Source organism: Algibacter luteus (genome assembly GCF_900141715.1).
In the GTDB taxonomy this organism is placed as follows: domain Bacteria; phylum Bacteroidota; class Bacteroidia; order Flavobacteriales; family Flavobacteriaceae; genus Arenitalea; species Arenitalea lutea.
Genome location: NZ_FQYK01000001.1, coordinates 346,029 through 403,699, shown reverse-complemented (window position 1 = coordinate 403,699; position 57,671 = coordinate 346,029). Strand labels below are relative to the sequence as shown.

Genomic DNA, 57,671 nt, shown 5'->3' with positions numbered 1-57,671 from the left:
GGTTTTTTCAAACATTGGGAAATCAACTACCCATGCCGGACGTAATTCTTTAGGATTTATCAGTTTCAGCATGCTTCCTAATTCTTGACGTACAGCGTCTAAAGCTTTATTGGCAGTAGCATAATCGGCAGCAGAGAAAAATACAATATCTCCAACTTGCGCATTGGTAGCTTTAATGATGCCTGCAGCAATATCTTCGCCTAAAAACTTAATTATCGGCGATTGTAAATCGTTTTCATTTACAATAATATAGGCTAAACCGCCCAACCCGTGTTGTTGGGCTGTAGCAGTTAGTTTTTCTATTTGTCCTTTTGATAAACGCTTCTTACCTTGTTCTTGGGCAGATACTTTAATGCATTTTACAATCCCGCCCTCATCAATTGGTTTACTAAATACTTGGAACGTGGTGTCTTTTACAATGTCGGTAATATCTTGAAGTTTTAAACCGAAGCGTAAATCTGGACGGTCGCAGCCGTAATCGTCCATCGCTTCTTTATAGGTTAAGACTTCAAACGGATGTAAAATCCATTTTTTGCCATATATTTTTTCAACAATTTTATTGAACATGTTGGTGTTCAAATCAATTATTTGCTGCATGCTGGCGTAAGCCATTTCAATATCTAATTGTGTAAATTCTGGTTGACGATCCCCACGAGAATCCTCGTCTCTAAAACAACGAGCCAATTGGAAATACTTTTCGTAACCGCTAACCATCAACATTTGTTTAAATTGTTGTGGGGCCTGTGGTAAAGTGTAAAATGCTCCGGCCTGCTTTCTAGATGGTACTATAAATTCGCGGGCACCTTCATCGGTTCCGGCACTTAAGATAGGTGTTTCTATTTCAAGGAAATGTTCTTCATCTAAAATGTCGCGCATCAGTTTAATTACTTTATGGCGATTTACAATCACGCGACGTACATCGTCATTTCTATGGTCTAAATACTTGTATTGAAAACGCACATTTTCATTGGTTTTTGTAGCACGTTTTATTTCAAAAGGCAAGGTTTTAGATAGGTTTAAAATATCTAAATGGTAAGCCTCTAATTCTATTTTTCCTGTGCGTAAAGCAGTGTTGTAGTCATCCTCTTTACGCTGCACTATGTTTCCTGAAACCGAAATAACCGATTCTGGTTTCAGTTTAACCAACTCGTCTAGATTAGGGAAAGATTCTCTACTTAATCGCACTTGGAATTTCTCAGTACTTGAATCTCTTAAATCGATAAAAATCAATTCTCCATGATCGCGCACACTAGAAATCCATCCAGAAAAGGTGACTTTTTCAGAAATGTTGTCATCTGAAATATCCGTAATTAAATGTGTTCGGTATTCGTCTTTTACAACAATAGGAATTTGCTGTAAAACCTCATCTTCTTTTTTTGTTGTTTGTTGTTGAGTTGTTTTTTGTTGAGTCGTACTTCCGTCTTCGGTCTTTGGTCTTCCGTCAGTATCCCCAGCAAGTGCATTCAAAACCCCCTCACGAATAACTTTTCCTGAGGCGCCTTTACCAATAATGCCAATAACTTTACCAACTAAAATACCTGCTTTTCCTTGGTTTCCGGCTTTAATATCGTTGGCAATAGCTTCATTTTCAGAAATGACTTTCGCAATAGCTTCGTATATTTTTTCTTCAGAAATGGTATTTTCATCAAAATACTTGTTGTAATCAAAAGTTCGGTCTTTTAAATAAGCCGTAATCGCATTTTGAACCAATACAGAGGTTATTTTTTCCTCTTTAAAAAGCTGAAAAATTTCAATTAAATGATCAATTCTATGAATGTCGCCATAGTTATCTGCTCCAATATTGTTAACTAAAGTTTTAGCAACAAACGAAGGGTCTTTTATAACATTGTTTATGGCTACAAAAGTTTCAGAACGCAACGAATCTGCAGTAAAAAACTTTGCATCTTGCGGTAAAACACCACCTTTTATTAGAATAGATTCAACTGCAAATGGTAACGAGCTAACATCGACATCAATCGATTCTACAACGTTTTTAATGTTTACAAAAGGCAAATCCGGTTCTGATATAAATCGGTAATCGGCCTCAAATTCCTTTTTACGCATGGTTTTGGTTTGCTTCAATTCGGCATCCCATAAAACCGTGGTTTGGTCGGGTCTAAATTCTTTATGCTCTAAGAAATAGTTAAGTTGTTTTTCAACTTCTTCCTTTAAAGCATCAACCATAAATTTAAACGAGTTGAGGTTTTTTATTTCAGTACGTGGGTTTAATTCGTAGCTTCTTCTTTTGCGTAACGACACAGAAACATCCGATTTAAACTCTCCTTTTTCAAGGTTGGCTTCACTTATTTTTAAATTCTGAACTATACGTTGAATGTATTGCGCATAGATAGATGCATCTTCAATATGACGAATACAAGGTTCGGTAACAATTTCTATAAGCGGCACACCAGCTTTATTAAAATCTACCAACGAGATTTTTTTCTCGTGCATTAATTTTGCTGCATCTTCTTCAATATGAACTTGTGTTAGATTTACAGTAAACTGGCTGCCATCATTTCTGAAACAAGATACTTGTCCGTCTGGAATTACCGGATGGTGAAACTGTGTTATTTGAATGTTTTTTGGGTTGTCTGGGTATTCATAATGCTTTCTGTCCCATGAAATCACTTCATTTTCAAAGGTTGATTTTACCGCTTTTCCAAAGTAAATCGCCTTTTTAATCGCTTCTTTATTAATAGCTGGTAAAACACCCATTTGTCCTGTACAAACCGAGCATATATTTTGGTTTGGGGTTTCTATTTCTTGATTTGGGCAAGAACAGAATAATTTCGTGTTCGTATTTAAACGCACGTGGGTTTCAAGACCTATAACTAACTCTAGTTCGTGCTTTTTTAATAAATCGTTTAATTGCTCCAGTTCCATTATATCGTGTCTTTTAAGAAGTTAGCAAACTTCAAAACAAGTTCGTCGTTATTTTTTGCTGCCGTAATCTGTAAACCTGTTGCAGTACCTTGTGGCACTGTCAAGGTTGGTAATTGACCCAAACTAAATCCAACGGTATACGCATCAGATAAGTACATGGCTAAAGGGTCTTTTAAGCTGTCTCCAATTTTTGGTGGTATGTTTGGTGTTACTGGAGATATGATGATATCTACTTCTTTGAAATCATTCTCGAAGTTTTCTGAAATTTGATCGCGAAGGTTTAACCCTTTTAAATAAATTTCATCTGAAAAACCTTGAGATAATACTTGATTACCACCAACAATTCGGCGTTTCGTTTCTTCTGAAAAATTCTCTGAACGCGTTACAGCGTAGGTTTCTTTTAAGTTTTCAGCTTCAATTCGATTGCCGTAATTGGTGCCATCTAGTCTTGAAAGGTTAGAAGCAGTTTCGGCCATAGCCAATGTGTAATACGTTGAAACCAAAGTGTTCGATTCAAAGAAATCTAATGCTTTCACTTGAATGCCTTGGGCTTTTATTTTCTCAATAGCCGATAGAAAATCAGATTTTATCTGAGCATCAATCGCATCATTTTCAATAAAGTTTTTAAAATACCCAACGGTTTTTATGTCTTTGGCATCTGAAATGGCATCCTGAGCTATTTCCGCAGAAGCGTAAGTAGTTTGATCTTTCTGGTCTTTGCCACTCATCACATTCAATACGATTCGAATATCTTCAATGGATTTTGCTATGGGGCCTACGCAATCTGTAGACGATGCATATGCCATTAATCCGTAGCGTGAAATTCGCCCGTATGTTGGTTTTAAGCCATAAACATTATTATAACCAGCTGGTTGTCGAACTGAACCTCCAGTGTCGCCACCAATAGAAAACACGGTATAATCTTTAGCAACATTTACTGCAGAACCACCACTAGATCCACCTCCGACTAAATCCGGATTTATGGCGTTTTTAACCGCTCCGAAAATAGTATTTTCACTAGAGGAACCATGACCGAAACTGTCGCAGTTTTCTTTTACCAAAGGTATAGCGCCAGCATCTAGTAACTTTTGAATAGCCGTAGCCGTATATGCCGACTTGTAGTTTTTAAGTAATTCTGAACTCGCCGTGGTCAAGGTGCCTTGAACCATATAAACATCCTTAATGCCAAATGGAATACCTTCTAATAAACCGATGCTTTCACCTTGAGCAATTTTAGCATCAACCTTAGCGGCTAAATTAAGTGCCAAATTATCTAGTAAAGCATTAACCGTATTATTGGTGTTTTGTTTTAAACTTTTGAGTTTGTCTTGCACTAATGCCGTACAAGTTATCTCTTTATTTACCAGTTGTTGGTGAATTTTGTGTATTTGAGAGTCCATAATTATTCTTCGATTACTTTAGAAACCACCAGAAAACCATTTTTTTCTTTTGGGAAATTTTCAATAATTATTTGTTTTTCTACAGCGGAACTTTCAATAACAACATCGTCTCTTAAATCATCTAAAGGCACGCTATTATTATGATTAGAATTAAAAGTATTATTTGAAGTATTGGCGTTTTTAATAACTTCAAACAATTTGTTCACCGCCTCACTAGGTTGTGCCCCTTTAATGCTCGACAATACGTCTACTGTCATAATTTTGCCCATGTCTTAATTTTTTAGATTAAAAAAAGCCTTCCGAATTCGGAAGGCTTTATATATTTTTAAACAATAACCTTCCTGTCCTATAAATTAGGATTATTGAAATTATTATTGTTGTTATTATTTCTCATTGATTTGATAACGAGGTCAAATATATGTAGAAAAATAGAGTAAACACAATTTTTTCTGATATCCTGTGTGCTATTATCAAATTAATAAAAAAGTTAAACTTAATTTGAAGGTTCTTTAACTTATCAATAAGATTAGCGTATTTCTTTCTTAAGCGTATTTGATTTCAGAATAAAATCATGATAAAAAGTGGTTTTTTTTAGTAAAAAGAAAACTATAAAATCTTCAAAATATCGCTTTTAAGCCATTTTTGTAATTTGCCTCTCTCAGAATTACAAAAAAGAACACGAAATTGAATCTAAGGACGTTTTTAAGCGATTTAAGACACTTTTAAGTAATTAACAAATGTTGATAATTTTATGAATGCGTCGATGAAATGCTTTCTAAAAGGCTTAATATTTCGTATATTTGTTTGTATTCAGAAGGATGCTTAAAGGCGTCCTTTTTTGTGATATAAAACTTAATTCAAAACTAAGATAAATAAAGAATATGAGCGAAAAAAAAGAAGCTTTTAATGAGCATAATTATTCGGCCGATAGTATTCAGGCACTTGAAGGAATGGAGCACGTACGTATGCGTCCTTCCATGTACATTGGAGATGTTGGTACGCGTGGTTTGCACCATTTGGTTTACGAGGTTGTAGATAACTCTATCGATGAAGCACTTGCGGGTCATTGTAACAATATTACCGTTACAATTAATGAAGATAATTCTATTACTACTGAAGATGACGGTCGTGGTATTCCAGTAGATTTACATAAAAAAGAAGGTGTTTCTGCGCTTGAGGTTGTGATGACTAAAATTGGAGCAGGAGGTAAGTTTGATAAAGATTCGTATAAGGTTTCTGGTGGTTTACACGGTGTTGGTGTAAGTTGTGTGAATGCTTTATCTGAGCATTTAAAGGCTACCGTTTACAGAAATGGAAAAATTTATGAGCAAGAGTATGAAAGAGGAAAATCGTTATATCCTGTAAAACAAATTGGTGAAACTGAAAAAAGAGGAACAACAGTTACTTTTAAGCCAGATTCTACAATTTTCACGCAAACTTTAGAATATAGTTACGACACTTTAGCGAGTAGATTACGTGAATTAGCCTATTTAAATAAAGGAATTACGGTTCATTTAGTTGATAAAAGATCAAAGAAAGAAGATGGAACTTTTGAAGGTGAAACATTTCATTCTGAAGAAGGATTAAAAGAATTTATACAGTATTTAGATGCTACTCGTGAGCCTTTAATGAAAGATGTTATTTCTTTTGAAGGTGAAAAAAATGGCGTTCCTGTTGAGGTTGCTATGGTTTACAATACCTCTTATGCTGAGAATTTGCACTCGTATGTAAACAATATCAATACTCATGAAGGTGGAACTCATTTATCTGGTTTCCGTAGAGGTTTAACACATACCCTTAAAAAATATGCTGATGAATCTGGATTATTAGACAAATTGAAATTTGATATTGCAGGTGATGATTTCCGTGAAGGATTAACAGCAATTGTATCAGTAAAAGTTCAAGAGCCTCAATTTGAAGGACAAACTAAAACAAAATTAGGTAATAGAGAGGTTTCTGCATCGGTAAGTCAAGCCGTATCAGAAATGTTATCTGATTATTTAGAAGAGCATCCAGATGATGCTAAAATTATTGTACAAAAAGTAATTTTAGCGGCACAAGCGCGTCATGCAGCTCAAAAAGCACGTGAAATGGTTCAGCGTAAAACGGTAATGAGCATAGGCGGTTTACCTGGAAAATTATCAGATTGTTCTGAGCAAGATCCTGCAAAATGCGAAGTATTTTTAGTTGAGGGAGATTCGGCAGGTGGAACTGCAAAACAAGGTCGTGATAGAGCGTTTCAAGCGATTCTTCCATTACGTGGAAAAATCTTGAATGTTGAAAAAGCCATGACGCATAAGGTTTTTGAAAACGAAGAGATTAAAAATATTTTTACCGCTTTAGGAGTTACTATTGGTACCGAAGAAGATAGCAAAGCCTTAAACCTTTCAAAATTAAGATACCATAAAGTGGTTATTATGTGTGATGCCGATATTGATGGTTCGCATATCGCTACTTTAATTTTAACGTTCTTCTTTAGATATATGAAAGAATTAATTGAAGCAGGACATATCTATATTGCTACACCACCACTTTATTTAATTCGTAAAGGTGCTAAAAAGCAATACGCGTGGAGTGATAAGGAACGTGATGAAATTATTGAAGAGTATGGCGATGGTGCAAAAATCCAACGTTATAAAGGTCTTGGAGAAATGAATGCGGAACAGCTTTGGGATACTACTATGAACCCTGAGTTTAGAACCATGCGTTTAGTACAAATAGATAATGGTACCGAAGCCGATAGAATTTTCTCTATGCTAATGGGAGATGAAGTTCCTCCACGTAGAGAATTCATTGAAAAAAATGCTATTTATGCAAATATTGACGCATAGTCGGTAGTAAATTTAATAACTTTAATACAAAAAGCGGCTTTCAATTTCTTGAAAAGCCGCTTTTTTACAAACTACTAACCTCTAACTAAACACTAATCATTATCTTATAATTAAATCTAATTTTATTTTTTAAAACAGACCTAGACTAACACTAGGTGTGCTTACTCTTGTTCTTACATTAATTGAATTTCTTCTTGGATATCTGTCATAATAGTACCCATCATATCTGTAATAGTAAAAAGATGCATGATGGTAGTAATGATCGCTATGATGACAATGGTTATCGCAATGAGCATAATGACTCTTGTAGGCATCTCTTTTGCCTCTCATATAAGCCCTATATGCTTTTTTGTCTTTACGCTTTAATTCGTCTTCATAGGCTTTTTGTTCATCCCAAAAAGTTTCTTCTTCAGCTTTGGTTTCAGCTTTAAATTGTTGTTCATATTTAGCATCTTCAAGTGCACGTTGCTTATAGTATGAATCTTTACCCATTACTTTTTTATCAACTTTTTCAGATTCTTGAGCAGACGCCGTAATTGAAAATCCTATAAATAAAATGAATGCTAAACTTTTTATAGTTCTCATAATTATAATTTTTTAGATTATTACTAAGCTCTTTGACGAGCTTTCAATTATAAGACACTTTAAAAGTATTTTACCCTACCTTAATTTGTAAATTAAAAATCAAAGCCTATAGAAAACTGCCAAACACGATTATGTGGGTTGCCTTCATCGTACACACTGCCTAGGCCTAGGTGATAGCGTACACCTAATGATACGCCAGATTCGGTTTTAAAACCAGCGCCAAAGTTCATGCCCCAATCGAAATTTTGTGGATCAAACTCTTGAGACGTATCAAATAATCCGAAGTTACTATCAAATTCTTCTTTATGTGAAACGGCTATTCCTACTTGAGGTCCAACTTCTAAAAAGAATGATTGATCTGGATAAAGTTTAAAAAGAAAAGGTAGGTTGAGATAATCTAATTTTTGAGTAAAAGTGCCTCCGCCATCTTTCAGTTCATAACCTTGTTGCGAGTAAAGTAATTCTATTTGTAAAGCGACACTTTCTGATAAAAAAGATTCGCCATAAAATCCTATATGAAATGCATGTCTTTGTCCTGTTTCGGTTTCACCATCAAAACTTACAGCGGCTAAGTTATACCCACCTTTAATTCCGGTGTTTGATTTATGTGTTTGTGCGTTTGTATTTAATACGATACTAAAAATAAATACGATTTTTAAAATTGTTTTCATTTTGATTTATTTAATAAATTGATTTGGTTAAATTTTTTTATTTGCCGCCATTAGCTTGCAAATCTGCAATACATTGAGAATCTAATTCTGGAGCTGAACTCATATTTCCCATATTCGCGATATTAACGGCCGATTCTGTTGCCCAATACATTAAGCAATCTTCTTCATCACAATGTTTAGGATGTTCTGAATCTTCATGACTACTTTGTAAAGGTGTTCCAAGGTTTGTGAGACCGAAAATATGCCCAAATTCATGGTTTATAACAGTGGTTTCTAATAAAGAGCGACTAGGCTCTAATGGACCATTACTTAATCCTTGAAGGGTTTCTTCATAGATTACAAAAGACGTGTTCCAATAAGCGGTCCCTAATGTTACGGTATTATCAGCTTCTGAGTCAGTGTCTGCCTCACCATCGGTAAAATAAGCCCAAACAGCGATTTGACTCTGGGTGTTATAATATTGCCGCTGTTCTCTTTCAATTTGCGCAATTTCTTCTATAGTATAAACATCTTGTCCAGGAGAAGCAATGGCACGTTTTTCAACAGTAATGCCCCCAGGTTTATAGGTACGTTCATTTAAAAAGGTTACAAAATTATTAATAGCTGTTTCTGTAGGTTCAAATCCTTCAACATAAACCAGTTCAATAATCATAATTTTAAATACATCATCGGATAATATATCGTTAGCAGAACTGCCTGTAGATTGCCTGTTTAAATTTTTATTAACCGAAGGCTGATTATCTGAATCATCTGAATTATCAGATGAACAAGCGCTAATAAACACTAATGTTAAAAATGCTACTAAAATTCTATATTTCATAAGGGTTAAGTTTTATTCTTAAAAACAGCCACCTGTAAAATAGGTAGCTGTTTGTTATAACAAAAATACTAAATGTAATTCTAGTTTATATTTGAGACAAGACTAATGTTACTGCAGCATTTGTTGTGCTTTGTAACGAGATAGAACTTGTTGAATAGCTTGTTACTTCCCAAGTTTGATTTAATAACTGAAAGGAAGTATTTCCTGTAAAAGATAAACTTAAAAACACTTCAAGTTCTGAAGTTACTTCGTAAGTTCCCTCTACGGTGTCTAATACTGTATTTGTGGCAGTACAAGATAAATCGTTTGCAAAATCTATGGTGTAATCTGCATAATCATTAGCGGTTTCTATTCCTGCTAATACGAATGATTCTACTTTAAACAACCCATCAACTAAAATAGTTTCTAAGTTTTTTGCGTTTTCTTCCGCTTCTTCTTCAGTATCTTCAGTACCTAAACATTCTGTGATTCGTGATTGTAAATCTAGATCACTAGAGATTTCTATAACAGTACTACTATCGCCATTTAATGTTGCAGTTATTGGATAATCAATGGCAAATAGCTCATCGTCACCAAAATTGTTCATGTAGGTATAAAGTTGTTGTTCAGTTTCAATAACAACTCTTCCGGTTTGCTCAACGTTTAAGCTGTAGGTTAAAATAGTAATTGGAAAATCAATATCTATACAACTTATAGCATCTTCTGCATTATCTTCTGCTTCTTCACAAGCTGCGATTAATGCATCATATTCAGACTGATTAGCCACTTGAACCTCTGTGTAATTACTTAGTTTAACCGTTAAAGGAAATTGTAATTCAATGCTATCATCATCATTTGTTAATAGGCCTAAAATATTTAGTACTATTTGGTAATCAGACTCATTAATTAATGTAACTTCTATGTTATTAATAGTAGCTGTTACGGGTAATAAAATTGATGAACAAGAGATTCCATCAAGAAAGTCATCAAAACTTCCATCATACATCGATGAGCGTTCTAGGTTATTTGCCGTTGGTGATGTTGAAGAATTTGTATTAGGGTTTTGCCCGTTTTCAACATCAATTTCATCTTGGCAAGACGTGAAACTTAAAATAGACGTAATTAAAATTGCAGTTAAAAGCTTTAAATTTTTCATGTTATTAATTTTTGTTTTTTATTATTTATACGAAGCGTAATTATCGCTTTCTATAAATAAGACAACTCATTTTAATTTAACCCTACCACAAAAATGATATTTTTTTAATTAAAATATATAACTTAAATACTAAATGATAATTGTGATTGTAAAAAATAAAAAACAGCTATCAAAATTTTGATAGCTGTTTTCCTAACATAAGTTACAAATGCCAGCCTAATTATATTTGGGCTAATACTAATGTTACAGCTGCATTTGCAGTACTCTTAAAAGAGATTGAGCTCTGCGAATAACTTGTAACTTCCCATGAATTATTTAATAATTCGAAAGTTGCATTCCCAGAAAAGGTTAAGTTAAAATATATCTCTGTTTGCGAGGTTACTTCGTAAGTGCCTTGCACGTTTTCTAATTCTGAATTAACTCTATTTTGAGCTGTACATGATAAATCGCCAGCAAAGTCAATTGTATAATCAGCATAGTTATTTGCTTTTTCAACTCCAGATTCGATAAACGATTCTATCTTAAACATACTGTTTACCAATATCGTTTCAATAGTTTTCGCGTTTTCTTCAGCTTCTTCCTTTTCATCATCATAAGCAATACACTCTGTGATTCTGCTTTGTAAATCTAAGTCGCTTGTAATACTTATTACCGTGTCACTATTTAAGTTAGCAGTAATAGGATATTTTATTGCAAATTGCTCATCAGATCCAAATTCATCAATAAAGGCATATAATTGCTCTTCAGATTCAATAACAACACGACCTGTTTGTGTAAAAGTTAGGTTGTATGTAAAAATGGTAATAGGGAAATTGATGTCTAAACAATTAATAGCATCTTTAGCTGTGTTTTCAGCTTGATTACATGTTGCCATTAATGCATTAAATTCAATTTGATTTGACAAATTAATTTCTGTGTAGTTACTTAATTTAACCGATAAAGGAAAATGTAAAATAACTTCGTCGTCATCATTATTGTATTCCGATAAGATATCGATAACTGTTTCGTAATCAGATTCGCTTACAACATGAACTTCTGTGCCATTAACAGTTGCAGTAACTGGTAATAAGATAGACGAACATGATACGCCATCTAAAAAATCATCGAAACTTCCATCATGCATTGACGATCGTTTTAAGTTTTGCGCTGTTTGAGAGTTTGCAGCGTTTGTTTCTGGATTTTCACCATTTACTTTGTCATCTTCATCAGTACATGACGTAAAACCAATAAATGATAATAATAAGATTGCTGTAATAAATTTTAAATTGTTCATAATAATAATTTTTAGGGTCATTAATTTTTATTTCTTTGCGATTCTTTCGCTTTCTATAGGTAAGACAATCAAATATTATTTTACCCTACCTTTTTTTTATTTTTATTTAAATTTTAAATTACTCGCTGTTTTTACATAATGTTAAGACTGCTAAAAATAAATTTACCCTACTTTTGTATTAACTTATTAATAGCCTTAATGAATGAGTGATAATAAACTTTGTGAAGAAACCTATTTTAATAAATTTTATATCGAGCATGTTCAATCTGCTAGCAACTTTGCATATTATAAATGTGGCGATAAGGATGGAGCTCTAGATTTTGTGCAAGATGCGTTTTCAAAAATTTGGCAAAATTGCTCTAAAATAGATTTTACAAAAGCCAAAAGCTATTTGTTTACAACAATAAATAATTTGTTTCTAAATACTGTAAAACATAAAAAGGTGGTTATGGAGTATGCCAAAGCAGCACCTTATGTAGATAAAACCAATGAAAGTCCAGAGTATATTTTAGAAGAAGAAGAGTTTAAAAAGAAGCTTCAACATGCTATTTCATTATTATCTGATGCGCAACGCGAAGTGTTTTTAATGAATAGAATTGATGGTAAAAAATATAGAGAAATTGCAGAGTTATTAGATATTTCTCAAAAAGCAGTTGAGAAAAGAATGTCTGGAGCATTAAAAGTTTTAAGAGAACATATAGAAAATATTTAAAACGTGGTAGGGTAAAATAATATCTGGTTGTCTTAAAGTTGAAGCACAAATAAAATGAAACAGGAAAACAACATATTAAAGTGGTTTGATAATGAGCTTTCTCAGAAAGAAATTAATGATTTAAAACAATCAGATAATTTGAAAACACTCGAGAAAATAGCGCATTACTCTTCACAATTGGAAGCGCCAAAAGTAGATGCGCAAAAAGCGTTGGAAGACTTTAAGTCGCGCAATTTATCGAAAAAAGAAACCAAGGTTATACCATTAAACTTTAAGTCGTTCTTAAAAATTGCTGCTGTATTTTTGGTGATGTTAACCTCTTCATATTTCTTATTCTTTAATAATACTAAATCGTATTCTACAGAATTTGCACAAACTAAAACATTGACATTACCTGATAACTCAGAGGTTATTTTGAATGCTCAGTCTCAGTTAGCGTTTAATAAAAAAGATTGGAAAAACAGCCGAAATTTAACATTGGATGGTGAAGCATTTTTTAAAGTCAGTAAAGGTGAAAAATTTACAGTAACCACAGATGCAGGCATTGTTCAGGTATTAGGAACACAATTTAATGTAAAAGAACGCGATAATTATTTTGAAGTGCAATGTTATGAGGGTTCAGTAAGTGTTACGAGCAGCCAAGAAAAAGTTGTTCTTACTCCAGGAAAATCGTTTAGAGTGGTTAATGGTGAAGTGAGTTTAGGAAGCGATTTTAATGCAGAGAACCCATCATGGTTAGCGAAAGAATCTAGCTTTAATAACGTACCACTTTGGCAAGTTATTAACGAGCTTGAAATTCAATATGATTTAAAAATAGATGCAACTCAAGTAAACACTTCTGTTACCTTTTCAGGAAGTTTTACGCATACCGATAAAAATATAGCGCTACAAGCTGTTACAATTCCGTTAAAAATAAGTTATAAAATTAATGGTAAAAACGTTGAGTTCTATAACTATGACACTAAATAAGGCTTTTATCTTTTTGGTTTTTTTTATTAGCATGTTTTCTTTTGATGTTCAATCTCAAGAAAATTTGCCTTTATTGGAGGTTATTGCTCAAATTGAAAATAAGTTTGATGTTAAATTTTCGTATTCTGTTAATGATTTAGAAGGTGTTTTAGTTGCACCACTTCAAGAATCAGAAACATTAAAAGAGGTTGTAGATAGATTTAATGATGTTACTATTCTAAGCTTCAAATTTCTAAATGAGCGTTACATTACTATTTCTACTATTAATAAATCAATATCCATTTGTGGAATTTTAATTTCCGAAAGCGACAATATGCCTTTATTTGGTGCGTCCGTTTTAATTGAAAATTCGAGAAAAGGCGTAATTACAGATGCTAACGGAAAGTTTTTAATTCAAGAAGTTGATATAAACGATACTATAATTGTTTCATATTTAGGATACCAGACTAAAAGGATTCAAGCTTCCGAATTAAGGATGCTTAATGAGAATTGTAAAAGCATCACTATTCAAGAGAAAAACGAAGCGCTTAGTCAAATTTTAATTACCAAATTCTTAACAGCGGGTTTGCAAAAACATATTGATGGAAGTACGGTTTTAAATACTGAAAAATTTGGTATTTTACCTGGGCTGACAGAACCTGATATCCTACAGTCTATTCAAGCCTTACCTGGTGTTGAGAGTGTTAATGAGAGTATAGCCAATATAAATGTAAGAGGCGGTACAAACGATGAAAATCTAATCCTTTGGGATAATATTAAAATGTACCATTCAGGACATTTTTTCGGACTTATTTCTGCTTATAATCCTTATTTAACTGATAAAGTTGTAGTTACCAAAAACGGCACGTCAAGCGAGTTTAGCGATGGTGTTTCAAGTACCATTAATATGTCTACCAAAAACGAAATAAATAATCAGTTTTCAGGTGGTTTTGGAGCCAACTTAATTCATGCTGATGCTTTTTTAGAGATTCCTATTTCCAATTCTTTAGCGTTACATGTTTCAGGTAGACGTTCCTTTACAGATTTACTAAGTTCACCTACTTATGATAATTATTTTGAACGAAGCTTTCAAGATAGCGAGCTTACAAGTAATAGTGATAATATTAGTGAAAGTAATAGAAGTAACGATTTCTTTTTTTATGATTATTCGGCCAAATTACTTTTCGATTTGAATGAGAGTCATAAGTTTCGAGCAAACATTATCGGAATAAATAATAATTTAGATTATACCGAAAGTTATCAAGAAAATAGTGGTGAAACTAATTCGAAAACAAGTAATTTAAAACAGGAGAATTTAGGTTTTGGGGCTAGCTGGAATGGAGTTTGGACCGATAAATTTAGTTCAGAATTACAAGCATTTTACTCCAAGTATAATGTAGACGCGACAGATTATAGATTAGAATCAGATCAAAGACTAACTCAAGCAAATGAGGTACTTGAAACTGGGTTAAAATTTAAAACCAGATTAAAATTAAATAGTAATTTAAACTTTTTAAACGGTTATCAATTTAGTGAAATAGGTATATTGAATGAAACAACTGTAACTAATCCTTCATACGACATCACTAAAAAAGATGTATTGTTAAATCATGCACTTTTTTCTGAGCTAGAATATAAAAAGAACAACACCTATATCAGAGTAGGTTTGCGTGGTAATTATTTTCAAAAGTTTAATAAGCTAATTATAGAACCACGTTTAAACTTCAGGCAAAAATTTTCAAACACGTTTGCATTAAAGCTTCAGGGCGAATTTAAAAATCAATCGGCTAACCAAAAAATTGACTTCCAAGATGATTTTTTAGGAGTTGAAAACCGGCGTTGGATTTTAGCAAACGAACAGACAATAAAAATATCAGAAAGTAAACAGGCGTCTTTCGGTTTTGAGTTTAATCAAAATAACTGGTTAATAGATATAGAAGGTTTTTATAAATTAGTTGAAGGTATAACAGCTTCAAACCAAGGTTTTTATAATAATTTTCAATATGTAAACGCACAAGGAAGTTATAATGCTAAAGGCGTTGAGTTTTTACTTAATAAAACGGCTGATGATTATAGCGCTTGGGTAAGCTACACTTATAGTGTGAATGATTATGAGTTTAAAAGTATTACACCATCGGTATTTCCTAATAATGTAGATATAAGACATTCGGTTTCTTTGGCCTTTAATTATAATATTTTAAAAAATTTAGAAATGTCTGTTGGTGGTATAATGCGCTCAGGGCAACCGTTCACGAAGCCTCTTGAAGGTAATGAAACAGTGCAAGATGGTAATAATATTCGTGTAAATTATGACATCCCGAATAATGAAAATGTAGATGATTTTATGAGATTAGATGCTTCATTCAATTATAATATTAATCTCTCTGAGAGCGCTCAGGCTACATTAAGAGTTGGTGTGTTGAATGTGTTAGATAGACAGAATATCATTAATAGATATTATGAAGTCGATCCAAATGACTCAGATAAAGCCATTCAAATTGACAACAAATCCCTCGGTTTAACACCAAATGTCAGTTTCAGAATAAATTTTTAAAATCGCTTAAATGTTTATATTATCGATTAAAAGCATTTTTTTACGATAAAATGTTGCATTTCGTGATTTTTTTCCTATGTTTGTAAAACCAAATCAAATTTAATGAAAAAGTTATCCTTATTTATGTTACTCGTTTTAGTAACAACTATTTCAAAAGCACAGAGTGATATTGATGCACTTTTGGCTGCAGGTGTTGAAGATGCAGAACGATTTGCAAATGATTATTTAGCACCCGGAACCGACGGTTTAATGCATAGCATGAATGCTAACTGGTTTAATTCAGCAAAAGTAAAGCCTTTAGGCGGATTTGAAATTTCTGTAATCGTTAATGCGGCAAGTGTTCAGGACGAACACAAAATGTTTGACTTAAATGTTGCCGATTATAATAATGTTTCTTTTCCAGATAGCTCACCTTCAAAATCGGTAGCTACTGTATTAGGTGAGAATGATCCTGCTATTTTTATTGAGGTGGAATATGATGACCCAATTTTTGGAAATCAAACCGAAACAATAGAATTACCAACAGGAATTGGCGATGGTACAGCTAATTTGTTACCTACTGCATTTATTCAGGGTGCGTTAGGAATAGGTGGTGGAATAGAAGTTAAAGCACGTTTTGTTCCTAAAATTGAAACCGAAGACGTATCACTAAGTATGTACGGAGCTGGATTACAAATGGAATTTACAGAATGGTTACCAGCAGATAAATTATTGCCTGTTGCTATTTCTGGATTAGTCGCTTACAACCATATTGATGGTGAGTACAATTTAACTGATTCATCAGGAGTTCAAGGTGAAAATCAACGCATAGAAAATGCGACCAATACGTGGTTATTTCAGCTTATTGCATCCACAAAGATGCCAGTAATCAACTTTTATGGTGGTTTAGGCTACATTAAAGGTAAGTCTGAATCCGATTTATTAGGAACTTATAGAGTTACAAATGGTTTTGTTACCTCTGAAGATATCGTTGATCCGTTTTCAGTATCAAGCGAAGTATCTTCTGTAAGAGGTACGATAGGTACAAAATTAAAATTAGGTTTTTTCAGACTTAATGCAGAATATCACTTATCAGATTTCAATGCGTTCTCATTAGGAGTTAACTTTGGTTTCAGATAGAATAGTATTAAAATATTAATTGTTTAGTTTTAGTTAGTTATATTTAGTTTTTGTTTAAAAAAGCACAAGATAAAATCTTGTGCTTTTTTCGTTCAAACTATTTTAATTCGTAATTTAGCGCGCATAAAGTAGTGTGCTTATTAATAAGTAACTTTTTAATTGAATTTCACGATTAAAATCATTTTTTAAAACTGGTTTTCTATAGAAATTTGATAAATAACTCTAAAACAAATTAAAAACTAATTAAATATTAATCAAATGAAAGTAACAGTAGTAGGAGCAGGAGCAGTTGGTGCAAGTTGTGCAGAGTATATTGCTATAAAAAACTTCGCTTCAGAAGTTGTATTGTTGGATATTAAAGAAGGTTATGCTGAAGGAAAAGCTATGGATTTAATGCAATGCGCATCATTAAATGGTTTTGATACAAAAATTACAGGTGTAACTAACGATTACAGTAAAACAGCAAATAGTGATATTTGTGTGATTACTTCTGGAATTCCTCGTAAACCTGGTATGACTCGTGAAGAGTTAATTGGAATTAATGCAGGTATAGTAAAAGCGGTTTCTACAAGTTTACTTGAACATTCTCCTAATATGATACTTATTGTTGTGAGTAACCCAATGGATACCATGACATATTTAGCTCATAAAACTTTAGATATTCCTAAAAACAGAATTATTGGAATGGGTGGTGCTTTAGATTCTGCACGTTTCAAATATAGATTAGCTGAAGCTTTAGGAGCGCCTATTAGCGATGTAGACGGAATGGTTGTTGGTGGTCATAGCGATACGGGTATGGTGCCACTAATAAGTCATGCCACAAGAAACAGTATTAAGGTTTCTGAGTTTTTAAGCGCAGAGCGTTTATCTCAAGTTGCTGAAGATACTAAAGTTGGTGGTGCAACACTTACTAAATTATTAGGTACTTCAGCGTGGTATGCACCTGGAGCTGCAGTAAGTGGTTTAGTTCAAGCCATTGCTTGCGACCAAAAGAAATTGTTCCCATGTTCTACTTTCTTAGAAGGTGAATATGGTTTAAATGATATATGTATAGGTGTTCCAGTAATTTTAGGAAGAAACGGTATTGAAAAAATAGTTGATATTCCTTTAAGTGATGCTGAAAAAGCCCATATGCAAGCGAGTGCCGAAGGTGTTAAAAAGACTAACGGATTGTTGGATGTATAGTGCACCAAAACTATAAAACATAGATTTATATAAAGACTGTAGCAATACAGTCTTTATTTTTTTATATTTGGCGCATGTTAGCAAGATGGTGCATTAGCGTATTAATTTTTGGTCTTACCTTATTTGGTGTGGTTTCACAACAGCAATTAACCATACCAAACCAAGAAATTGTATTGCAGTTTGACGATGTAAGCTTAAACGCAAATCAAACTGAAAATACGGTAGCTATTGTAAAGCAACAGCTGCAAAGTATAGGTGCTGAAAATATTCAGGTTCTAGAATTAGATAACGGAACCTTAAAAATCACCTATTTTAGTGATGCCGATATTGCAAGTATCAAAGCAAAGTTTTCAGTTGAAAATGAAATTGCACTTCAATTAACTTTACCATCTAAAGACACAGATTCTACTGAAATCCCGAGTAAAGACTCTAATGTTAGTTACAATCTCGATGTTTTCGAAATTCAAAAAACACAGGATACCGGATGGGATTTTGATGGCGTAATCAGTTTAGAGTTTAAATCAAAAAGTAACCGATTTTTAGATCCAAATCCATTAGCAGTATCAAGTATTGCTTATCAATGTGAGGATAACTTAATCCAAGTTACTTATAGAATTCGTAAAGATGTCGCTTTTAAAATAAGCGATGCACAACATGCCATTCCTGAAGTAAGAGCAGGCCCAATAAGCTAAGGGAGCACTTAGTTGTATTCCCCAAACACTCCAAATTAGAAATCATTTCAAATAATGATTCTATAAAATTCACATTCAAAAAATAAAAAATTGTCAGATTATGCGGTAAATTCTATATTTGCTCGTTTTTAAAAAATTTGACGTAAAACATTATAACATGCAAAACAAAGGATTAGTAAAGCTATTTGCTATTTTGTTTGGTTTGGTAAGTCTTTACCAATTATCATTCACATTCAAAGCAAATCAGGTTGAAAAAGAAGCAGAAGAATATGCGATTAGTAAAATCTCTGAATCTGAAGAGAATTATCGTGCACTGCGCAGTCAAGAAGAGGCTAGTTTTCTTCAAGAAAAAGCTACAGATACCGTATATAACATTGGTGTAGCAAAATTCACTTATAACGAAGTGAAGCAGAAAGCCATGAATCTTGGTTTAGATTTAAAAGGAGGTATTAACGTTATTCTTCAAGTATCGGTAAAAGATATCTTAAAAGGATTAGCAAACAATACTACCGATCCTGTTTTTAATCAAGCTTTAGAAGATGCTTCAGAACTTCAAAAAAACAGTCAGAACACGTATTTACAAGATTTTTTCACTGCTTTTGATGCAATTAAGGGCGACACTAAATTAGCTTCACCAGATATATTTTACACGAAAGCACTAGATGGAGAAATTGATGGAAGTATGTCTGATGATGAGGTAAAAGCCATTATCGAAACTAAAATAGATGAATCTATTGTTTCAGCATTCGAAGTACTTCGTAAGCGTATTGATGAGTTTGGTGTAACATCACCAAACATTCAGCGTTTAGGAAATTCTGGTCGTATACTTGTTGAATTACCAGGCGTAAAAGACGTAGAACGTGCAACAAGTTTATTACAGAGTACAGCACAATTAGAGTTTTGGGATGCATACAAAGGTGAACAATTCTTTCAGTTTATAGATCAAGCTAATGTTGTTTTAAAAGATTTGGTTAATCCTGAATCTGATACTGAAGTAGAACCTCAAGACGAAGAAGACGCTCAGGGTGATCAAATTGATGATTTATTAGGTGATGCTGTAACTGATTCTACAGCAGTTGAAGAAAACAACCCATTAGGGAAGTTAATAAGAGGTATTGGTTACCAAGGAGGACCAATCATTGCTAAGTTTGAAATAAAAGATAAAGAAACAGTTTTAGATTACCTAAACAGACCTGAAGTAAGAGCTTTACTTCCTGCAGAGCAACGTTACGCAAAGTTTGTTTTTGGTAAGCCAGAAAAAAACAGTGAATTAGTAGATTTATATGCTTTAGTTGGTAACCGTGAAAATGTACCTCAATTAAGTGGAGCAGTGGTAACCGATGCGCGTAATCAATTCGGTCCTACAGGAAAATCTGAAGTATCAATGCAAATGAATGCTAAAGGTGCTAAGATTTGGGAAGAAATGACTGGTAAAGCATACACTCAAGGTAGTCAGATAGCTATTGTTTTAGATGATGTTGTGTATTCTGCTCCGGGTGTAACTACTGGGCCAATTGCAGGTGGTAGTTCTTCTATCTCAGGTGATTTTTCATTAAATGAGGCGATAGATTTAGCAAACGTATTACGTGCAGGTAAATTACCAGCATCGGCAGATATTATTCAAAGTGAGGTTGTAGGACCATCTTTAGGTAAAGAAGCTATAGAGAGTGGTACAATGTCGTTCTTAATTGCTTTAGCATTAGTGTTACTTTGGATGATTTTCTACTACGGAAAAGCAGGTGCTTTTGCAGATGCCGCAATGTTATTAAACATCTTATTAATCTTCGGAATTTTATCAGGATTAGGTGCTGTACTTACATTACCTGGCATTGCGGGTATCGTATTAACCATTGGTATGTCGGTAGATGCTAACGTACTTATTTTCGAGCGTATTCGTGAAGAATTAGCTAAAGGAAAAGGACAATTAGAATCTATAAAGGACGGATTTAGTAACGCATTATCTTCTATTTTAGATGCCAACATTACCACAGGTTTAACAGCTTTAATCTTATTTGTTTTTGGTACTGGTCCAATTAAAGGATTCGCAACAACCTTATTAATAGGTATTGCAACGTCTTTATTTACTGCAATTTTTATTACTCGATTATTAATCGATTGGTATGCTAACAGAGGCGGTAAATTAGAGTTCTCTACAGGTATTACGAAAAACTTATTCAGAAATATAAATATCGATTTCTTGAAAAAACGTAAAGTGGCTTATGTCGTTTCAGGAATTTTAATTGCTATAAGTTTAGGTTCGTTATTAACAAACGGTTTAAACCAAGGTGTCGATTTTGTTGGTGGTAGAACTTATCAAGTTCGTTTCGCACAAGATATTAGCGCATCAGAGATTACAGATTTGCTTTCACAACCAGAAGTATTTGGTAGTGCCGATGCAAAAACATTTGGTGATGCTAACCAGTTAAAAATTACTACTAAATACAAAGTAAACGAGTCTGGGGCAGAGGTAGACGAAGATATCAGAAAGTCGCTTTACGAAGCATTAGTACCACATTTAGAAGGGATTACTTATGAGCAGTTTATCGATTTAAATGATGAAAACAAGCAAATAGGTTTATTAGAATCTTATAAAGTAACACCAACCATTGCCGATGATATCAAACAAGCATCATTCTGGGCAATTCTAGGGTCGTTAATAGTCGTATTCCTTTATATCTTAATTCGTTTTAAGAAATGGCAATACTCTTTAGGTGCGGTAGCAGCCGTATTTCACGATGTATTAATTGTATTAGGTGTATTCTCGTTAACTTATAAATTTATGCCTTTTAATATGGAAATCAATCAAGCGTTTATCGCAGCAATTCTAACCGTAATTGGTTACTCGCTTAACGATACGGTGGTTGTATTCGATAGAATTCGTGAGTTCTTCAATGAGCACACCTCTTGGAAATTCGATAAGGTTGTAAACTCATCATTAAGTAGTACATTAAGTAGAACATTAAACACCTCGTTAACAACGTTAGTTGTGTTATTATCCATCTTCATTTTTGGTGGAGATTCTATTCGTGGGTTTATGTTTGCACTTATTGTAGGTGTAATCGTAGGTACATACTCGTCGCTATTTATCGCAACTCCAGTAATGTACGATACAGTAAGTAAATCAGAAGACAAGAAAAAGAAGTAATACTTAGAATTTTATAAATCAAAAAGCCTATTAACATTAGTTGATAGGCTTTTTTTTTAATTTGTTGGCGCCCGCCTGCCGGCAGGCAGGTTACCACATGGGTCGGGCTTTTCGTTACAAGTTTTTGCTCGATGCGCGCCTCGCTAAAAGCTATTCACAACAATCCCTAACGCAGTTATCCGCAAAATTCAGTACTTAATGGCTGATTTAAAGTATACTTGATAATTATTTGCTCAGAATTTTTTCCATCTTTCTGCCTTCAGCCAATTCATAAATCAGTTTGTATAAGTATCTCGCCTGTTTCGTTAATGGAGTTTCAATATTTTCAATTCTGTAACCACAAATAACACCTTTTATTTAACTCTCATAAGAGTGTATATTGGCTAGCTCAAAAAAAGTTTTAAAGGTAATTTTCCTATCTATTAGCTTTTTTATTTTAGCATCATCAAACCAGTTAACCAGGTAATAACTTCGTGCAATTCAGCTTTAGTTCTGCCTTTCTATTCAACTCTTGTAAAGTAGTGTGGATTTACAGATGCAATGGTTAAATTAGCAACACGAGCATAATGTTCTGGTGTAGTAGTCATTGCTATAGTATTTGTTTAAACGAAAACGGAATTAGTTTGTACTACCCTAAAAAACGAAACTATTTTTATTTTGTAAAATCTACTAGATCGCCAACAGTTATTCCCCAACTATCAACCAACCCTGCATTAACTTCTAAAACATATTGGGCAGGAGCATTTGAAGGGAGTGAAGATTCATCAAATGGCATCGCGTTTTTCTGAAAACTAACAATCTCTTTTTCCGCATTTATAAAAATAAGATCTAATGGAATTTTAGTGTTCTTCATGTAGAAGAAACGTTCGGTTTCATCTTCAAAAACAAATAACATACCTTGGTTATTCTTCATCGAATTTCTATACATTAAACCTGTTTGTATATCAAAATCGGTGTCGGCAATTTCAATATCCAAAACAATTTTTGTGGCATCAGAAACTTTTAAAATATGAAGTTCACCTTCTTTAGTAAAGGTAACTTCAGTTTGCTTAATAACCTTGTTATTCTCTTTGCACCCAGATAAACACAGCGCGAAAACGAATATGAATAGTATGGTAAAACGTTTAAAAAACATCTTATTTGCTTGCAGTTTTTGGTTTATACATAAACATAAAGTACAAGCCAATTAAAATAAATGGAATACTTAACCATTGTCCGGTATTTAAGTTTAACCAGTTAATGTATTCATCACCTTGCGGTTCTTTTGTAAATTCAATAAAGAAACGAATGGTCCAAAGTAAAATTAAAAACAAGCCAAATAAAAATCCTGGTTGATCTTTTTTAGCGGTTTTCGAGTAGAAATACCATAAAATAAGAAACACAAAAATATAGCAGAACGATTCGTATAACTGCGACGGATGGCGGTAAGGCACCGCATCAAGTAAGTTTTGAAATTGTGGATTTTCAGTTACAGCATTATAGGCTTTTTGTACATCTTTAATGCCTGTACGTTGCATAATTTCACTTTTGTAATATTGGTCTTGTATAAACCGAACACCTAAAGGGAATTCTCCAGAAGCTTTACCTATAATTTCAGAGTTAATAAAATTTCCTATTCTAATAAAAATGGCACCAGAAGCCACTGGTATCACAATTCTATCTAAAATCCAAAGTATCGATTTGTAGGTGTATTTTTTTCGGTATAAATACATCCCAATAATAATACCTATGGCTGCACCATGACTAGCAAGTCCTTGAAAACCGGTAAATTCAAAACTCGGTTTGGTTCTAATGGGAAGAATGATGCTTAAAAAATCTTCCGTTATTAATTCCGATTGGTAAAATAAAACATGTCCTAATCTCGCACCTAGCATAGTTGCTAAAACAGTATAAATAAACAACGGATCTAAATAATCCAATGACACCTTTTCTTTAGTGAAAATGCGTTTCATGATATACCAACCCAAAATAAAAGCAACAATCCACATCACACTGTAAAAATGTAATTTAAAGTTGCCTACAATATCAATACCTGTAATAGGGTTCCAATCAAATTTTAATAGATGCATAGGTTTTATTTTTCGTTGTAAATATAAAGGATTACAATGGCTTTAATGTTAAAATTTATTTAAGAAGTTTCAAGACTTCAACTTCAAAAATTATATTGGTTTTTCCAGGAACTGTGTTGCCACCCGCCTCTCCAAACCCTAAATGATAGGGTATAAATAAGGTAGCTTGATCTCCTACATGCAATTGCTGTAATCCTTCTTTAAATCCAGGTATCATTTGTGCATCCGGACCAATATCTGCAATAATAGGTTGATACTTTTTTGTTTCGGTACCGTTTTTATCAACAACATTTAATGCTTTTGCCAACTCTAGTTTGCTGGTTTTTATAAACTCACCGTTTTCTGTGTAAACGGTATAATGCACTAATGCTTGTGCATTTTCATGTAACTTTTCACCTTCACCTTGCTTAGACACATAATAGTAAAGTCCAGAATCTAAGGTTTTGGCTTTTGTTTTTTGATTTTCAAATCGCTTAAAAGTTGCTTTTAAAAGAGCTTCTGCTTTAGCTTTTTTTTGCTTTTCAAGGCGTTGTTCTTCAATAAAATGATTTTCGAAAATTTTGGGAGCATTAAATTTTTGTGCAGATTTACCTATTCTTAAAATATTTACTTCTTTTATCACCACTTCTTTTAGTGGTCTGTCATTTTTATCTGTTTTTACAGCCGAAATAGAATCTAAAACATCAAATCCAGTAACTAATTCACCAAAAACACTGTGTTTATTATCCAATTTTGGTCTTGGAACATCGGTAATAAAAAATTGGCTACCGTTAGTTTTCGGACCATAATTAGCCATAGAAAGAATACCTTTTTTATCGTGTTTTAAATCAGGATGAAATTCGTCTTTAAATTTATAACCAGGATTCCCAGGACCTTTACCGGTAGGGTCGCCTCCTTGGATAATCGAATTTTCTATAATACGATGAAAAATAGTACCATTAAAATAGGCTTTCTTTTTGTAAGGGTCTTTCACTAAAGTATTAGTGCCTTCAGCTAGCGACACAAAATTGGCAACGGTTACAGGCGTTTTTTCGTAAGTTAATTTGGCCATCATGTTGCCTTTGTTTGTAACAAACTCAGCATAAATACCGTCTTCAAGATCTTTGCGTTTTTCTTCACAAGCCGTTAAAAAAATGAATAACAGCGCTAGAATTAAAACGTTATAAGCACCTTTAAAAAGCATGTTAGCGTGATTGATTTTCTTCAGTAATAGAATTAACAGTAACCTCACAAATTAGTGGCATATTGCTGCCAATTTTATTTTCATCGCCGTAGTAACCGTAGGCTTTTTGCGAAGGAAACAGGAAAGTAACGGTCTCACCACTTTTCATAAGCTTTAAACCTTCTCGAAGTCCAGTAAACAGTTCTTCTTTGTCCATGGCGTAGGATTGCGTTTTAATATCTTCAGTGGTGTAAATAACATTGCCATCTAAAGATTTCACATTGTAATTATAGTTTACAACATCACCAAAGTCTGGAGTTTTTAACGTGTCAATCACAGCTTTGTTATTATAGTAATACCAAAACCCACTTTCTGAAGCGATGTAATCAATATTTTGTTGCTTCATTATTTTTTCAATGGAAGCTTTCTCTCTGGCATTTAATTTTTTATTTCGTTCTACAGAAGCATCAATAAAAGAGCCTGTTTTTACAGAAACAGGGCTTCTGGCTTCGGGTGTTTTACAAGCAAACACTAAAAAAACGAGCGCTATGGTTAGAAATTTATTCATCATTCAGGGCTTTATTATAACTAGGCAATATACTAATAAATTTTTCAATAGTTTTTTCTAGAGATAAATAGCTCTTGCCACCAGCGGCATTTGTATGTCCACCACCTTCAAAATGAGCCCTAGACATTTCATTTACCGAAAAGTTACCTTTTGAGCGTAATGAGATTTTTATAATACCTTCTTGTCTGTCTTCTATAAAAATTGCAGCTAGAACAACGCCATCTAATGAAAGGCCGTAGTTTACAACTCCTTCAGTGTCACCTTTTTTGTAATTAAAGTTGTGTAGTTCTTGCTGTGAGAGCGTAATGTATGCCGTTCTATGTTCGGGTAATACTTTTAAATTGGTTAGTGCACAACCTAATAATTGTAATCGTTCATAACTGTTAGTGTCAAAAACGTGGTTATGAATCTCTGAGTTATTTGCGCCTTTTTCAATCAAATCTGCAACAACTCTATGCGTCGTACTAGTAGTTGATGAAAACCTAAAAGAACCTGTATCTGTCATAATACCAACATACAAACTCGTTGCAATAGCACTGTTAATCTTGTCAAGATCATCTAGCATATTAATAAAATGATATACCATTTCGCAGGTGGAACTCATGCTTACATCGCTAAACGTATAAGCAGCATAATTGTCTGGCGCTTGATGATGATCAATCATAATTTTCAACGCATTGCTTTCGGTTAATGCCGATTCCATATTGCCAGTTCTATGAAAGGCATTAAAATCTAAAGTGAAAATAATATCAGATTCGTTTATCAAAGAATCACAGGTGGCTGTTTGTGCATCATGTATTAAAACGGCATCATTTCCTGGTATCCATTTTAAAAAAGATGGATAATCATTAGGCATTATAACGTTTACATTGTGGTTGCCTTTTACTAAATAATGATATAAACCTAAACTGGAGCCAATAGCGTCTCCATCAGGGTTTTTATGTGCTACGATTACTATCTTTTTTGGTGTAGATAAAAGTTGTTTTATGCTTGAAATGTGTTGTTTTTTCATAGTTGACGAAGATACAATTTTTTCAAATTAGAATTATTGGAATTCAATAGAAATAGATTACTTTTGCACCCACATAAAACAAAAATAATGGCGACAAACAGAACATTTACAATGCTTAAACCAGATGCTGTTGAGAAAGGACACATTGGGGCAATATTAGAAAAAATTTCAGCTTCAGGGTTTAGAATTGTAGCAATGAAATTAACACAAATGACCACTGCAGATGCTCAAGAATTTTATGCAATTCATAAAGAGCGTCCGTTTTTTCCAGAATTAGTGGAGTATATGACACGCGGACCAATTGTTGCGGCAATCTTAGAAAAAGAAAATGCTGTTGAAGATTTTAGAACCTTAATTGGCGCTACAAATCCTGCAGACGCTGCAGAAGGTACAATACGTAAAATGTATGCAGATTCTATAAGTGAAAACGCAGTACATGGTAGTGATAGCAATGAAAACGCAGCTATAGAAGGTGCTTTTCATTTTTCTGGAAGAGAGCAGTTTTAATTAAAAATAACACTCAAACTATAAAAAAATCCCGCAATGTTATTGCGGGATTTTTTGTTTCTAAAAGTATGTTATATGGTATTAAACTACTTTAACGTTTACAGCATTTAAGCCTTTGCGGCCTTCTTGTAAATCAAATTCAACCAAATCGCCTTCGCGAATTTCATCAATTAAACCTGAAATGTGAACAAAATGTTCGGTGTTTGAACCTTCTTCAGTTATAAATCCAAAGCCTTTTGAATCGTTGAAGAATTTTACTGTTCCTTTACTCATTGTATTAAATTTTAATTATTATAAATGATATAATGCAAAGGTTATGCCACAAAAAAAAGCCTATCAAATTGATGATAGGCTCTTAATTGTATTGTTATATAGTATATCCTTAGATTACTTTTACATTTACGGCGTTTAATCCTTTTTTACCTTTTTGTAAATCGAATTCTACTGCATCTCCTTCTCGAATTTCATCTACTAGTCCAGAAATATGTACGAAATGCTCTTTGTTGTTGTCATCTTCAGTAATGAATCCAAAACCTTTTGAATCATTGAAAAATTTTACGGTACCTTTACTCATTGTATTTTTATTATAATAATTAATATTTGGCGAATATACAGCCAATTAAGTTATAAAACGTTAAAAACAAAAAAAGCCTATCAAATAAATGATAGGCTTTAAGTTGTAATTGTTAAATAGTATATCGTTTAGACTACTTTTACGTTTACGGCGTTTAATCCTTTTCTACCTTCTTGTAGATCGAATTCTACAACATCACCTTCACGAATTTCATCGATAAGTCCTGAAATGTGTACGAAATGTTCTTTGTTGTTGTCCTCTTCAATAATGAATCCAAATCCTTTAGAATCGTTGAAGAATTTTACTGTACCTTTACTCATTGTATTTGTATTATAATAAATTAAGCCTCAAAGGTAATACAAAAAATGATACCTTTTTGTTTTTTCACAAAATATTTACAAGAAACAGCTAAGTCTAATTATCTTAAAATCAGTTTTTTAATAATTTCTTTACCCAATTCCTCATTAAGCATAGTAATTATCTTTTCCTTACCGTAGCTTAATTCTTCCCTTAATACACTCGAACTCAATTGCACATGCAGGGTTTCACGCTCCAAATTCACGGCAGTTGTATAATTATTAACCCCGTTGCCCATTAGTTTTGCCCAAGCTTCCGCTACATTAACCTTGTTCAATCCTTTTTGAAGCTTATTGGTTTCAACGAATTCTTTTAAAGCGTCCTGAATGCTAATATGTTCGTTATTACGTTTTGCCATAGCATATAGAATTATAATATTGTAAAAGTATTAATTTTTTTGGGCGTTACCACAAGGGTCGGGCTTTTCATTACAATCTTTTGCTAGTTCCTCACAAAAGGATTTTCATTGCAATCCCTAACGCGGGCTCATCCGTTATGGCGGGTAATTTTATCATAAATACGTTTTCAATTTGCAAAAGTCTGTTATTATCTCATCAACGGTTTATCGCGATTAGCACTGATTATAGCCTAAAAATCTCATAACTTTGATGCACTTGCTTTACAGCGTCCTCAGTACGCTCCGCATGAGTATCGCTTATAAACAATTGACCAAAATTTTCATCATCAACCAATTTTATAATTTGTGCTACACGCTGTTCATCCAACTTATCAAAAATATCGTCAAGTAATAAAATAGGGTTAACACCACTTTGTGCTTTTATAAAATCAAACTGTGCCAATTTCAATGCAATCAAAAACGATTTCTGTTGTCCTTGACTCCCAAATTTCTTTATTGGATGTTCTTCAATATTAAAAAGCAAATCATCCTTATGCACACCAACACTGGTGTACTGTAAAGCTTTATCCTTATTTATCGAAGCCTTTAAAAGTGTACTCAAATCGTCATCAAATAAATGACTTTGGTAAACTAAATCAACAGCTTCATTATTATTGCTAATAACTTCGTATCTCGATTTAAAAATCGGGATAAACGTTTTTAAAAAAGCATCGCGCTTTTCAAAAATTATTTTACCGTATTCCGTAAGTTGTGTATTGTAAACCTCTAAAGTGTCATTATTAAATGTATGGTTAAGTGCAAAATATTTTAACAAAGCATTACGTTGCGCCAATATTTTATTATAGTTTATCAAATTACTCAGATAACTTTTATCGCTTTGCGAAATAACACTATCAATAAACTTACGCCTGGTATCACTTCCTTCTATAATCAAATCTCTATCTGCTGGCGATATAATTACCAAGGGCAAAAAGCCAATATGCTCACTAAATTTTTCATAAGCCTTACCATTACGCTTAATCATTTTCTTCTGTCCTCGTTTTAAGCTAATCGCAACTTTCTCGATTTTCTCGTCTTTCTCATAATCTCCATTAATTACAAAAAAGTCTTCTCCGTGTTTAATATTTTGAGTGGCAACAGGATTGAAATAGCTTTTTCCGAAGGATAAATGGTAAATCGCATCAAGTACATTTGTTTTTCCAATACCGTTATTACCAACAATACAATTTATTTTGTCATTGAAAATGAACGATTTACTATCGAAATTTTTATAATTTAGTAATGAAAGCGATTTTAAAATCATAGAAAATGCAACTTTGAGGGCGTTTCAAGGTTAAACTCTTGAAAAGAAGTGCAAATTATTGAAAAATATCAAATAAATACCCTTTTAGTTCTGAAGAAAAATTATATTTTTGCGCGACAATAATTTTAGATAGCATATAATGGCAACTTATAAGAAAAGAGGACATAAACCAAAAACATCTGTAGAAAAACAACAGAATATAGAGGAAGGATCTACAACTGCAGAGGTTTTTAATACACTTGATGAAACAGCTTCTAAAACCGAAGATTTTGTAGCAAAAAACCAAAAATATATTTTCATAATTATTGGTCTGGTTGCAGCAATAGTTTTAGGGTCTTTAGGTTATAAAGAGTATATCGCTAAACCAAAACAACAAGCTGCAATGAACGATATGTTTCAGGCTCAAAAATATTTTGATCAAGCCGTTACAGGTGTTGCAAAAGACTCGTTGTATAACTTAGCTTTAAACGGAGGTGAAGGTAAATATGGGATGCTAGATATTATAGAAGAGTATAGCGGAACTCCTTCTGCTAACTTAGCTAGTTACTATGCAGGTACTGCGTATTTAAGATTAAAAGATTACAAAAATGCCGTTGAGCATTTAAGTAATTTTAAAAGCGATGATGAAATTTTAGCACCTTTAGCTAAAGGAAATATTGGTGATGCTTTTGTGCAACTTAACCAGCCAGAAGATGCTTTAGAATACTACGAGCAAGCTGCTGAAATGCGCAATAACGAATTTACAACACCAATGTATTTGTTTAAAGCAGGAACAATTGCTTTAGATTTAGGTAAAGCTGATAAAGCTTTAGCTTATTTTAAAAGAATAAAAGACGATTACAGTAACTCAACTGAAGCAACAAAAGTAGATGTGTTTATAGGAAAAGCACAAGTTTTAGCAAACAAATAATAGCTAAATTATGGCTACCGAAAATAAAAATTTATCAGAATACGATAAAGCAACAATCCCAAACGCGAGTAAATTTCGGTTTGGGATTGTTGTTTCAGAATGGAATGATAATGTAACTGAAGGACTGTATCAAGGCGCTTATCATGCCCTTTTGGAAAATGGTGTGTTACCACATAATATAATTAGATGGAATGTTCCAGGAAGCTTCGAGCTTATTTACGGGGCTAAAAAGATGCAAGAGCAAATGGTTAACGCTGTTATTGCTATAGGAAGCGTAATTCAAGGGGAAACAAAACATTTTGATTTTGTTTGCGAAGGGGTTACACAAGGCATAAAAGATTTAAATGTAAGGCGTGAAACACCAGTAATTTTCTGTGTGCTTACAGATAATACCATGCAACAAGCCATCGATCGCTCTGGTGGGAAACATGGAAATAAGGGTACTGAAGCCGCTATTGCTGCAATAAAAATGGCAGAACTACGCAAGAATAGTTAGTTTTTTTTCACACTAATAGGTTTTCTATTATTCAGCTCTTGTCAATTATCTTAACATTTTTTGGCAGTTTAAACTCCTATTTCTGCATACTTTTAAGTATTTTTGAAACGACGAGCAATACTAGATTTTGTTTAAACAACGCAAACATAAAACCTTTAATTATCAACCTAGATTTTCAAAAGAAAGTCAAACAGAGTCTGGTTTAGATAGCAATGCAGATACCAAAGATTTTATTTCTAAATGGCGACAAAACAAAGGCACTAAAGTTAAAACTCGAGGTGCCATGTCAATGAAGGTGTTAATCATCATTTTGGTATTATTATTGATTTGTATGTATGTATTAGAGAAAAAATACATGTAATACCAAAAACTTAGAAATCATGGGACTTTTAAAATTAAGAAAGAACAAAAAATTTAGCTATACACCGCGTTATTATGATGATAAAGGTGAGGGCAACCCGTATGAAATTAAGCATAAGTTTGATGGCTTTAGAAAAACGGTAGGTGCGAATAAAGGAATTAAAGCAAAATTTAATGATGCATTTGATGATTTAAAAAATAACCCAGATAGGGAAGCCAACAGACGCATTTTAATAATTGTTGCTATTCTTGTGTTGATTTTTTTGTTTATCATAGACTTCGATTTAACGATATTCTTTTCTAATTAATATATGGCAGACATTATACAGCTTTTACCCGATCATGTAGCAAACCAAATTGCTGCTGGAGAAGTTGTACAACGTCCAGCTTCTGTAGTTAAAGAACTTCTTGAAAATGCTATTGACGCTGGTGCAAATACCATAAAACTTATAATAAAAGACGCTGGTAAAACCTTAGTGCAAGTTATAGATAACGGTAAAGGCATGAGCGTTACCGATGCACGATTGAGTTTTGAGCGTCATGCCACTTCAAAAATTAGAAATGCTGAAGATTTATTTCAACTAAACACCAAAGGTTTTAGAGGCGAAGCTTTAGCGAGTATTGCCGCAATTGCCCATGTTGAACTAAAAACCAAACAAGATCTCGACGATGTTGGAACAGCAATAATTATTGAAGGAAGTAATGTGGTTTCCCAAGACATTGTGGTAACACCAACAGGAACATCAGTTGCAGTAAAAAATCTGTTTTTTAATATCCCAGCAAGACGAAATTTTTTAAAGTCCGATACTGTAGAATTGCGTCATGTTATTGATGAGTTTCATCGTGTGGCATTAGCACATCCTAGTATTAGTTTTGCGCTATATAACAACGGAAGTGAAACGTTTAATTTGCCTGTTAGTAATTATCGTCAGCGTATCGTAAATATTTTTGGTAATAAAACCAACGAAAAATTGGTTCCTGTTGAAGAGGATACCGAAGTTTTAAAAATTTCAGGATTTGTAGGTAAACCCGAATTCGCTAAAAAAACAAGAGGGGAGCAATACTTTTTTGTGAATAATCGCTTCATAAAAAGTGCCTATCTAAATCATGCGATAGCTTCAGCTTTTGATGGTTTGTTAAAAAGTGGTACTCATGCCAGTTATTTTTTAAATTTAACGGTAGACCCGCATACCATAGATATTAACATCCATCCCACAAAAACAGAAATTAAGTTTGATGATGAGCATACACTTTATGCTTTATTGCGTTCGGCCATAAAACATAGTTTGGGTCAATTTAATATTGCGCCAGTGTTAGATTTTGAGCGCGACCCTAATTTAGATACACCATACGATTATAAAAAAGCAGATTCAAAAGCTCCGAAAATTGAAGTAGATAGAAGTTTTAATCCGTTTCAAGAAGAACAACAATCAAGAGCCAAAGCAATAGCCTATAAAAAGGAGCCTGTGGCCAGTTGGGAGAGTTTATATGTAGGCTTAGAATCTAAAGGAAATAATTCAAAACAAGACTTCACTGAAGTTAGGTTTGAAAGTGAGGAGCAAACGGCATCTATTTTTACAGATGAGAATCAAGTTGATAAAACCAACACAACCTATCAGCTTCATAATAAATACATTATAAGCGCTATCAAATCTGGTATGTTAGTCATCGATCAGCATCGAGCTCATCAGCGAATCTTATATGAAGATTTCCTCAAAAACTTAACAATTAAAGAAGCTGTTAGTCAGCAATTATTGTTTCCATTACGACTTCATTTTTCGCCACAAGATATTGTGATTATAAGGCAATTAAAAGATGATTTAGAACATACGGGTTTTGTGTTTTCAAGCTTTAAAGATGAAACAGTGGATATTACAGGCGTACCAGTAGGCGTGCCAGAAAGCGAAGTGTCTATAATTTTAGAACAGCTTGTAAGTGATGTTGAAAATGAAGTACCTGATAGTAATTTTAGTGCAGCCGATTTGCTTGCAAAATCTATGGCTAAAAGTTTAGCAATAAAAACAGGGCAGTCATTGCAAAAAGATGAGCAAGAGCACTTAGTTAACAAATTGTTTGCTTGTAAGGAACCTAATGTGTCGCCCACGAATCGAACAACCTTCGTAACAATGACGGTTGACGAGTTAGACAAAAAATTTATTTTGTAAAGTATAAAAAGCGCTTCAATGTCGCCTTGAACGCAGTTAAAAGGTCTTTATTGAAAAGCAGTTTAAAAGAAATAGAAAAGTATGATGCAAATTTCAGACACCGTTAAACATTTAATAATCATAAATGTGATTATGTTTGTTGGTACTCTAGCCATTGGAAATGGTACATTGTTTTATGAGTGGTTTGCCCTGTATTTTCCAAATAACGATGCATTTCAACCATGGCAAATCATTACGCATATGTTTATGCATGGAGGCGCGATGCATATTTTTTTCAACATGTTTGCGCTTTGGATGTTTGGAACGCCAGTTGAACAAGTTTTAGGGTCTAAACGATTTTTATTCATATATTTTTCTGCAGGATTGGGTGCAGTCTTGCTGCAACTTGGATATTATTATTTTCAGTATGTTCCTAATTACAACACGTTAATAGAATCTGGCTTAACATCAGGTGATATAAAACAAATGCTTACAACTAACGAAGTGATTTCTGGGATTTCACAATCTCAATTTACGTTGTTGAAAGATATTTATCCCTCATACAATGCGAGTATGGTAGGAGCCTCAGGTTGTTTAATGGGTATTTTAGCCGCTTTTGGTATGATGAATCCTGAAGCTAAATTGATGCTGATATTTTTACCTATTCCTATTAAAGCAAAATATTTTATTCCTGGAATTATTATTTTAGATTTAATTTCTGGTCTTACAGGACAGTCATTCTTTAGTCCTAGTAATACTGCTTATATGGCTCACGTTGGTGGCGCTGTAACGGGCTTTATCATTATGTGGTATTGGAAAAAGAACCAGTTTAACAGAAACCGCTGGAATTAATGACTTCACTTAATCAAGACATAAAACAAAAGTTAGCCAACCTTAATGTGCTAGAAAAGATTATAGCTATTAATGTTGTAGTATTTCTTTTAGCGTTAATTACAAAGTTTAATTTTATTTGGTTTCAGCTCCCAAGTGGTTTTTCAAGTTTTATATTGAAACCCTGGTCGTTAATAACCTATGCATTTGTACACACCGAATTTTTACACATGCTATTTAACATGCTTTGGTTGTATTTTCTAGGGCGCATGTTTTTGAATTTGTTTAGCCCAAAAATGGCTCTTAACGTATATTTCTTAGGTGCAATAGCTGGAGGTTTACTTTTTATGTTTTGTTATAGTTTATTGCCAGAGGTTTTTGGTGGAAACTCAAGACTTTTAGGAGCGTCGGGCGCGGTTAGAGCCTTGTTGATTTTTCTGTGTGCCTACATGCCAAAACAAGAGATTCGTTTTTTTACATTTAACCTGAAGCTATGGTATATTGGTGCTATTATTGTTGTTTTAGATGTTATAGGCGTAATTTCTGGTATTAATAATCCAGTTACGGGAAATGCTGGTGGTAATTTAGCGCATTTAGGCGGCGCTTTATTAGGGTATTTCTATGCAAAACAATTAGTTAAAGGACAGGATATTGGAAAAGGTTTTGAAAAATTCATGGATTATTTTTCGAATTTATTTAAGTTTTCAAAAAAAGGACCTTTAAAAACGGTACAAAAAAATAAAAGTAAAGCAGGTGGTTATAATAAAGCCGATTTTAATGAGTTTAATAATCAAAAGAAAATTGATGTTATACTAGATAAAATCAGTAAAAGTGGTTATGATAGCTTAACTTCAGAAGAAAAAGAATTCTTATTTAGAGCAGGGAAGTAAACCAATGAAAAAATTGAGTTTCAGAAATAAATTCATTTATTCAATAAATGTTGTTGTGGCGGTGCTCCTGTTACTTTCTTATATATTACCTTTTTTACCACCTAAAACCTTTTCTATTTTAGCTGTTGTTAATTTAGGGGTGTCGTTTCTTATTCTAATAAATGTATTTTTCTTATTGTATTGGGTTTTACAACTGAAAAGGAAATTTATGTTATCGTTTACAGTTCTCATAATTGGTTATTTTTCTTTCGGGACTCTTTATAAATTTTCGGCTTCAACAAAAATTGATGACCCAAATAACATTAAAGTCATGAATTATAATGTGAGACTGTTTAATTTATATGAATGGATTCCAGAAAAGGGGATAGAAACCAAAATTGTAGAATTTATAAAAAAGGAGTCGCCAGATGTATTGAGCTTGCAAGAATATCATCCTCATAAAAATATAGATTTATCGTTTTTCAAGTATAAATTCGAAAAACTTTCAGGAAAAAAGACTAAATATGGTCAAGCCATTTTTTCTAAATTTCCTATTGTTAATTCTGGGTCTATTGAGTTTCCAGATACAGCTAACAATGCCATTTTTGTTGATGTTGTAAAAGGAAATGATACAATCAGGATTTATAACATTCATTTAGAATCGTTGCGTATCAATACTAAGGTTGAACACCTTAAAAATGAAGATTCGGAGCGCCTATTTAAACGTATTGGTACCACATTTAAAATGCAACAATTTCAAACCGAATTATTTCTTATGCATAAGAAAAAATGTAATTACAAAATGGTGATTTGTGGCGATTTTAATAACACAGCTTTTTCGTATGTATATCGAAAAATTAAAGGTAATTTAATAGATACGTTTAAAGAGGCTGGAAATGGTTTCGGGCGTACGTACGATTTTAAGTTTTTTCCCGTTCGAATCGATTTTATTTTTGCCGAAGAAGGTTTTAATGTGAATGGTTTTAAAGCCTACAACCATCATTATTCCGATCATTATCCAATAATGACGACTTTAAGTTTGAAAGAGCAGGAGTAGCTTCTTTGTTAGAATATTTACATAAACGAACAATCTGCAACATCTGCAATAATGTGAATAACGAGTCCCAGACCCACCAATCTCGATTTTTTAGGGATACATAAAAACACATAAAACAATATTGCGAAACTTGAGTGTAGCGGATGAAAACCAATACTACAACGGTTTGGGTCAAAAATAGGTGTTGCTAATAAGTGATCTATATCAATTAAAATACCCGCAACCATCACCAAAAAAGCATACTTCCAATTCGATTTAAAAAATAGTAAGGCAATCCCAAGTGGTAATAGAAAATGACACCCGTAATGCACTATAGATTGTAACATTATTTAGTTTTAAGTGTTTGAGATTCTAAATAATTTAAAGCATTTGGGCCTTCATTAAATAATAAATCTAAGATGCTTAAATTGGGTATAAAACCGTGTTTTGCGCTAAATACTTGTGTGTATTTCTCGAAATTATAATTTGGCTCTTTTTTAGCGTTTACTAATTGCCTGTAATCGGTTTTATCTTTTAAAGTTTTTTCGAAGGTATCTGTTTTAGAAAAGTTCAACTCTAGTTGCAAACAATCGCAAATGATTTCTAAGCAATGTAAATTATGGTCTAATATAAAATCTGCATTCTTCATGAATAATGGCTGAAGTTCATCTTCGTAATATTCAAAAAATGGAGATGTTCTGTACGCTGAAAGAATCGATTTCCAGTGTAGACTTTGCCAATTATCCTGATTGTAAATTTTAACGTCTTTATACTTTTGACGATTTTTTTGAGAATGAATAACAGGGATGTTTAATCCTAGTTTTCCGTTGGCACCATAAATATAAGTTCTATTTCTGTAGGTTTGTTTCAAGAAGTTATCTTCCATTTCTAGAATAACTTCTTCAGCATTTACCATGGCAACAAAATGTGTAATATTGGGAAAATATGTAGGATGTAAAACAATTTTCATTCTTTAGGATATTTTAATTGTTTGGCATCTTCTGAAATCCCATTGACGTAATTCGGTATAATATTTAGGGCTTCCGCTAGCTCAGAACCGTCAAATCCTGAAATGTCTGAGTAATTAACTTGGTTGTTATAAAAGGCCAGATATTTACTTGATAACGGCATGTAAGACCAATGCCAGCGCTCTAAATTGTAACCTGTTCTTCCAGATGATTTTTCGGTGTAAATCTGATAGAAACCATAGTTATTAGCGTTTTCTACAAGCCATTTATACTCTTTTTTACCTTTGCCACTTTCAAAATAAGAGTTATTTAAACTATTTAAATCGATATCGGTTCCCCAATGATGTCTTGATGTTGAAGGCATCGAACTATACTCGAGTATTTTTTTTGCTCTGCTTATGGGGTTTAGATTTTGATATTTTTCCCATTTACGCTCCCAAATAGCTTTCTGTTCAGCAAAATTTCGGGTGCCCGAAACAATTTTTAACTGAATACCATCTTTTTCGGCATGATTATACATGTTAACAAAAGCTTCATAAACTTCGACATTTAAATATATAGGTTTAGATGTATGAGTAGCATTTGTTTTAATGAAGAGCTCATGATTTTTATAATCAAATTTCCCTAAAACAAAGTCTTTCGTAATTTCTATACTTTTAATAGTGTCTGTTTCTATAAGGTTAGATTCAGACTCAATTGACGACATTTTATGCTCTAATTTTTTATCTTGTACACATGACCATAAGGCAATCAATAACACTATTGGAAACAGTTTAAACGTCATAACTCAGTTTAATCAAAATTGAATGAAATGAACAGTATCGTACTAATTATTTGCTGTCTTTTTTACGTTTTCTCCATTTGTTAAATCCTATCCAGCCAAATAAAAGAACTAAAAACGGGATTAAATAAGAGGTGGCTTTTCCGCTACCGCTAACCGTTGTAAAGAAACGTTCCCAACGTGGGTTTTTAATACCATCCCAACTCATCCAGATAAACACTGGTTTTCCAATAACGTGATTAAATGGCACAAATCCCCAAGCTCGGGCATCAATGGAGTTATGGCGGTTGTCACCCATCATCCAATAATAGTTTTGTTTAAAAGTATACGTATCTGTTACTTCACCATTAATTAAAATTTGATTGCCTTTTACTTGCAATGTATTGCCTTCATATTCGGTTATGACACGTTTGTATAGTGGTAAAACTTCTAAATTTATATCAATAGTTTTTCCTGCCTCAGGAATGTAAAGCGGCCCAAAGTAATCAACGTTCCAATTGTAATCTGGGTGATGTGGAAAAATATTAGAGTCTCTAACGCCTTTTTCTTGCTTATTTGGCGTAATGCTCGTCACATTAGGGTGATTTTTAAATTTTGCTAAGGCTTCATCTGATATTGCAGAAAAATAGTAAGTATTCTGGCTATTCATGATACCAAAACCATCTGTGATATCGTATCGATCCTTTAAAAATTTAGGATTGAATTGATTGGTTTTTGGTTGCACTAAATAGCTAAACTGTAAATGTGCTCTATCTGGAAGTTCATTTTTCTTTCCATTAATATATACGTAGCCATTTCTAACTTCTAAGGAGTCGCCTGCAATACCAACGCAGCGTTTAACAAGGTTGGTTTTTTTATCTATGGGCTTATAGTAGTTTCTATCTGGTCTAAAGTCGTTCATATTCAGCAACGTATCTGCTGGTTGATTAAAAACCACAATGTCATTTCGTTCTATGTTTTCAAACCCTGGAAACCTTAAATAAGGTAGTTGCAATTTATTTTTCCATGAGGTATTTCGTGCTTCAAAATTATCGTCAAATAAATAAGATTTGGTTCCTAGTTTAGGAATAGTATCATGTACCATAGGCGCTGCAACTGTAGTCATTGGCACGCGAGCTCCATAATGAAACTTGCTTACAAAAAGAAAATCACCTACCAACAACGACTTTTCTAAAGATGATGAAGGAATAGTAAAAGGCTGCATAAAATAGGTGTGAACTATGGTGGCTGCTACTATTGCAAATAGAATAGAACTTACCCAATCGCCACTAGATGTTGTAGGGTCTAAACTCCTATCCTCAACATACGTTACATCGGCAACGTAATTAAGGTAATAGTTGTAGAATCCGAGTGTAAGGACTGCTAAAATGGTGTCAACAGGCATGTTTTTGCCAAAACTTCTAGCTGTTTCAACCCAAACTACTGGTAGCATAATAAGATTAACAATGGGTAGAAATAATAATATAATCCACCACCACGGACGATTAATAATTTTCATTAAAATAACACCATTGTAGATCGGGACAAAGGCTTCCCAAGCTTGTCTACCTGCTTTTATGTAAAGTTTCCAAGTTCCTAAACCGTGAATTACTTGAATTATTAAAATGAATATAAACCACTGTGTCCAAGTCATAATCTTAAAATTTTATTGTTATGTAAGTAGTAACAGGTGTTTTGATTGTTACAACTTTATTGCCAATTAACCTATATTTAACACATCGTTCATGGTGAAAACACCAGTTTTTCCAGCAATCCATTCTGCAGCGATAACGGCGCCTAAGGCAAACCCTTGTCTGGTGTGCGCTATATGTTCAATGTTTATGGTGTCTACTTCACTTTCATAGGTAACCGTATGGGTTCCAGGAACATCTTCTATGCGTTTTGCAGTAATCGGAATTGTTTTTTTACCATTTTCGTCTAATTTCCAATTGGTAAATCCTTCATGGTTTTCAATAATATCATTAGCTAAAGAGATGGCAGTTCCACTTGGCGCATCAAGCTTTTGGGTATGATGAATTTCTTCCATTGAAACATTATACTGCTTCAAGTTGCTCATCATTTTAGCAAGCGTTTTATTCAGTTCAAAAAAGATATTGACACCTAAACTATAGTTTGATGCATAAATAAATGCGCCTTTTTTTTCTTCACATAAAGCAACGGCATCGTCATATTTATCTAACCAACCTGTGGTTCCAGAAATTACAGGCACGTTGTTGTTTATGCAGTTTGAAATATTATTATATGCTACTGTAGGTACGCTAAAATCTATAGCAACATCTGCTTTAGTAATGTCGTAATTCTTATCATCTTTATCAATAGTCAATACCACATTATGCCCGCGTTTAATGGCAATCTGCTCTATGGTTTTACCCATTTTTCCGTATCCGAGTAAAGCTATATTCATGTTAAAATTTAAAATTTAAAGTTAATCCGAGATTGCTTGTAGCATCTTTTGGGTTGAGTTCGTAATGTGGTGACAAAGTTAAGTTTTCATCTACATTATATTGCAGTAAATGGGCATCTACATTGGCATCAATAATGTTTAGTGCATAAAATCCAATGGTAACTAATAAAGAGATTTCCTTATTACTACGGTACAATTCCTGAGCGTCTTCAAGTCTGTCTGTAGAAACTCTTGGAGTGGTTAATTGGTTACCCTGAGAATCGAAATAAAACTCATCGTCGGTATAGCCTGCCAGTCTTCTCTTGTAAGCATCTCTAAACCGATTGTATTGTTTGTTATTGTCTATGTAGAAATAAATACCAGTACCTATAGCTCCATAAACAATAGGGATTTTCCAATATTTTTTATTGTAGGCTTGCCCCAATCCTGGTAAGATAGCCGAATAAAATGCGGCTTTTGCAGGCGATAGTGCGTCAATAGGTTTGCTAACTGAAACTAAAGTATCTATAACAACTTCTTTTGGAAGGCGATTTTTTTTGGTTTTTTCCTTGTCTTGTGCGAAAGCAGAAAAACAACAAAGCAGACATGCTACTATTCCTGTTATAAGGATTTTATTTTGCACCTTGAACTAATTTTTTAATACGATTAAAATCTTCTTCAGAATGAAAAGGAATCGTAATTTTTCCTTTACCATTTTTAGAAACTTTAACGTCTATTTTATGCCCAAAGTATTCTGAAAAAGCCGCAATGCCTTTTTTAACAAATTTTGGCATTTCATCATCTTCAGATTTTTTAGCGGTAGATGGTGCTGATTCTTTTGTATTGAAATCTCGAACTAAATTTTCAGTTTCTCTAACCGAAAGTTTGTTCGATAAAATGTTCTCATAAATGTCTAACTGCTCGCTTTGGTCTTCTATGGCAATTAAAGCACGACCATGACCCATTGATATAAAGCCATCGCGCATTCCAGTTTGAATAATAGGGTCTAATTTTAATAAGCGCAAATAGTTAGCAATAGTAGATCGTTTTTTACCAACTCGCTCGCTCATTTGTTCTTGAGTCAGGTTTATTTCGTCAATTAAACGTTGGTATGATAAGGCAATCTCAATAGGATCTAAATCTTGGCGTTGAATATTTTCAACTAAAGCCATTTCTAAAGATTCTTGGTCGTTAGCAATTCTAACGTAAGCAGGAATAGTTTCTAATCCTATTAATTTTGATGCTCTAAAACGACGTTCACCTGAAACTAATTGGTATTTGTTTAAACCTAGTTTTCTAACAGTTATAGGCTGAATAATACCTAATTCTTTTATAGAAGACGCTAATTCACGAAGGGATTCTTCGCTGAAATTTGTTCGTGGTTGAAACGGGTTAACTTCGATGAAATCAATATCTAATTCAACAATATTCCCAATAACTTTATCTGCATTTTTATCTTGTACCGATTGAATATCGTTACTTGGGTCTTTTAATAGTGCTGATAAACCTCTACCTAAAGCCTGTTTTTTGGTTGCCTTAGCCATAATTTAGGAGTTTTTATTGATGATTTCTTTTGCCAAACTTAAGTAATTGTTCGCACCTTTACTACTTGCGTCGTAATTAATTATACTTTCTCCGTAGCTTGGTGCTTCACTCAAACGTACATTTCTTTGAATAATTGTTTGAAAAACCATGTCGTTAAAATGTTTTTGAACCTCTTCAACCACTTGATTTGATAATCTTAATCTTGAATCGTACATGGTAAGCAATAAGCCTTCTATATCCAATTCTGGATTGTGTATTTTCTGAACACTTTTTATGGTGTTTAATAGTTTTCCTAATCCTTCAAGGGCAAAATATTCACACTGAATAGGTATAATAACCGCATCAGCAGCAGTTAGTGCGTTTAAGGTTAAAAGGCCTAATGAAGGTGCACAATCTATTAAAATATAATCATAATCGTTTTTAATGTCGGCTAATGCCTTTTTTAGCATGTATTCGCGTTCATCTTTATCAACAAGTTCTATTTCAATAGCAACTAAATCAATATGCGCTGGAATGATGTCTAGATTTGGTGTTTCAGTTTGAACAATTGCATCTTTAGCGATGTTAGAATGTTCTAATAATTGGTATGTTCCAATTTCTACAGATTCAACATCAATACCTATTCCAGAAGTTGCATTTGCTTGAGGGTCAGCATCTATAAGTAATACTTTTTTTTCTAGAACGCCTAGTGAAGCTGCTAAATTAATAGAGGTTGTTGTTTTTCCTACGCCTCCTTTTTGGTTCGCAATTGCAATGATTTTACCCATTAATGATTTGGTTTTATTAGAGACAAAAATACAATTATTTATGTGGAATGAAAGTGGAACTTGTTAACAAATCGGTGAGTGAAATTTAATGTAGTTTTTTAACGATTATTTGTTAATCAATTAGGATTTCTAGAATCTTAATTGCGGCATCACTAATTTTGGTTCCAGGGCCAAATACAGCAACAGCTCCGGCTTCAAATAAATATTGATAATCTTGCTTAGGAATAACGCCACCTACAATAACCATAATATCATCACGACCGTATGCTTTTAATGCATCAATAACTTGCGGAACTAAGGTTTTGTGACCAGCAGCTAATGAGGAAACGCCTAATATGTGCACATCGTTTTCAACGGCTTGTTTTGCAGCTTCTTGCGGGGTTTGAAAAAGAGGACCAATGTCTACATCAAATCCTACATCGGCATAACCTGTAGCAACAACCTTGGCTCCGCGATCATGACCGTCTTGCCCCATTTTTGCTATCATAATACGAGGTCTTCTGCCTTCTTGTTCTGCAAAAGCATCCGCCAATTGTTGTGCCTTTTTAAAGGATTCGTCGTTTTTTATTTCTTTACTATACACACCAGAAAATGATTTTATTTGTGCTTTGTATCTGCCAAAAACAGCCTCTAAAGCATCACTTATTTCGCCTAAAGTGGCACGCTCTCGAGCCGCTTCAATAGCTAAAGCTAGTAAATTTTCTTTACCAGATCTTCCTGCTTCGGTTAATTTTGATAGTGAGGCTCTAACTTTTTCGGAATTTCTAGTACTTTTAATTGAGGTTAATCGCTCAATTTGTGAGTTTCTAACAGTTTGGTTATCTACTTCAAGTGTAGAAATAGGGTCTTCTTCTTCAAGTCTATATTTATTAACGCCAACAATAATGTCTTGCCCAGAATCTATCCTTGCTTGCTTTCTTGCCGCAGCTTCTTCAATTCGTATTTTTGGGATACCAGCTTCAATGGCCTTTGTCATGCCACCTAAATCTTCAATTTCTTCAATTAAAGCCCAAGCTTTATTTGCAATATCGTGAGTTAGTTTTTCAACATAATAGCTTCCTGCCCATGGGTCAACCGTTTTTGTAATATGTGTTTCTTCTTGAAGAAATATTTGCGTGTTTCGAGCAATTCTTGCCGAAAAATCTGTTGGTAACGCAATAGCTTCATCTAAGGCATTAGTGTGCAAACTTTGTGTGCCGCCAAATGCCGCAGCGGCAGCTTCAATGGTGGTTCTAGCCACATTATTAAATGGGTCTTGTTCGGTTAAACTCCAACCCGAAGTCTGACAATGTGTACGTAATGCTAAAGATTTTTCGTTTTTAGGATTGAACTGTTTTACCAATTTCGCCCAAAGCATTCTAGCGGCTCGCATTTTGGAAATTTCCATAAAGTGGTTCATGCCGATTGCCCAAAAAAATGAAAGGCGAGGTGCAAAGGTATCAATATCCATACCTGCCGCTAATCCTTTTCGAATATATTCTAAACCATCGGCTAAAGTGTAAGCTAATTCAATATCGCAAGTAGCTCCAGCTTCTTGCATATGGTATCCGGAAATACTGATACTGTTGAATTTTGGCATGTTCTTACTCGTAAATTCAAAAATATCAGAAATAATTTTCATTGAAGGTGTTGGCGGATAGATATAGGTATTTCGCACCATAAATTCCTTCAAAATATCATTCTGTATGGTTCCTGCCAACTGTTCTGGCTTAACACCTTGTTCTTCTGCTGCCACAATATAAAAAGCCATAATGGGTAAAACTGCACCATTCATGGTCATTGAAACCGACATTTTATCCAATGGAATGTGATCGAAGAGTATTTTCATGTCTTCTACAGAATCAATAGCGACTCCTGCTTTTCCAACATCGCCAACTACACGCTCGTGGTCTGAATCATAACCTCTATGTGTTGCCAAATCAAAGGCTACGGATAGTCCTTTTTGCCCTGCAGCTAAATTACGTCTGTAAAAAGCATTGCTTTCTTCGGCAGTTGAAAATCCAGCATATTGACGAATAGTCCATGGTCTGCGAACATACATGGTGCTGTAAGGACCTCGCAAATAAGGTGCGATACCTGCAACAAAATTGAGATGCTTCAAGTCTTCAACATCACCTTGAGTATACGTTGATTTTACATCAATATTTTCAGCAGTAGCAAATGTTGAAGATTTAATCTTTTTACTTTCTACCTCTGGTTTTATGTTGATATGTTGAAGATTTTTTCTAGCCATTTATTTAGTCGTGATTATGTCCTGCATGAGGATCAACTTCCTCTTTTCGAGGAACCTGATTAAAATCCACTTTCAATTTTGGTTGTTCTAACTTCGATTTATCAAAATTGGTGTCGAACATTTTGGCATAATATAAATCTAGCGCGATGTATAAAGCCAAACTTTTATCGTTTATGGCGTTTTGGTATTTATTAACAACCGCAGGACCCAATAATTTTGGTGACATGCTATTTGTTGTTAAAAGGGCATTAAGCGTGGTTTTTAAATTTTGATCTTTTATAGTTTTTGAGATACATTTTACAACCTCACTATTGTAGTTGAGGTTACTTTTTGTATTGTTCAAGTCCCACAAACCTTCTTCCTCTTTTAGGGCTTGAAAAACCTCGAAAGTGTGTTTTGATACAATTTTATCTAATTGTAATCTGCCAAAAACAGAATTTCTCATGATCTGAGAATATGCCTGATTTAATTTAAAATTTGGTCTGTTTTGCTTGTAATGATTTTCGATATCGTCTTCAAAACTATAAAGGGCTTCATTTAATAATTTAGTATTTACGCCAGCACATTCAAAAGCGATTGGTTTATCAGCGTATTTGTAATTTGAAAATGAGTTTTCTTTTTTACAACTCAATAGAATGAAGCATAATAAACAAGATAAAAGTGTAATTTTTGAGTTCATTTTAATTTTCATTTTTTAATCGGTTTTGTTCTAATTGTTCTGATAATCGTTTTTCTATAATGGGTTCAATTAATGTTTTTCTTGGGTTGGTTTTTACAAAAGGATAAAGTTCTAGCTCATGCTTCATGCTGTCCTTAGCATTAGGGTGAACGTTAGTGCCCAATAATACGATTTCGCCTTTATCAAATTGTTCTTGTTCTTTCAGCGCAGATTCTTTTATTTTTCTTTGAATGGTTCCCGCTTTTAATTGACTTAGAAACCCGCCATTGTTTTCAATATCTTTAAAAAGTTCTAAAGCTTTTTCTGAAAGTTGGTCTGTAATAGTTTCAATGTAGTACGAACCATCAGATGGATTGTTTACCATGTTAAAATAGCTTTCGTGCTTCAGAATTAAAAGCTGGTTTCTTGCGATGCGCTCACTAAAAGCATTGCTTTTATGATAAATTGCATCATAGGGTAAATTGGCAATAAAATTAGCGCCTCCAAGTATAGCACTCATACATTCGGTAGTTGTGCGCAACATGTTCGTATTGTAATCGTACAAGGTTTTGTTTCGTTTTGAAGGTGTCACAACGATTTCGCAATTGGTATTCGCACCATATGCTTTAGCGAGTGTTTTCCATAGTGCTCTTAATGCGCGTAATTTGGCAATTTCAAAGAAGTAATTGGAACTAACCGATACATTAAAAACAATGTTTAATGATTGTAAATCGATTTCTGAATTTTCTAAACCATTTAAATACTCGTTAGCGTGGGCTAGGGTATAAGCAAGCTCTTGAGTTATGGTTGCTCCGGCATTTTGATATAGTGAAGCATTTACAGTAAAAGCATGTGTTTTGTTTATCAAAGTGTCGAATGCCTTAAAATCTTCATTAAAGCTTTTAAACCAGTTGCCATCACTAGCGAGTTGCCCAATGCTATCTATTTGAATTTTTGCTTGAGGAACTAAATTATGTATGTTATTGATGAAATCTGCTGAAAGAAATTGAAGTTCAAGAAATAATGTCGTTTCCTTTTGATTGATACCTTTAACAAGTTCTTTAATTGAAACGGTTTCATTAGGAATGATGAATTTGATACTTTCTGCACCTTTTTCAATGATATCAAGAGCTTTTTTGTTAGATTTTTCAACGTCTGCAACGAAAATGATTTGAAGAATGTTCCATAGAGTTGCTTTGGTGTCAGAAATGTTTGGGAGATTATTAAAATCGTCGGCGTGATAAAAAGGCTTTACATCAATATTCTCATTAGTTTTCCAAACAAGTATATCGTTGTAATCTGCACCTTTTAAATCGAACTGTATTTTTTGTTTCCATTGTTTTGAAGAAACAGGTTGAAACTCATCAAACAAATGTTTACTCATCATTTTTTGTTTTTAAGCTATCGTCATATTCGATAATGTAAATTTCCTCATTATCTCTTTTCATGTAATATTCTTCTCTAGCAAACTTCTCTAACCCTTCGTCTGTACTCAGTTTTTTTAAATCTTTTTTATCTTTTTCTATTTCTTTGATGTAGTATTCTTTCTCGTTCTCTAAATCCTCAATTTCTGTATTTAATTCATGATGAATAAGCCATGAATTGGCATCAAAAAACAACATCCAAACAGCAAACACCACTAAAATAAGTATAAAAATATTTTTAAAGGGTTTTAAGTATTTGTTTCTATTGATTGCCATTATAGTTTATCGTTTATAATGGTTTTAACAATATCGATGGCTACCGTGTTGTAATGATTGTTTGGAATAATAATATCTGCAAACTCTTTCATAGGTTCTATAAACTGATTGTGCATCGGTTTTAATGTGGTTTTGTATCGTGCAAGTACTTCATCTAAATCTCTTCCACGTTCTTGTATGTCTCGTTTTAAACGGCGTATTAAGCGTTCATCGCTATCGGCATGCACAAAAATTTTAATGTCGAACATCTCTCTTAACTCTGGGTTGGTCAAAATTAAAATACCTTCAACTATAATAACTTTTCTAGGATGCGTTAAAATGGTATCACCCGTTCTATTATGCTTAACGAACGAATAAACAGGTTGGTGTATAGGATTGCCTTTTTTTAATTCTTTTAAATGCTCCTCAAGTAAATCGAAATCAATAGACCTTGGATGATCAAAATTGATTTTCACGCGTTCATCATAAGATAAATGAGTGGTGTCTAGGTAATATGAATCTTGAGAAATAACTCCAACTTCGCCCTCTGGTTGTTCGTTTAAAATTTGATTTACAACTGTTGTTTTGCCACAGCCTGTACCGCCAGCAATTCCTATAATGAGCATGAAAAGAGTTTTATGGACTTTACAAAGTTAGTTAATACTTGTTCCTATTTAAAACAGATCTTGGATTATTTTTCAATTTTTGAAACTTCTTCTTCTGTGACTAAATTATCATTTTTGTTCCCCCAACTATTTGTTATATAATTCATAACATCGGCAACTTCATCATCACTCAATCCCATGGGTGCCATATAGCCATTATAAGTTTTTCCGTTAACTGTAATTTCACCTTTTTGACCATATTTGATGCCCTTTATACTGGCTTCTCTATTATTCATTAAGTAATCAGATTTTGCTATCGGCGGATACACATTTTCAACGCCTTCACCACTTGGTAAATGGCAGGTAACACAAAAATCTTCATAAATAAATGCACCACGCTCCATACTTGAATCTAATTCGCTTGATTGGGCGCTACAGGTGAAAATGATAGAACAAAACGAGAAGAAACTTAAGTAAAGTAATTTCATAATATATAATTAGTTTTGAGGAACAATTTTATAGATGCCTTTGCCTTCTACGGCCACATAAATGAAACCATCAGGTCCTTGAATAACATTTCTAACTCTACCGATGTCTTCTAACAGTTTCTCACGTTTTACAACTTTATTATTTTCTATAACCAATCGCTCTAGATATTCAAATTTTAGTGCTCCAACGAGCACATTTCCTTTCCATTCTGGGTATTTGTTTGAAGATACAAAAGCCATTCCGCTAGGAGCAATGGATGGTACCCAATAAAAAAGCGGTTGCTCCATGCCTTCTTTTTCGGTGATGTCTGTAAATGTTGTGCCGCTATAGTTTATTCCATAAGAAATAACAGGCCAACCGTAGTTGTTACCTTTTTCAATAATATTTATTTCATCGCCTCCTTTTGGTCCGTGTTCATTAGTCCAAATGGCACCTGTAAATGGGTTTTTAACCATACCTTGAGGGTTTCGGTGCCCGTAACTATAAATAGCAGTTTTGGCATTTTCGGTATTTATGAACGGATTGTCATCTGGTACACTGCCATCATCATTTAATCTGTAAATTTTACCGCAATCTCTTGTAATGTCTTGTGGGTTTACATCTCGATCGCCTCGATCTCCAATAGAGAAATACAAATAGCCTTCATCATCAAATTCTATTCTCGACCCGAAGTGTTGACCTCTTTTAGAATTCGGACTCGCCTTGTAAAGCATTTCAGAATTAACTAGAGTATTGCCGTTAAGTTTCGCACGCAATATCGCCGTGTTTCCACCATCGCCCTCACCTTCTGCGGAAGCAAAAGAAAAATATATCCATCCGTTTTCAATGTAATCTGGGTGTAGTTTTACATCCATAAAGCCACCTTGACCACGTACATAAACATTGGGTGTACCCTCGATTAATTGCTTTTCACCTTCATAAAAATGAATTAGTTCTCCTGATTTTTCGGTTATCAGCATACTTCCATCTGGTAAAAAAGCCATTCCCCACGGAATATTTAAATCTGATACTACAATTTCTGAAGTATAGTTTGACTCTGAAGGTGTTGAGGCTTCAACTTCAGATTCTTTTTGTTGCGCACAAGCGGTAAATACGATAAAAATTAATGCGAAAATTGAATAAAACTGTTTCATTTTTGTTTTTTGTTATAATTTACATTAAAAAATGTAGTTTATATTAATTCCAGTATAATAATTTATAGGATTCCCTGGATAATAATATCTGGGAGCGCTTCCTCCAAAGCCAGTGGCATTTATTAAAATTTGAGAAGCATAGTTTACATCAAATATATTGTTTAAGCCAAAGAATGCGTTTAATTTTAGCTTTTTATTAAGAAATAATTTATAACCAATTTTACAATGAGTTAAATTGTAACTTTCTGAAAACAAGCTATTACTGTCGTTTATTGGCATGCTACCTACATGTTGGTAATTTATATTTCCATAAAAACCTATGCTACTTATAAAATTAAATCCAAGGTTGATAACTTCAGAAGGGACACCTGTTAGTTTATTGCCCGAAAAATTATTAGAATCGTCAACAAAGTTTTTAAATTTGAATTGATTTAAGGTGTAATTGAAAAACGAACTTAATGTCACGTTATTATTTGATAGCCAATTATAATTAATGGCTGCTTCTAAGCCATTATGTTGAGTACTACCTGCATTTATTCCTATAAATTGGTCTTGTGTTGTTCTTCTTGAAACAATGAGATTTTTAATGTTTAAATGATAAATTGATGCGTTAAATTGTAAGCGATTACTAAATAAAGTGCCACGTGTACCTAACTCGTAATTCCATCCAGTTTCTGGTTTTAAATTGGTGTTTATTTGTCCGTCAGGAAGTAGAGTTTCTTGAAGTGAAAGTGGTGAGAACCCATGACTTATATTAGAAAATAAACTTAAGTTATTCGAAATTAAATGAGAAACCCCAAATTTGGGAGACATAATACTTTTGTATTTATACTGCCCCGATTGATCTGGATTGGTATCTGAAACCGGGTAATCATCTTTTAACTTATAGGCGGTTTCATTTAAATTTAATCCGATGGAAAGTGTGGTTTTTTCTGAAAGTGCAATATCAGATTCCGCAAAAATATTATAATAATTTCTTCGCTCATGAAAATCTGATAAACGGTTACCTTCAATACTTCCTGTGCCTTCAGGATAATCTTCATATAAATTTTCAAAGGTTCCGTATGTATAGGTGTCTTTAAAAAACTCTCCGCCAAAAGTCCATTTTAACTTTTTGCCATATAGCTTTAGTGTGCCCAATAATCTGCTTCTTATACCATATGCAGATGTGTTTTCTTTTAAAATGTTAAAAGGTCTTGGTTCGTACGTGTTTGTAAATGATGTGAAAATACTGGTATTTTGCTTTAAGTTGTCATTGTAATTATGATTCCAAGAAAGTCCAATAATACCACGTTTTGAATCTTCATATCCTTTGGATTGTTGCCAAGTAAAAGCAGCAGACTCTGGACTGTTTAAATAAGTATCTTCGTTAATTGAGCTTGGTATAAATGCCTTTAAATCCACATAACTCATCAATATAGAAAACTCGTTTTTAGCATTTAAAAAATGATTGGAATTTATGGTGAAAGTCTGTCTGTTGTATTCATTATTTTCACGATATCCATCGCTATGAGTATTACTGTAAACAGCGTTTATACTATGTTTTTTTGAGCCATATGCCAAATTTAATATCCCTTTAACTAATCCAAACGAGCCAATCGAAAATTCTGTATTACTAGATGTTTCATTTAAATGCCCGTTTTGCGGTATTAAACGAATAACTCCTCCCAAACCAGCTCCATAAATACTAGAAGCAGATCCTTTTGTGATTTCCATTTGAGAGATGGTAGCGAGTTCAAAATCTTCAAGTGTTGTTTCGCCACTGCCATTGGTTAACGGAATATCTTTAAAATAGGCTCTTATTTTGGAAGTTCCGAAAAGGTTTCTAGAACCAATACCTCTTATCGTAATACGATTTGTATTGAGGCTGCCACTTTGCATAAACACCCCAGGAGCTCGATTTAATATTGGGGCAAAATCTGTATTGTTTGCAAGTTGAATATCATTTGATGTAATCATACTCACCGATGCTGTTGCTTTTTTTAAAACTCTAGGAATCTGGTTTGTACTTATTGTAATTTCATTAAGTTCAAATGGATTGATACTTAGTTGAATAATGTATTCGATGTTTTCGTTAAGCTCAATAATTTTTTCGCTATAACCAACTTTTTTAAATGCATAAAAACCCGGTTTTTCTAATAGGAAAAGACCATTGCTATTTGTAAAGTAAGTGTCCTTGAGCTCTAAATTAGTAATTTCTACATTTGCTAAAGGAATCCCGGAATTGTTAGCTATAACCTTGCCTTTAATTTGCCCGAAACAAAAGAAACTCGAGCAAAAAAATAAGAATAAAAAAAGGTTTTTGGTCACAATAAATGCTTTAGGTTATCTGAAATTTTCAATTGCTAAATTATCACTTTTGTGCAAGAAATATTTTTTAGAGAATTTTAATTATGAAATGAATAAAAAAACTATATTTGCATCCCGTTACAAGATAACCAAAAATCGGGGTGTAGCGTAGCCCGGTTATCGCGCCGCGTTTGGGACGCGGAGGTCGCAGGTTCGAATCCTGCCACCCCGACCAAAAAATCCAATTACGAAAGTGACTGGATTTTTTTATGCCTTTATCCATGTTCGATTAAGACTTTAAAGGTATCTACAGAATTTATGTCTTCAAAGTCTTTCCACACAATTATTTTTGAAATATTATAAATTTAATGAAGCGTTAGTTTCCATTTATTTGTTAACTTCAAAATGTAAATTTTAGATTGAAAAAATAACAAAATGAAGTGTATAAAAGTAAACAAATTATCAATTTTACTAATTATTGCAGCGGTTTTAATGTTTGGCTGCAAGAATGTTAAGAAAGAATCTAATATAGCCGAAATTACAGAGAAAATCTATCCGAGCGATGTTCTTCCTGTTATTAAAGATTGTAGTTTACTATGTGGTGATGGTACAAGTTTTAAAAACTTAGATAAGGTTGAGCATGACGATTTTTTTTATGTTGAAAACGATGGAAAAACAAACTGGGTTGTATACAAAACACCAAATTCTGGAATAACCTCAAGAACTTCGAGTAATACAAGAACGGAATTGGGACAAAAAGCACATTGGATTCCAGAAACTGGCGGAAGATTAACAGGAACGTTGAAAGTACAGCATGTGTCAACTTCAGGCGATGCCAGAGTTTCAGTTTCATATTCGGTTGTTGTAGGGCAGATTCATAGTGATGAGGGGCATGAAAACGAACCGCTCAAAATCTTCTACAAAAAATTCCCAGGGCACGAAAAAGGATCTGTGTTTTGGAATTATGAAATTAATACCAAAGGTGATAATTCTAAAAGGTGGGATTATTCTACCGCCGTTTGGGGATACAATATGTCGGTTGTAGGTACGAGTCCATCAACCAATCCAGAAGAGCCTGGTGATGGTATAGCCTTGGGTGAAGAATTTAGTTATGAGGTGAACGTGCATGAAGGTATTATGTTTCTTACTTTTAAAAGCGAAGGACATGAAACAAAGACATTTGTGAAGAACTTGTTGCAATCAGATTTTTCTGAAAAATCAGATCTCCCAGAGCAAATCAAAACAGTATACGCAACAATTGGACGTGATGGGGTAGAACAAGAAAACGCATATGCAGGCGAATTACAATACTTTAAACAAGGCGCTTACAATCAAACAAATGGAAAAGACCCAAACGAAAATATAGTTTGGTATACTGGGGCCGAGGTATTTGATGGCGATATTGCTAAACAGTACGCTCATGGCAGTTATGCTGAAGTTTGGTTTAGAGAATCTACCATGGGAGAAAGCATTGCCCCTAGCAAAGATTAATATGGTGGTATTTCTAAAAAAAAGTCAATTATTTAAAAATAATATAAGAAATTGAATAGCGTCATCTATATTACGGGAGTTTCAGGTTCTGGTAAAAGTACCATCGGTAAATTATTATCTGAAAACCTTAAAATTCCATTTTTTGATGGAGATGATTTTCATCCTCAATCAAATATTGATAAGATGAAAAGCGGCTTGCCGTTAAATGATAAAGATCGTCAAGGTTGGTTGCTAAAACTTAATGACGTCGCAAAAGCACAGTTACAAAAAAGCAGCTGTGTTATAGTTTGTTCGGCTTTAAAGCAAGCATATCGTGAAATTTTGAAAAAAGATATTGAATATCATGTGAAATGGGTGCATCTAACGGGTGGTTTCAATTTGATATTTAAAAGACTTAACGAAAGAGAGCATCATTTTATGTCATCGGATTTATTGCAATCTCAGTTTGATACCTTAGAACCGCCAAAGGATGCAATACAAGTTGATGTAAGTTTAAAACCTTCAGAAATAGTAAAAAATATAGTTGAACAAATGGAAGAGAAATCTGAATTTGGTCTTTTTGGACTAGGTGTTATGGGGAAAAGCTTAAGCAGAAACTTAGCGCAAAAAGGTTTTAGAATTTCAATATTTAATCGAGAAGTTAAAGGGAAAGAGGAACATGTTGCCATAGATTTTAAAAATAAGCATAAAGAACTTGAAAACGCACATGCGTTCTCTAACATTGAGAAGTTTGTAAACTCATTACAAACCCCAAGAAAAATTATGCTCATGGTTAATGCTGGTAAGATTACAGATATGGTCATTGAAGATTTACTGCCTTATTTGTCTGCTGGAGATGTGTTAATTGATGGTGGAAACTCTAACTATATAAAAACAAAGGAACGTTACGATTATCTAAAATCGAAGGGTATTCATTTCTTTGGAGTTGGTGTTTCTGGAGGTGAAGAAGGGGCTTTAAAAGGTCCGTCCATAATGCCCGGAGGAGACAAAAACACATATAACTTAGTAAAGCCTTATTTAGAAAGTATTGCTGCTAAAGATGTTAATAACTTGCCATGTTGCACTTATATAGGAGAAGAAGGAAGTGGACATTTTGTAAAAATGGTTCATAATGGAATTGAATATGTAGAAATGCAATTATTGGCTGAAGTCTTTACGATACTAAAAACTATGGGAAATAATCCAGATGAAATAGCTGATATTTTAGAATCATGGAAACCAAAAGCCCAAAGTTATTTACTAAGTATTACTATTGATATACTTAGAAAGAAAGATAGAAACGAATGGTTAATACATAAAATAGTTGATAAGGCAGGGAATAAAGGTACTGGCAACTGGACAACAATAGCTACTGCTCAATTGGGAGTTCCAGGTACTTTAATAGCATCAGCATTATTTGCAAGGTATACTTCGTTTTATAAAGATGAAAGAATTCAAGCTAGCAAACATTTCGAGATAACATCATTACCCGTTAACCTTGAAATTAAGGATGTTTTAAATGCATATCAATTTGCAAGAATTATAAATCATTTTCAGGGCATTAGATTAGTTTCAGAGGCTGGAAAAGCATACAATTGGCAACTAAATCTTAGTGAAATAGCGCGAATTTGGACTAATGGCTGCATTATAAAATCTGATTTAATGGCGGAATTAATACCTGTCTTAAAAGAAGATGATAATATTTTGAAACATCAGGTTATTATTAATCAGGTCAAATTATTGAAACCGTCAATAAACAAAGTAGTGGCTAAATGTATGTTGAGTGAATTGGCAATACCTTGTTTAAGCGATGCGGTTAATTTTTTAAATAATTATGCAAATTCAAGGTCGTCGGCAAATATTATTCAGGCACAACGTGATTATTTTGGAGCTCACACCTATCAGCGTACAGATGATGCTACTGGAAAATTTTATCATACCAATTGGTAGGATAATAAAAAATTTTAATTTTTATAACCATTTTAAATACAGTTAAATAGCCTTATTTAACTTCCATTAAATTAATTAAATTTTAATTGATGCGCAATGCTTTTTAATTTATTGGAATAATTAAAACCCATCCAATTATATCTAATCGTTAATAAGAACAAATCTAATTGTAAAACAGCAAAGGCCGTTACTCTAACCTAATATAATATTCGCCTAAAATAGGATGACCTGCACTATCTAATTCAGTTTGACTGAATTCATTTTCACTAATATTCACATCAAAAACAAACTCTGTTCTATCTTTTATTACCTCATTCATCGATTTGGAACCATAATCTAATATTTCAGTTAAAACGCCATTTTTAACTTTATAGTCACCATAGGCAAACCAATCAATTGAATCTGATATTCTAGATCTACTCCACATCACTTTGGTAGCAGAATACATTTTTATTTGCTTATTAGTTTCTGAAGAAGGGATGGTATCTATACTGCCATCTTCTCCAAAGTTTAAATAACTTACTAACTTCCAAGCGCCTTCTAAAGTTTCAATGTCTTTTTCCGAATTAATTGTGCTTTTTTCCGCCATTTCTGCTTTTGAATTATCTTTACAAGAAAAAAGAATTAATGGTAAAACGGCTAATATTAATAAATACTTTTTCATAATTTAAAGAGTTTAGTTGATATACAGCAATTTACGAAAAAAAACAACATGATTTCTTTTATTAATAGATTTAGAAAATACTATCATAGTTAAGTGTTAATAACTTAAGTGTAAGGATTCAATCAAAAATTCTACTTTTGTTACATTAAAATTTATGAAAAATTATGGCTGAAAATATAGAAAAAGTTAAGTGCTTGATTATAGGTTCTGGACCCGCAGGTTATACCGCAGCAATTTATGCTGCTAGAGCTAATATGAAACCTGTTTTGTATCAAGGGTCACAACCAGGTGGGCAATTAACAACCACAAATGAGGTTGAGAATTTTCCAGGATACCCAGATGGGGTTACAGGACCAGAAATGATGATGCAATTACAGGCACAAGCGCAACGATTTGAAACTGATGTTAGAGATGGTTGGATTACCAAAGTAGATTTTTCAGGGCCTTTACATAAAGTATGGGTGAATGATACTAAAGAAATTCATGCTGACACCATTATTATTTCAACGGGTGCATCGGCAAAATATTTAGGCTTAGATTCCGAACAGAAATATTTAAAACTTGGTGGTGGGGTATCTGCATGTGCAGTCTGTGATGGGTTTTTCTACCGAAACCAAGAAGTGGTGATTGTTGGTGCAGGAGATTCGGCTTGCGAAGAAGCGCATTACCTTTCTAAACTTTGTAAAAAGGTAACGATGTTGGTTCGTAGAGATGAGTTTAGAGCTTCGAAAATAATGGCTGCTCGTGTAAAAAACACTGAAAATATTGAAATTTTATACAATACTGAAACCGATGAGGTTTTAGGTGATGGACAAGTGGTTACAGGTGTTCGTGTTTTTAATAATAAAACTGGCGAAAAGCATGAGATTCCAGCAACTGGATTCTTTGTAGCGATTGGACACAAACCAAACACAGATATATTTAAAGATTATTTAGATTTAGACGAAACTGGTTATATTATCAATGTGCCAGGAACTTCAAAAACCAATGTTGAAGGCGTATTTGTTTCTGGCGATGCGGCAGATCATGTTTACAGACAAGCGGTAACTGCAGCGGGAACAGGTTGTATGGCAGCATTAGATGCAGAACGCTATTTGGCTGCAAAAGACTCTACTTTTGAAGTGTCTACCTCTACTTATAATTGATTGAAACAAATAAATATTTAAAAAACCAAAGCGAATAGCTTTGGTTTTTTAAGTTAGTTTATATTTGAAAACGTGTCTAATTTAAGATTATAAAAAAGCGGGATGTGGCGCAGTCCGGTTAGCGTACACGGCTGGGGGCCGTGTGGTCGCAGGTTCAAATCCTGTCATCCCGACAAAATATTTGTCAATCAATAGTTCTTCACTTTTATTTTGTTGATTTTCAAGTTGTAAACAATCCGTGTATTTGGCATTGCAATACATAGCACATGATAGTACAGGATAGTTTTTGTGAAAAATTGAGTTTTCTTGAGATATGAAAAGTAGATTTGTTTAAGTACTGTTGTTGTAATTTTAATTGATTCAATTCAGTTCTTTATTTGACAATTAATTCTTTCTAAAATCT

General features: G+C 33.5%; 56 protein-coding genes and 2 tRNA genes (1 of these 58 only partly in view). 22 read left to right on the top strand and 36 right to left on the bottom strand.

The genetic code is table 11. From position 1 onward, the window contains the following. The 3 genes in view from gatB/aspS to BUA46_RS01540 are tightly spaced (at most 2 nt apart) and all read right to left on the bottom strand, a layout consistent with a single transcriptional unit that may run on beyond the window. A protein-coding gene (gene gatB/aspS / locus BUA46_RS01550; protein ID WP_019386328.1) for a bifunctional amidotransferase subunit GatB/aspartate--tRNA ligase AspS crosses the window boundary here: on the bottom strand, positions 1–2,883 show its 5' portion. Its footprint begins 456 nt before the window's first position; only the first 2,883 of its 3,339 coding nucleotides appear in the window; it begins with the start codon at positions 2,881–2,883; the stop codon falls past the left edge of the window. Further along, positions 2,883–4,283 (bottom strand): amidase family protein, encoded by a 1,401-nt coding sequence (locus BUA46_RS01545; RefSeq protein WP_019386329.1) that lies wholly within the window; start codon positions 4,281–4,283, stop codon positions 2,883–2,885. Before BUA46_RS01545 ends, gatB/aspS begins: the two co-directional genes overlap by 1 nt. Positions 4,284–4,285: 2 nt before the next feature. Beyond that, a complete protein-coding gene (locus BUA46_RS01540; protein ID WP_019386330.1) occupies positions 4,286–4,552 on the bottom strand; it encodes a hypothetical protein in 267 nt (88 codons plus the stop codon). Positions 4,553–5,164: 612 nt separating this feature from the next. On the opposite strand from BUA46_RS01540, the gene gyrB reads away from it, so the two are divergent. Beyond that, on the top strand, positions 5,165–7,114 hold the full coding sequence (gene gyrB / locus BUA46_RS01535; RefSeq protein ID WP_019386331.1) for a DNA topoisomerase (ATP-hydrolyzing) subunit B: 1,950 nt from the start codon (positions 5,165–5,167) through the stop codon (positions 7,112–7,114). Positions 7,115–7,243: 129 nt separating this feature from the next. Here gyrB and BUA46_RS01530 read toward each other — a convergent pair whose 3' ends face one another. From BUA46_RS01530 to BUA46_RS01510, 5 genes are all read right to left on the bottom strand, one after another. Beyond that, on the bottom strand, positions 7,244–7,699 hold the full coding sequence (locus BUA46_RS01530; RefSeq protein ID WP_019386332.1) for a hypothetical protein: 456 nt from the start codon (positions 7,697–7,699) through the stop codon (positions 7,244–7,246). A 92-nt stretch (positions 7,700–7,791) separates the two neighbouring features. Next, a complete protein-coding gene (locus tag BUA46_RS01525; RefSeq protein ID WP_019386333.1) occupies positions 7,792–8,370 on the bottom strand; it encodes a porin family protein in 579 nt (192 codons plus the stop codon). Between the two features lie 37 nt (positions 8,371–8,407). Then, positions 8,408–9,190: a hypothetical protein gene (locus BUA46_RS01520; RefSeq protein WP_019386334.1), complete on the bottom strand. Its 783-nt coding sequence runs from the start codon at positions 9,188–9,190 to the stop codon at positions 8,408–8,410. An 85-nt stretch (positions 9,191–9,275) separates the two neighbouring features. Further along, entirely contained in the window at positions 9,276–10,325 is a 1,050-nt protein-coding gene (locus BUA46_RS01515) for a hypothetical protein (protein WP_019386335.1), read from the bottom strand. 220 nt (positions 10,326–10,545) lie between these two features. Further along, entirely contained in the window at positions 10,546–11,598 is a 1,053-nt protein-coding gene (locus tag BUA46_RS01510) for a hypothetical protein (protein ID WP_026009910.1), read from the bottom strand. 202 nt (positions 11,599–11,800) lie between these two features. Here BUA46_RS01510 and BUA46_RS01505 point away from each other — a divergent pair, with 202 nt between their 5' ends. From BUA46_RS01505 to secDF, 7 genes are all read left to right on the top strand, one after another. Beyond that, entirely contained in the window at positions 11,801–12,310 is a 510-nt protein-coding gene (locus BUA46_RS01505) for an RNA polymerase sigma factor (protein ID WP_019386337.1), read from the top strand. A 54-nt stretch (positions 12,311–12,364) separates the two neighbouring features. Next, positions 12,365–13,279, top strand: coding sequence for a FecR family protein (locus BUA46_RS01500; protein WP_019386338.1), 915 nt, complete (start codon positions 12,365–12,367; stop codon positions 13,277–13,279). Beyond that, complete coding sequence (locus BUA46_RS01495) at positions 13,266–15,812, top strand: TonB-dependent receptor plug domain-containing protein (protein ID WP_026009911.1); 2,547 nt, start codon at positions 13,266–13,268, stop codon at positions 15,810–15,812. Before BUA46_RS01500 ends, BUA46_RS01495 begins: the two co-directional genes overlap by 14 nt. Positions 15,813–15,914: 102 nt before the next feature. Continuing rightward, on the top strand, positions 15,915–16,931 hold the full coding sequence (locus BUA46_RS01490) for a DUF6588 family protein (RefSeq protein ID WP_019386340.1): 1,017 nt from the start codon (positions 15,915–15,917) through the stop codon (positions 16,929–16,931). Positions 16,932–17,189: 258 nt separating this feature from the next. Next, the gene (gene mdh, locus BUA46_RS01485; protein ID WP_019386341.1) at positions 17,190–18,116 is read left to right on the top strand and encodes a malate dehydrogenase; all 927 of its coding nucleotides are present in this window, start codon (positions 17,190–17,192) and stop codon (positions 18,114–18,116) included. 74 nt (positions 18,117–18,190) lie between these two features. After that, positions 18,191–18,808 (top strand): hypothetical protein, encoded by a 618-nt coding sequence (locus BUA46_RS01480; protein ID WP_019386342.1) that lies wholly within the window; start codon positions 18,191–18,193, stop codon positions 18,806–18,808. 157 nt (positions 18,809–18,965) lie between these two features. After that, positions 18,966–21,953, top strand: coding sequence for a protein translocase subunit SecDF (secDF, locus tag BUA46_RS01475; protein ID WP_019386343.1), 2,988 nt, complete (start codon positions 18,966–18,968; stop codon positions 21,951–21,953). 225 nt (positions 21,954–22,178) lie between these two features. On the opposite strand, the gene BUA46_RS15310 is transcribed toward secDF, so the two are convergent. From BUA46_RS15310 to BUA46_RS01445, 6 genes are all read right to left on the bottom strand, one after another. Then, positions 22,179–22,274, bottom strand: coding sequence for a DUF2200 family protein (locus BUA46_RS15310; protein WP_349270759.1), 96 nt, complete (start codon positions 22,272–22,274; stop codon positions 22,179–22,181). Between the two features lie 331 nt (positions 22,275–22,605). Then, complete coding sequence (locus BUA46_RS01465) at positions 22,606–23,088, bottom strand: DUF192 domain-containing protein (protein ID WP_019386344.1); 483 nt, start codon at positions 23,086–23,088, stop codon at positions 22,606–22,608. Between the two features lies 1 nt (position 23,089). Continuing rightward, on the bottom strand, positions 23,090–24,022 hold the full coding sequence (gene lgt, locus BUA46_RS01460) for a prolipoprotein diacylglyceryl transferase (RefSeq protein ID WP_019386345.1): 933 nt from the start codon (positions 24,020–24,022) through the stop codon (positions 23,090–23,092). A gap of 55 nt (positions 24,023–24,077) precedes the next feature. Continuing rightward, a complete protein-coding gene (locus BUA46_RS01455) occupies positions 24,078–25,205 on the bottom strand; it encodes a peptidylprolyl isomerase (RefSeq protein WP_019386346.1) in 1,128 nt (375 codons plus the stop codon). A 1-nt stretch (position 25,206) separates the two neighbouring features. After that, positions 25,207–25,752, bottom strand: a complete 546-nt coding sequence (gene gldI / locus BUA46_RS01450) for a gliding motility-associated peptidyl-prolyl isomerase GldI (RefSeq protein WP_019386347.1) — start codon at positions 25,750–25,752, stop codon at positions 25,207–25,209. Further along, positions 25,745–26,764, bottom strand: coding sequence for a DHH family phosphoesterase (locus BUA46_RS01445; protein WP_019386348.1), 1,020 nt, complete (start codon positions 26,762–26,764; stop codon positions 25,745–25,747). Before BUA46_RS01445 ends, gldI begins: the two co-directional genes overlap by 8 nt. A gap of 87 nt (positions 26,765–26,851) precedes the next feature. Between BUA46_RS01445 and BUA46_RS01440 the strand changes: the two genes are divergently transcribed. Further along, positions 26,852–27,271 (top strand): nucleoside-diphosphate kinase, encoded by a 420-nt coding sequence (locus tag BUA46_RS01440; RefSeq protein ID WP_019386349.1) that lies wholly within the window; start codon positions 26,852–26,854, stop codon positions 27,269–27,271. A gap of 81 nt (positions 27,272–27,352) precedes the next feature. On the opposite strand, the gene BUA46_RS01435 is transcribed toward BUA46_RS01440, so the two are convergent. The 5 genes from BUA46_RS01435 to recF all read right to left on the bottom strand — a co-directional run bounded on the left by BUA46_RS01435 (position 27,353) and on the right by recF (position 29,863). Next, on the bottom strand, positions 27,353–27,544 hold the full coding sequence (locus BUA46_RS01435) for a cold-shock protein (protein WP_019386350.1): 192 nt from the start codon (positions 27,542–27,544) through the stop codon (positions 27,353–27,355). A 109-nt stretch (positions 27,545–27,653) separates the two neighbouring features. Beyond that, positions 27,654–27,845, bottom strand: a complete 192-nt coding sequence (locus BUA46_RS01430; protein ID WP_026009912.1) for a cold-shock protein — start codon at positions 27,843–27,845, stop codon at positions 27,654–27,656. A 128-nt stretch (positions 27,846–27,973) separates the two neighbouring features. Beyond that, entirely contained in the window at positions 27,974–28,165 is a 192-nt protein-coding gene (locus tag BUA46_RS01425; protein ID WP_019386352.1) for a cold-shock protein, read from the bottom strand. Between the two features lie 98 nt (positions 28,166–28,263). Further along, complete coding sequence (locus BUA46_RS01420; protein WP_019386353.1) at positions 28,264–28,560, bottom strand: DciA family protein; 297 nt, start codon at positions 28,558–28,560, stop codon at positions 28,264–28,266. Between the two features lie 223 nt (positions 28,561–28,783). Further along, the gene (gene recF / locus BUA46_RS01415) at positions 28,784–29,863 is read right to left on the bottom strand and encodes a DNA replication/repair protein RecF (protein ID WP_019386354.1); all 1,080 of its coding nucleotides are present in this window, start codon (positions 29,861–29,863) and stop codon (positions 28,784–28,786) included. Positions 29,864–30,002: 139 nt separating this feature from the next. Here recF and BUA46_RS01410 point away from each other — a divergent pair, with 139 nt between their 5' ends. The 8 genes from BUA46_RS01410 (at position 30,003) to BUA46_RS01375 (ending at position 36,530) form a co-directional block, all read left to right on the top strand. Beyond that, on the top strand, positions 30,003–30,773 hold the full coding sequence (locus tag BUA46_RS01410) for a YfgM family protein (protein WP_019386355.1): 771 nt from the start codon (positions 30,003–30,005) through the stop codon (positions 30,771–30,773). Positions 30,774–30,783: 10 nt separating this feature from the next. Beyond that, positions 30,784–31,269 (top strand): 6,7-dimethyl-8-ribityllumazine synthase, encoded by a 486-nt coding sequence (gene ribH, locus BUA46_RS01405; RefSeq protein WP_019386356.1) that lies wholly within the window; start codon positions 30,784–30,786, stop codon positions 31,267–31,269. Between the two features lie 127 nt (positions 31,270–31,396). Beyond that, positions 31,397–31,630 carry a hypothetical protein gene (locus BUA46_RS01400; RefSeq protein WP_019386357.1) on the top strand — a complete coding sequence of 78 codons (234 nt, stop codon included), beginning with the start codon at positions 31,397–31,399 and terminating at the stop codon, positions 31,628–31,630. Positions 31,631–31,649: 19 nt separating this feature from the next. Then, a complete protein-coding gene (locus tag BUA46_RS01395) occupies positions 31,650–31,937 on the top strand; it encodes a hypothetical protein (protein ID WP_019386358.1) in 288 nt (95 codons plus the stop codon). 3 nt (positions 31,938–31,940) lie between these two features. Then, the gene (gene mutL / locus BUA46_RS01390; protein ID WP_019386359.1) at positions 31,941–33,794 is read left to right on the top strand and encodes a DNA mismatch repair endonuclease MutL; all 1,854 of its coding nucleotides are present in this window, start codon (positions 31,941–31,943) and stop codon (positions 33,792–33,794) included. Positions 33,795–33,875: 81 nt separating this feature from the next. Beyond that, complete coding sequence (locus BUA46_RS01385; RefSeq protein WP_019386360.1) at positions 33,876–34,625, top strand: rhomboid family intramembrane serine protease; 750 nt, start codon at positions 33,876–33,878, stop codon at positions 34,623–34,625. Further along, a complete protein-coding gene (locus BUA46_RS01380) occupies positions 34,625–35,494 on the top strand; it encodes a rhomboid family protein (RefSeq protein ID WP_019386361.1) in 870 nt (289 codons plus the stop codon). The genes BUA46_RS01385 and BUA46_RS01380 overlap by 1 nt, the downstream gene beginning before the upstream one ends. Positions 35,495–35,498: 4 nt before the next feature. Beyond that, positions 35,499–36,530: an endonuclease/exonuclease/phosphatase family protein gene (locus BUA46_RS01375; protein ID WP_019386362.1), complete on the top strand. Its 1,032-nt coding sequence runs from the start codon at positions 35,499–35,501 to the stop codon at positions 36,528–36,530. A 17-nt stretch (positions 36,531–36,547) separates the two neighbouring features. Here BUA46_RS01375 and BUA46_RS01370 read toward each other — a convergent pair whose 3' ends face one another. The 16 genes from BUA46_RS01370 to BUA46_RS01295 all read right to left on the bottom strand — a co-directional run bounded on the left by BUA46_RS01370 (position 36,548) and on the right by BUA46_RS01295 (position 52,060). Further along, positions 36,548–36,856, bottom strand: a complete 309-nt coding sequence (locus BUA46_RS01370; protein WP_019386363.1) for a DUF6122 family protein — start codon at positions 36,854–36,856, stop codon at positions 36,548–36,550. Continuing rightward, positions 36,856–37,479, bottom strand: coding sequence for a WbqC family protein (locus BUA46_RS01365; RefSeq protein ID WP_019386364.1), 624 nt, complete (start codon positions 37,477–37,479; stop codon positions 36,856–36,858). Before BUA46_RS01365 ends, BUA46_RS01370 begins: the two co-directional genes overlap by 1 nt. Further along, positions 37,476–38,261: a M15 family metallopeptidase gene (locus tag BUA46_RS01360; RefSeq protein ID WP_019386365.1), complete on the bottom strand. Its 786-nt coding sequence runs from the start codon at positions 38,259–38,261 to the stop codon at positions 37,476–37,478. The genes BUA46_RS01365 and BUA46_RS01360 overlap by 4 nt, the downstream gene beginning before the upstream one ends. A gap of 46 nt (positions 38,262–38,307) precedes the next feature. Continuing rightward, positions 38,308–39,891, bottom strand: coding sequence for a signal peptidase I (gene lepB / locus BUA46_RS01355; RefSeq protein ID WP_019386366.1), 1,584 nt, complete (start codon positions 39,889–39,891; stop codon positions 38,308–38,310). Between the two features lie 66 nt (positions 39,892–39,957). After that, positions 39,958–40,662 carry a 4-hydroxy-tetrahydrodipicolinate reductase gene (dapB, locus tag BUA46_RS01350; RefSeq protein ID WP_019386367.1) on the bottom strand — a complete coding sequence of 235 codons (705 nt, stop codon included), beginning with the start codon at positions 40,660–40,662 and terminating at the stop codon, positions 39,958–39,960. Position 40,663: 1 nt separating this feature from the next. Continuing rightward, positions 40,664–41,284, bottom strand: coding sequence for a DUF5683 domain-containing protein (locus tag BUA46_RS01345; protein WP_019386368.1), 621 nt, complete (start codon positions 41,282–41,284; stop codon positions 40,664–40,666). Further along, on the bottom strand, positions 41,274–42,185 hold the full coding sequence (locus BUA46_RS01340) for a ParB/RepB/Spo0J family partition protein (RefSeq protein WP_019386369.1): 912 nt from the start codon (positions 42,183–42,185) through the stop codon (positions 41,274–41,276). The genes BUA46_RS01345 and BUA46_RS01340 overlap by 11 nt, the downstream gene beginning before the upstream one ends. Positions 42,186–42,188: 3 nt before the next feature. Continuing rightward, positions 42,189–42,953: a ParA family protein gene (locus tag BUA46_RS01335; RefSeq protein WP_019386370.1), complete on the bottom strand. Its 765-nt coding sequence runs from the start codon at positions 42,951–42,953 to the stop codon at positions 42,189–42,191. 112 nt (positions 42,954–43,065) lie between these two features. After that, complete coding sequence (gene scpA, locus BUA46_RS01330; protein WP_019386371.1) at positions 43,066–45,186, bottom strand: methylmalonyl-CoA mutase; 2,121 nt, start codon at positions 45,184–45,186, stop codon at positions 43,066–43,068. Positions 45,187–45,190: 4 nt separating this feature from the next. Further along, positions 45,191–45,865, bottom strand: a complete 675-nt coding sequence (locus BUA46_RS01325) for a hypothetical protein (protein ID WP_143148045.1) — start codon at positions 45,863–45,865, stop codon at positions 45,191–45,193. Between the two features lies 1 nt (position 45,866). Further along, entirely contained in the window at positions 45,867–47,231 is a 1,365-nt protein-coding gene (locus BUA46_RS01320) for a methylmalonyl-CoA mutase subunit beta (protein WP_019386373.1), read from the bottom strand. Beyond that, a complete protein-coding gene (locus BUA46_RS01315) occupies positions 47,221–47,544 on the bottom strand; it encodes an FtsB family cell division protein (RefSeq protein ID WP_019386374.1) in 324 nt (107 codons plus the stop codon). The genes BUA46_RS01320 and BUA46_RS01315 overlap by 11 nt, the downstream gene beginning before the upstream one ends. Then, complete coding sequence (udk, locus tag BUA46_RS01310; RefSeq protein ID WP_019386375.1) at positions 47,544–48,149, bottom strand: uridine kinase; 606 nt, start codon at positions 48,147–48,149, stop codon at positions 47,544–47,546. The genes BUA46_RS01315 and udk overlap by 1 nt, the downstream gene beginning before the upstream one ends. 65 nt (positions 48,150–48,214) lie before the next feature. Further along, the gene (locus tag BUA46_RS01305) at positions 48,215–48,616 is read right to left on the bottom strand and encodes a c-type cytochrome (RefSeq protein ID WP_143148044.1); all 402 of its coding nucleotides are present in this window, start codon (positions 48,614–48,616) and stop codon (positions 48,215–48,217) included. A gap of 9 nt (positions 48,617–48,625) precedes the next feature. Further along, on the bottom strand, positions 48,626–49,750 hold the full coding sequence (locus BUA46_RS01300) for a PQQ-dependent sugar dehydrogenase (protein ID WP_019386377.1): 1,125 nt from the start codon (positions 49,748–49,750) through the stop codon (positions 48,626–48,628). Between the two features lie 24 nt (positions 49,751–49,774). Continuing rightward, positions 49,775–52,060: a TonB-dependent receptor family protein gene (locus BUA46_RS01295; protein ID WP_019386378.1), complete on the bottom strand. Its 2,286-nt coding sequence runs from the start codon at positions 52,058–52,060 to the stop codon at positions 49,775–49,777. 136 nt (positions 52,061–52,196) lie between these two features. Between BUA46_RS01295 and BUA46_RS01290 the strand changes: the two genes are divergently transcribed. The 3 genes from BUA46_RS01290 (at position 52,197) to gndA (ending at position 55,459) form a co-directional block, all read left to right on the top strand. Beyond that, positions 52,197–52,274, top strand: a tRNA-Pro gene (locus tag BUA46_RS01290). A gap of 200 nt (positions 52,275–52,474) precedes the next feature. Then, positions 52,475–53,530 carry a polysaccharide lyase family 7 protein gene (locus BUA46_RS01285; RefSeq protein ID WP_019388475.1) on the top strand — a complete coding sequence of 352 codons (1,056 nt, stop codon included), beginning with the start codon at positions 52,475–52,477 and terminating at the stop codon, positions 53,528–53,530. A gap of 51 nt (positions 53,531–53,581) precedes the next feature. Continuing rightward, positions 53,582–55,459 carry an NADP-dependent phosphogluconate dehydrogenase gene (gene gndA, locus BUA46_RS01280; RefSeq protein ID WP_019388476.1) on the top strand — a complete coding sequence of 626 codons (1,878 nt, stop codon included), beginning with the start codon at positions 53,582–53,584 and terminating at the stop codon, positions 55,457–55,459. 187 nt (positions 55,460–55,646) lie between these two features. On the opposite strand, the gene BUA46_RS01275 is transcribed toward gndA, so the two are convergent. Then, positions 55,647–56,123 carry a hypothetical protein gene (locus BUA46_RS01275; RefSeq protein ID WP_019388477.1) on the bottom strand — a complete coding sequence of 159 codons (477 nt, stop codon included), beginning with the start codon at positions 56,121–56,123 and terminating at the stop codon, positions 55,647–55,649. A gap of 164 nt (positions 56,124–56,287) precedes the next feature. On the opposite strand from BUA46_RS01275, the gene trxB reads away from it, so the two are divergent. Together trxB and BUA46_RS01265 are read left to right on the top strand one after the other, a co-directional pair. Continuing rightward, entirely contained in the window at positions 56,288–57,268 is a 981-nt protein-coding gene (gene trxB, locus BUA46_RS01270; RefSeq protein WP_019388478.1) for a thioredoxin-disulfide reductase, read from the top strand. A gap of 98 nt (positions 57,269–57,366) precedes the next feature. Then, positions 57,367–57,441: transfer RNA gene (locus BUA46_RS01265), tRNA-Pro, on the top strand. Positions 57,442–57,671 lie beyond the last annotated feature (230 nt).

Bases quoted from the DNA above. Each gene is read 5' to 3' on its own strand.
- BUA46_RS01545 (WP_019386329.1), bottom strand. From the start codon at position 4,283: ATGGACTCTCAAATACACAAAATTCACCAACAACTGGTAAATAAAGAG.
- BUA46_RS01540 (WP_019386330.1), bottom strand. From the start codon at position 4,552: ATGGGCAAAATTATGACAGTAGACGTATTGTCGAGCATTAAAGGGGCA.
- gyrB (WP_019386331.1), top strand. From the start codon at position 5,165: ATGAGCGAAAAAAAAGAAGCTTTTAATGAGCATAATTATTCGGCCGAT.
- BUA46_RS01530 (WP_019386332.1), bottom strand. From the start codon at position 7,699: ATGAGAACTATAAAAAGTTTAGCATTCATTTTATTTATAGGATTTTCA.
- BUA46_RS01525 (WP_019386333.1), bottom strand. From the start codon at position 8,370: ATGAAAACAATTTTAAAAATCGTATTTATTTTTAGTATCGTATTAAAT.
- BUA46_RS01520 (WP_019386334.1), bottom strand. From the start codon at position 9,190: ATGAAATATAGAATTTTAGTAGCATTTTTAACATTAGTGTTTATTAGC.
- BUA46_RS01515 (WP_019386335.1), bottom strand. From the start codon at position 10,325: ATGAAAAATTTAAAGCTTTTAACTGCAATTTTAATTACGTCTATTTTA.
- BUA46_RS01510 (WP_026009910.1), bottom strand. From the start codon at position 11,598: ATGAACAATTTAAAATTTATTACAGCAATCTTATTATTATCATTTATT.
- BUA46_RS01505 (WP_019386337.1), top strand. From the start codon at position 11,801: ATGAGTGATAATAAACTTTGTGAAGAAACCTATTTTAATAAATTTTAT.
- BUA46_RS01500 (WP_019386338.1), top strand. From the start codon at position 12,365: ATGAAACAGGAAAACAACATATTAAAGTGGTTTGATAATGAGCTTTCT.
- BUA46_RS01495 (WP_026009911.1), top strand. From the start codon at position 13,266: ATGACACTAAATAAGGCTTTTATCTTTTTGGTTTTTTTTATTAGCATG.
- BUA46_RS01490 (WP_019386340.1), top strand. From the start codon at position 15,915: ATGAAAAAGTTATCCTTATTTATGTTACTCGTTTTAGTAACAACTATT.
- mdh (WP_019386341.1), top strand. From the start codon at position 17,190: ATGAAAGTAACAGTAGTAGGAGCAGGAGCAGTTGGTGCAAGTTGTGCA.
- BUA46_RS01480 (WP_019386342.1), top strand. From the start codon at position 18,191: ATGTTAGCAAGATGGTGCATTAGCGTATTAATTTTTGGTCTTACCTTA.
- secDF (WP_019386343.1), top strand. From the start codon at position 18,966: ATGCAAAACAAAGGATTAGTAAAGCTATTTGCTATTTTGTTTGGTTTG.
- BUA46_RS01465 (WP_019386344.1), bottom strand. From the start codon at position 23,088: ATGTTTTTTAAACGTTTTACCATACTATTCATATTCGTTTTCGCGCTG.
- lgt (WP_019386345.1), bottom strand. From the start codon at position 24,022: ATGCATCTATTAAAATTTGATTGGAACCCTATTACAGGTATTGATATT.
- BUA46_RS01455 (WP_019386346.1), bottom strand. From the start codon at position 25,205: ATGCTTTTTAAAGGTGCTTATAACGTTTTAATTCTAGCGCTGTTATTC.
- gldI (WP_019386347.1), bottom strand. From the start codon at position 25,752: ATGAATAAATTTCTAACCATAGCGCTCGTTTTTTTAGTGTTTGCTTGT.
- BUA46_RS01445 (WP_019386348.1), bottom strand. From the start codon at position 26,764: ATGAAAAAACAACACATTTCAAGCATAAAACAACTTTTATCTACACCA.
- BUA46_RS01440 (WP_019386349.1), top strand. From the start codon at position 26,852: ATGGCGACAAACAGAACATTTACAATGCTTAAACCAGATGCTGTTGAG.
- BUA46_RS01435 (WP_019386350.1), bottom strand. From the start codon at position 27,544: ATGAGTAAAGGAACAGTAAAATTCTTCAACGATTCAAAAGGCTTTGGA.
- BUA46_RS01430 (WP_026009912.1), bottom strand. From the start codon at position 27,845: ATGAGTAAAGGTACCGTAAAATTTTTCAATGATTCAAAAGGTTTTGGA.
- BUA46_RS01425 (WP_019386352.1), bottom strand. From the start codon at position 28,165: ATGAGTAAAGGTACAGTAAAATTCTTCAACGATTCTAAAGGATTTGGA.
- BUA46_RS01420 (WP_019386353.1), bottom strand. From the start codon at position 28,560: ATGGCAAAACGTAATAACGAACATATTAGCATTCAGGACGCTTTAAAA.
- recF (WP_019386354.1), bottom strand. From the start codon at position 29,863: ATGATTTTAAAATCGCTTTCATTACTAAATTATAAAAATTTCGATAGT.
- BUA46_RS01410 (WP_019386355.1), top strand. From the start codon at position 30,003: ATGGCAACTTATAAGAAAAGAGGACATAAACCAAAAACATCTGTAGAA.
- ribH (WP_019386356.1), top strand. From the start codon at position 30,784: ATGGCTACCGAAAATAAAAATTTATCAGAATACGATAAAGCAACAATC.
- BUA46_RS01395 (WP_019386358.1), top strand. From the start codon at position 31,650: ATGGGACTTTTAAAATTAAGAAAGAACAAAAAATTTAGCTATACACCG.
- mutL (WP_019386359.1), top strand. From the start codon at position 31,941: ATGGCAGACATTATACAGCTTTTACCCGATCATGTAGCAAACCAAATT.
- BUA46_RS01385 (WP_019386360.1), top strand. From the start codon at position 33,876: ATGATGCAAATTTCAGACACCGTTAAACATTTAATAATCATAAATGTG.
- BUA46_RS01380 (WP_019386361.1), top strand. From the start codon at position 34,625: ATGACTTCACTTAATCAAGACATAAAACAAAAGTTAGCCAACCTTAAT.
- BUA46_RS01375 (WP_019386362.1), top strand. From the start codon at position 35,499: ATGAAAAAATTGAGTTTCAGAAATAAATTCATTTATTCAATAAATGTT.
- BUA46_RS01370 (WP_019386363.1), bottom strand. From the start codon at position 36,856: ATGTTACAATCTATAGTGCATTACGGGTGTCATTTTCTATTACCACTT.
- BUA46_RS01365 (WP_019386364.1), bottom strand. From the start codon at position 37,479: ATGAAAATTGTTTTACATCCTACATATTTTCCCAATATTACACATTTT.
- BUA46_RS01360 (WP_019386365.1), bottom strand. From the start codon at position 38,261: ATGACGTTTAAACTGTTTCCAATAGTGTTATTGATTGCCTTATGGTCA.
- lepB (WP_019386366.1), bottom strand. From the start codon at position 39,891: ATGACTTGGACACAGTGGTTTATATTCATTTTAATAATTCAAGTAATT.
- dapB (WP_019386367.1), bottom strand. From the start codon at position 40,662: ATGAATATAGCTTTACTCGGATACGGAAAAATGGGTAAAACCATAGAG.
- BUA46_RS01340 (WP_019386369.1), bottom strand. From the start codon at position 42,185: ATGGCTAAGGCAACCAAAAAACAGGCTTTAGGTAGAGGTTTATCAGCA.
- BUA46_RS01335 (WP_019386370.1), bottom strand. From the start codon at position 42,953: ATGGGTAAAATCATTGCAATTGCGAACCAAAAAGGAGGCGTAGGAAAA.
- scpA (WP_019386371.1), bottom strand. From the start codon at position 45,186: ATGGCTAGAAAAAATCTTCAACATATCAACATAAAACCAGAGGTAGAA.
- BUA46_RS01325 (WP_143148045.1), bottom strand. From the start codon at position 45,865: ATGAACTCAAAAATTACACTTTTATCTTGTTTATTATGCTTCATTCTA.
- BUA46_RS01320 (WP_019386373.1), bottom strand. From the start codon at position 47,231: ATGATGAGTAAACATTTGTTTGATGAGTTTCAACCTGTTTCTTCAAAA.
- BUA46_RS01315 (WP_019386374.1), bottom strand. From the start codon at position 47,544: ATGGCAATCAATAGAAACAAATACTTAAAACCCTTTAAAAATATTTTT.
- udk (WP_019386375.1), bottom strand. From the start codon at position 48,149: ATGCTCATTATAGGAATTGCTGGCGGTACAGGCTGTGGCAAAACAACA.
- BUA46_RS01305 (WP_143148044.1), bottom strand. From the start codon at position 48,616: ATGAAATTACTTTACTTAAGTTTCTTCTCGTTTTGTTCTATCATTTTC.
- BUA46_RS01300 (WP_019386377.1), bottom strand. From the start codon at position 49,750: ATGAAACAGTTTTATTCAATTTTCGCATTAATTTTTATCGTATTTACC.
- BUA46_RS01285 (WP_019388475.1), top strand. From the start codon at position 52,475: ATGAAGTGTATAAAAGTAAACAAATTATCAATTTTACTAATTATTGCA.
- BUA46_RS01275 (WP_019388477.1), bottom strand. From the start codon at position 56,123: ATGAAAAAGTATTTATTAATATTAGCCGTTTTACCATTAATTCTTTTT.
- trxB (WP_019388478.1), top strand. From the start codon at position 56,288: ATGGCTGAAAATATAGAAAAAGTTAAGTGCTTGATTATAGGTTCTGGA.